Origin of the sequence: Klebsiella sp. ME-303, assembly GCF_007910085.1 — a bacterium.
Taxonomy (GTDB): Bacteria; Pseudomonadota; Gammaproteobacteria; order Enterobacterales; family Enterobacteriaceae; genus Klebsiella; species Klebsiella michiganensis.
This window is the reverse complement of record NZ_VOJB01000090.1, coordinates 6,055-63,725: the sequence shown is the minus strand read 5'-3', so window position 1 is coordinate 63,725 and position 57,671 is coordinate 6,055. Positions and strand designations below refer to the sequence as shown.

Here is a 57,671-nt window from a genome sequence, read left to right as displayed (position 1 = left end):
ACGAGGATCCCCACGCCCATCATGATGTACTGACGGGAAGCCGGTTTCGCAGGCGCCTTCTTACGCTTACGAGGACGGCGCTCAACCTGACGCTCTTCGTCATCGTCTTCGTCAGACTCTACTTCTTCTTCGTACTCTTCATACTGTTCTTCATCGCGCTCACGGCGTGCTTTGCTGCCGCGCGTCGGGCGACCATCGTCAGCATCATCAAGTTCGACATCATCAAAATTGATTTGCGGATCGGCATCACGCTCTGAAGACTGACGAGAACGACCAGTACGACGATCGCTGCGATCGGCTTTCATATCGTCTTCTGGTTTTAATTCATCCATTTAACACCCCACTAAAAGGCTTATGCTCACGACTATTGCACGTCACCCGAAATGATAACGCCGCGCGAACGCGGCCAGACCTTCTTATTGTTGCGCCTGCTGAGTATCAGCAATCGCGCCAAGAACAACATCATGCGGGACTCCGCCGCGTATCTCGCTCTTCCCTATCGCGAGGGGTAGCACCAGCCGCATCTCGCCCGCCAGCACCTTTTTATCACGCATCATATGGGGCAAATACGCCTCTGCTGCCATCTCCTGCGGGCCACTTACCGGCAAGCCAGCACGCTGCAGCAGATGAATAATGCGCTGCGTATCCTGCGGATTAAACCGCCCCAGACGTTCGGATGCACGCGCCGCCATCACCATACCGGCAGCGACCGCTTCACCATGTAACCAGTTACCGTAGCCCATCTCAGCTTCGATAGCATGACCAAAAGTATGGCCAAGATTGAGTAAAGCACGTAACCCGGTTTCGCGCTCGTCGGCGGCGACAACTTCAGCTTTCAGCTCACAGCAGCGACGGATACAGTACGCCATCGCTTTTTCATCCAGCGCCAGCAATGCATCAATATTATTTTCCAGCCAGTCGAAAAATTCGCCGTCAAGAATAACGCCGTACTTGATCACTTCAGCCAGGCCGGAAGAGAGCTCACGCTTCGGCAGCGTTTTGAGACAGTTAAGATCGACAACAACAGAAACCGGCTGCCAGAAGGCGCCAATCATGTTTTTGCCGAGAGGATGGTTGACGGCCGTTTTGCCGCCGACCGAAGAATCCACCTGCGACAGCAGAGTGGTAGGAACCTGAATAAAGCGCACGCCACGCTGGTAGCTGGCCGCTGCAAATCCCGTTAAATCACCAATCACCCCACCGCCGAGCGCCACTAACGTCGTGTCGCGGCCGTGTGGTTTTTGCAATAGCGCGGTAAAAACGGTATCCATCACCGCCAGGCTTTTAAACTGCTCGCCGTCGGGAAGAATCACGCTATCGACTTTTACGCCCGCTTGCTCAAGTACGGAGCGTACGGTATCCAGATAAAGCGGCGCCAGCGTTTCATTGGTGACCAGCATGACCTGGTCGCCTGATTTCAGTGGCAGGAAGGAAGCTGGATCGTTAAACAAACCAGCCGCGATGGTAATCGGGTAACTACGTTCCCCGAGGGTTACAGTAAGCCTCTCCATAACGCGACGTCCACCTCAGTTGCTTTTACTCTGACGCACTTTATTAAGCCAGAATCAGTTGCTTTCCAGCATATGAATAATCTGGTTTGCTACCACTTTCGCGCTTTGATCGTCAGTGCGGATAGTGACATCTGCAATCTCTTCGTACAGCGGATTGCGTTCATCCGCCAGCGCTTCCAGTACTTCGCGAGGCGGAGCATCAACCTGCAGCAAAGGACGCTTTTTATCGCGCTGCGTACGGGCAAGCTGCTTTTCGATAGTTGTTTCCAGGTAGACCACCACGCCGCGGGCGGAGAGACGGTTACGCGTTTCACGGGATTTTACAGAGCCACCGCCGGTTGCCAGCACGATTCCCTGTTTTTCCGTCAACTCATTGATGATTTTTTCTTCACGGTCGCGGAAGCCGTCTTCGCCTTCTACATCAAAGACCCAACCCACATCTGCGCCAGTGCGTTTCTCAATTTCTTGATCGGAATCGTAAAATTCCATGTTGAGCTGTTGGGCTAACTGGCGCCCAATAGTGCTTTTGCCGGCACCCATAGGCCCAACCAGAAAGATATTGCGTTTCTCTGCCATTTTTTCGGTACTACTAAGACTATTCGTTAATGGTAAACCCGCTTCGCAGACACCCAGCGCAGCAGGACATGAACTGAAACCTCATATGCAATTAGAGCGAGAGTCAGACTAAAAATTATCTCAATACTCCGGCTGGTTTGGCAACAGAATAAATCACCGGACAAGAAAGGGAGGATTGATGTCGTACCCGACTCTCAAATCGGTACCCCTTGTATGCTAAATCCGTCCTCACGTCAAACACCTGAAACGTGTTTAGCATGAAAAACCCGCTTAATGCACTGCCAGAATACGTGGAGTGATGAAGACAACCAGTTCACGTCGTTCGTTATCCTTACCGTCACGGCGAAATAACTGACCAAGCCAGGGGATGTCGCTAAGGAGAGGAATACCATCGCGAGACGTTTTATTTTTCTGCGCAAAGATCCCGCCTAACGCCAGGGTCTCGCCGCTTTTCATTTCAACCTGCGTTTCTATTTCTTGTTTATCGATAGCCAGCGCTTCACCATTTTCCTGTTTGAGCACCTGGCCCGGCGTATTTTCGCTAATCCTGAGTTTTAAACGCACGCGATCGTGATGCAGCACCGTCGGCGTCACCTCCATCCCCAGCACCGCCTCTTTAAACTCAACGGAGGTCGCCCCGCTTTCGCCGCTGGAGACCTGATAAGGTATCTCGCTGCCCTGCTTAATGCTGGCGGGCTGCATATGGGAAGCCAACAGCCGAGGGCTGGCGATAATGTCCACCTGCTGCTTCTGCTCAAGCGCGGAAAGTTCCAGCTCCAGAAGCCGCCCGCTGATGCGGCCGATGTTAAACCCGGCCCTCGTGCTGGCATCCCCTACCGCCAGGTTGCTGCTCAAGGTGGTTAATTTACCGGAGCCCGGCGGGCTGCTGGCGTCGGCCAGGCTCCACTTAACGCCCAGTTCGCGCAGGCTGGTTTCGCTCATTGAGACGATGTGCGCCGCCAGCTCAACCTGGCCGACGGGCACATCCATCTCCCGGGCCCACGCTTTTAACGCCGGGAGGTGCCGGGCATCATCACGAATCAACAGGCGGTTGGTTCGCTTATCGACCATCATATGCCCGCGAGCGCTCAGCAGTTTTTCACCCGCCTTCGCTAAATCTTCTGCATCCGCATAATGCAAGGTCACGCTATACCCCTGCAAAGGAAGATTCTGCAGACGCTTTGCTTTTTCCGCTTCCAGCAGCAGCTGCTGCGCCTTTTGCCACGCCTGAGTGTGCACGTACAGGACCGAACCTTGCTGAGTCAGGGCCAGACCGGCGCTGTCGATAACCGAGCGCAGCGCCTGTAACCAGGGCACCTCCTTCAGATGAAGAGATACCGTACCGCTGACGTCAGGAGCCACCACGAGATTTTTTTGCTTCAGCTCCGCCAGCGTTTGCAGTACCTGGGACACCGGCGCATCATCGACGACCAGCGACACGGGAAGATCCTTTTTGGCCGCGACGACCATCAGCGGCAGGAGCAGAAACAGCAGGCTTGTCCATCGCATCATTCTTTATTCCCTTTCGCAGCCAGACCCACTGTGCGGGTTCACACCCAGGACCGGTTGATATTGTCATTTCCTCTGGCGTCAGGCGCGTCACCCGCCAGCCCGTGGGCAAAATAGCCTCCGCCCTCACGCGGCGCCATTTCCCGGCGCTATCCTGCACGATACCCATAAGCGCCAGCGAATCGCCGATAGCACCGCCGTAGCGCCACTGGCTAAGCTGCGCCGTCCGGCAGCGGTCCACCGGGGGCTGGAACGGATCGCGCTCTTCAGCCAGCAGCGGGAGCGGGAACAGCAGCCAACACCACCATTTAAGGCGCATCTTCCGCCTCCAGATGCAGGGTCAACCGTAACGCCTGCTTTTCCGGCTGCAGGGAGAAAGCCGTAGCGCGCATCCCGCAGCGAGCCAGCCAGGAAAAGAGCGCGGGCACCGCTTGCCAGTCAACCGCCAGCTGCATCTCGCCTGCGGAGCCCCCTGGCCGCCAGGCGATAAGCGTCGCCCCGGCAATAGGAAGATCAATAGGCGTAAAAACCTGGGTCGCGTCTTCCGCCATCCCGGCGGTCTGTAAAGCGCTACTCAGCGGCAGCAGTTTTCGCCACTGCGCCTGTACCTGCGGCGAGCGCCCGGCCGACGTTTCTGCCTGGAGAGGCAGCAGTAGCCAGAACCCGATTACGGCGATGAGGACCAGAGCGACGGATATCATGAACAGATATTTGCGCCCCGTCAGCCAACGTTCAACGTCCCACTGCATTGTCGTCCTCTTCGGCCATGGAAAAGTGAAATAACCAGCGCCCTTCGCTGTCGCGGTGCGTTTCTCCCGCCTTTGGCGGACGCAGGCCGGCAACGCTCCCCAGCGCCTTTTCAAGCTCAGCCAGCCCCTTTAGATGCAACGTGAGTCCGCTCAGTACCAGGGTATTCTGTCGGTATTCCAGCAGCGTTAACCAGGCGTGCTCCGGCATACGCGACGCTATCGCCTGTAACGTTGGCTGCCAGGCGGCGGTTCTCTCGCGCCGCAGATAGCGCAGGCGCCGTTGTTCCTGCTGCTGCAGGCGCTGGCGCATGGCGCGTTCACGCTGCTGTAATGCGCTATAAAGCAGGTCGTCAGCGCTTATCCTCGCCGTTTCAAGCGAGTGGCTGGCCCGTTTGTTGAGCCGTGAGGCGAGGATCGCCGCAAGCAGAATAAGTAGCAAACCCACAATCAGCAGTCCTGCCATCCGCAGACGTTGCCGTCGACGCGTTTCGCGCCAGGGAAGGAAGTTAACGATGTGGCTCATGGCTGACCCGCTCCCAGCGCCAGGCCGAGGGCAACGGTAAAGCTATCGCCACGGGCCGGGAGCGGGGGCTGCAGGCGATGAATGGCGCTCCATGCGTCAAAATTCTGCCCGTCGAGCGAGGCAGAGGTGCAAAGGCGAAACTCTCCGGCGTTCACCCGGGAAACCAGGCCGGGAAAAGAGGGAACGTCGCTGCACGGACAGCATCCCCAGCTATCGGCGGTCGCCCAAAGCCAGCTCGTTTCGTCACGCCACGCCAGCCCCTGAACCTCGACGGGCAGCCAGGGGAAAAAGGCGCCAAGCGCGCTGGCGTCCGGCACAATTCCGACCACCTTCAGCTTAAGGCGGCTTGCCAGCTGGCCGAGGGCGTTAATATCCAGGCGCTGCGCGGCGGTGACCCGCCAGCCATCGGCCGCTCTGGCGTCCACATAATCGACGCAGAGCGATGACGCGGGCATTTCCAGCTGCTGCGCCATCGCGCTGGCGATCCAGGTCGCCTGCTCGCTTTCTCGTAATGAAATCTGCGGGCGCGGAAGCTGCTTTTGCAGCGTTCGCGCCGCCGGGAAGGCAATACACGCCTGATGCTGCAAAGGCAGCTCCCGCCGCCAGGGCTGCAGCTGGCGGGCCAGCGACTCAACGTCCACCACGATGCCCTGCCGCACGGTGCCGGGAATCAGCGGGATACGCCACCAGCGACGTAGCGCCCAGCGTGAACGCTCGAGTAATAACGCGACGATAGCAATATGGTCCTGCTGAATATGCATTCCTATGCGCCAGTTTCTAAAAGCCATGCCTACGATCTCCTTATCCGCCGATATGCTTCGCTATATCAATGCTCCAGGCTTGCCTTTATACTACTGCGCGTTTGTTTATAAACTGCCCAATGAAAACTAAATGAGAAATCTCCGGTGAAGTTCGTAAAGTATCTTTTTATCCTTGCAGTCTGTTGCGTACTGCTGGGAGCAGGCTCGATTTTTGGTCTCTATAAATATATAGAGCCGCAGCTCCCCGACGTCGCAACCCTGAAGGATGTGCGCCTGCAGATCCCGATGCAGGTCTATAGCGCGGATGGCGAGCTGATTGCGCAATATGGCGAAAAACGCCGTATTCCCGTCACGCTGCAGCAAATGCCGCCTGAGCTGATAAAAGCGTTTATCGCCACCGAAGATAGCCGTTTTTATGAGCATCATGGCGTTGACCCGGTCGGGATTTTCCGCGCGGCCAGCGTCGCGATGTTCTCCGGCCACGCCTCGCAGGGCGCCAGTACGATTACTCAGCAGCTGGCGCGCAACTTCTTCCTGAGCCCTGAGAAGACGCTGATGCGTAAGGTGAAAGAAGCCTTCCTCGCGATCCGCATCGAGCAGTTGCTCAATAAAGATGAAATCCTTGAGCTGTACCTGAACAAAATCTATCTTGGCTACCGCGCCTACGGCGTCGGCGCGGCCGCGCAGGTCTATTTTGGGAAATCCGTCGACCAGCTTACGCTGAGCGAAATGGCGGTCATTGCGGGCCTGCCTAAAGCGCCGTCGACGTTTAACCCGCTCTACTCCATGGATCGCGCAACCGCCCGCCGCAACGTTGTTCTCTCACGGATGCTGAGCGAAGGCTACATCACGCAGTCGCAGTACGATCAGGCGCGTAGCCAGACGATTGACGCCAGCTACCATACGCCGGAAATCGCCTTCTCCTCCCCGTATCTTAGCGAAATGGTGCGTCAGGAAATGGTCAGCCGCTACGGCGAGCAGGCTTATGAAGACGGTTATCGCGTCTACACCACCATTACCCGTAAAAATCAGCAGGCCGCCCAGCAGGCGGTGCGGAATAACGTGCTGGATTACGACATGCGCCACGGCTATCGCGGCCCGGAAAAGGTGCTGTGGAAGGTGGGCGAAACGCCGTGGGATAACCAGAAAATCCTCGAAACCCTGAAAAAAACCCCGAGTACCGGACCGCTCTCTCCGGCGGTAGTCACTTCGGCAAGCCCGCAGGAAGCCGTCGCACTCATGAGCAACGGCACCTCGGTGTCGCTGAATATGGAAGGCGTCCGCTGGGCGCGTCGGTTTATCTCTGATACCCAACAGGGCGCCACGCCGCGTAAAGTGAACGATGTGGTGCAGGCCGGGCAGCAGGTGTGGGTCCGCCAGGTGGGTAGCAGCTGGTGGCTATCGCAGGTGCCTGATGTCAACTCGGCGCTGGTATCGATCAACCCGCAAAACGGGGCGATCATTGCGCTGGTCGGCGGCTTCGATTTCAACCAGAGCAAGTTCAACCGCGCGACTCAGGCGCTGCGCCAGGTCGGTTCTAACATTAAGCCGTTCCTCTACACAGCGGCAATGGATAAAGGCTTAACGCTGGCGAGCATGCTCAACGATGTGCCGATTTCCCGCTGGGATGCCGGCTCCGGCTCCGACTGGCGGCCAAAAAACTCCCCGCCGCAGTATGCGGGCCCTATCCGCCTGCGTCAGGGGCTGGGTCAATCAAAGAACGTTGTCATGGTTCGCGCGATGCGCGCCATGGGTGTGGACTACGCGGCAGAGTATCTTCAGCGCTTCGGCTTCCCGGCGCAGAACATCGTGCGGACAGAATCGCTGGCGCTGGGCTCCGCGTCTTTCACCCCGCTTCAGGTTGCTCGCGGCTATTCGGTGATGGCTAACGGCGGTTTCCTGGTCAGCCCTTATTTCATCAGCAAAATCGAGAACGATCAGGGCGGCGTCATTTTTGAAGAGCGGCCAAAAATTGCCTGCCCGCAGTGCAATATTCCGGTGATTTATGGCGATACGCCGAAGTCCGATGTGCTCGAGAACAAAGACGTTGAGGACGTAGCGACCTCTCAGGACCCGCAAAACCCCGGCGTTCCTCCGCAGCCGCAGCTGGCGCAGGCGAACCAGTCGCTGGTGGCGCAAAGTGGCGCACCCGAGTATGCGCCGCACGTGATCAACACCCCGCTGGCGTTCCTGATTAAAAGCGCCCTGAACACTAATATTTTCGGCGAACCGGGCTGGATGGGCACCGGCTGGCGAGCGGGGCGCGATCTGCAGCGTCACGATATCGGCGGCAAAACCGGGACCACCAACAGTTCAAAAGATGCGTGGTTCTCGGGCTACGGCCCTGGCGTGGTGACGTCGGTATGGATTGGCTTCGATGACCACCGTCGCGACCTTGGCCGCACCACCGCCTCCGGGGCAATCAAAGATCAGATATCGGGCTATGAAGGCGGCGCCAAAAGCGCTCAGCCGGCCTGGGATGACTTTATGAAAAACGTGCTGCAAGGCGTACCGGAAGAACCGCTTACGCCGCCGCCGGGTATTATTACGGTCAACATTGACCGCAGTACCGGTCAGTTGGCCAGCGGCGGTAACAGCCGCGCTGAGTACTTTATTGAGGGCACTCAGCCTACCCAGCAGGCGGTTCATGAAGTCGGCACCACCATTACCGATGGCGGGGGGGAAACCCACGAACTGTTCTGACAAAAAAAGCGCCTGCGGGCGCTTTTTTTTGGCTGACGGAAAACCGGTTGTAGATATCGTGCCACGGCTGGCGCCTTTACCACGACCTACCGCAACGGCTCCGTAAGGCCCGCCGTGGGGCATTTTTCGTTATCCGGGAGTGACGCTACAGCCGCCCCTGCGCCTGCAGCCATTCGCGCAGCAGGAACAGCGCGCTAACGTTACGCGCTTCGTTAAAGTCTTCTTCATCAAGCAGCGTCATCAGCTGCGACAGCGGCCAGCGAACCTGGGGCAGCGGCTCGGGCTCGTCGCCGGGCAGCGATTCCGGATAAAGATCTTCCGCCACCAGAATGTTCATCTTGCTGGAGAAGTAGGAGGGGGCCATGCTCAGCTTTTTCAAAAACGTCAGTTTTTGCGCGCCAAAGCCGACCTCTTCTTTTAGCTCGCGGTTGGCGGCCTCCAGTACGCTTTCACCCGGATCGATCAGGCCTTTTGAGAAGCCCAGCTCATAGGATTCCGTACCGACAGCGTATTCGCGAATCAAGATTATATGGTCATCGACAATCGGCACAATCATCACGGCTTCACGGGTAGAAGGCCGCATCCGTTCATACACTCGGCGCACGCCGTTGCTGAACTCGAGGTCCACGCTTTCAACATTAAAAAGGCGCGAGCGCGCGACTGTTTCAACGTTGAGAATAGTGGGTTTTTGTAATGATTTGCTCATTGTCATCGGTCTATGCTGTGATTACAGCGGCCATTGTGCGATACGCAGCACGGTTTCGGCAATCCTAATCGCTACTAATTTACATAGTTGCAACTTTCCCGTCCCGAGCCCGATTATCACAATGACTAAAAAGTCAATAGGTTGAATAGTATTTGAGAATATACTGATTCCTGGATTTTAACGTTTTTGATAAGGTTGTATGCTGCTGCTTTGCATAAGAGATGTTCCCGCTTTAACAGAGTGCCGATTGCGACGGCTGTTTTACCTCCATTGATGAATGGCAACCGACGATACCAGTAAGAAAAGAATAACTATGATGGGATGGGCATGGGCACCTTTCTGATATTTTTGATAGCTCTGCTAATCTGCGCATTGCTTATCGGGTGGTGGTATCGCACGCATGCAAGACGTCGTCGCCTGCCGCTGCTGCAGGCCTTTAGCGATGCCGCGACGCGCAAGCTTTCCGATGAAGAGCGCAGCGCCGTAGAAAAATACCTCGACCGTCTCAGCCGCAACCAGCAGCTGCCGGCATCAGGCGCCATCAGCGCGCCGGTAAACCTGACCCTGAACGAACAGAGCGGCACCGTTTATAGCGTCACCCGAGCCATCACTCGCTACGGCATCACCACCGACGAGCTCAACAAATGGCGCTACTTCCTTGATTCCGTTGAAATTCATCTTCCTCCCTTCTGGGAACAACACATCAATGATGAAAACAGCGTCGAATTAATCTCCACCGATAGCCTGCCGCTGGTGATTGCTCTCAACGGGCAAACCCTCAGCGACTACCCGCACGAGTCCCGAGGGTTGGCGCTTGAAAAATCCTCCGTGCCTCAGGCTTCCATCCGCGGAGAAGAGAGCGAACAAATTGAGCTGCTGAACATCCGCCCGGAAACCCCTGAAGAGCACGCGCTCAGCCGCCCTGACGGTCTGCGCGAAGCCATCCTGGTGGTCACCGCTTTCCTGCTGTTTTATTGCAGCCTAATGACTCCCAACGTTTTTTCCCCCTGGCTACTGGGCGGCGGGTTGCTTCTCCTGCTTGCGGGCATATGGGGTATTTACGCCCCCCCACGTAAAACATCGCTGCGGGAAATTCACTGCCTGCGCGGCATGCCTAAACGCTGGGGGCTGTTTGGTGAAAACGACCAGGAACATATCAATAATATTTCCCTCGGCATTATCGATCTTATCTACCCGCGCCACTGGCAGCCGTGGATCGCGCAGGACCTCGGCCAACAAACGGATATCGACATCTATCTTAGCCGCCACGTTGTCCGCCAGGGGCGCTTCCTGTCGCTGCATGATGAGGTCAAAAACTTCCCGCTTCAGTACTGGCTCCGCAGCGCGATTATCGCCCTGGGCGCGCTGCTGGTCGTCGTGATGCTGTGGGCCAGCGTACCGCTGAATATGCCCTTTAAATTCACCCTTTCATGGCTCAAGGGCGCACAAACTATCGAAGCCACGACGGTTGCCCAGCTGGAGAAGTCAAAGATTCGCATCGGCGACACGCTGCGCCTGAAAGGCACTGGAATGTGCAACATCCACTCGCCGGGCGCCTGGACGGCAAAAGAGAACTCGTCGTTTATGCCGTTCGATTGTTCACAAATCGTCTGGAATGATGCCCCTCCCCTGCCGCTGCCGGAGTCAGATATCGTCAGTAAGGCCACCGCCCTGATGCAGACCGTTCAGCGCCAGCTCCATCCCGAATCTGATGACGATTCGCGCGTCAGCCCGGCGCTGCGTTCCGCCATTCAGAAGTCAGGCATGGTGCTGCTGGATGACTTTGGCGATATCGTCACCAAAACTAACGACCTGTGCTCTGCGAAAGACGATTGCGTTCGTTTGAAGAATGCGCTGGTTAACCTCGGTAATACCCGCAACTGGGAAACCCTGACCAAACGCGCAAACGCGGGCAAGCTGGATGGGGTCAACGTCCTGTTACGCCCGGTAAGCGCGGAGTCGCTGGAGAATCTGGTCACCACCTCCACCGCCCCGTTCATCAGCCGTGAAACCTCGCGCGCGGCGCAGGCGCTGAATAGCCCGGCGCCCGGCGGTTTCCTGATTGCCAGCGATGAAGGCAGCGACCTGGTGAATCAGCCATGGCCAGGCACCGGGTTATACGACTTCCCTGCACACCAGCAGTGGAGCGAACTGCAGCGCCTGGCGGGCATGTTAATGCACACGCCGTTCCAGGCAGAAGGCATCGTCACCAATCTTTATACCGATGCCAACGGGACGCAGCACATCAACCTGCATCGTATTCCCGATCGCACCGGTCTGTGGCGCTATCTCGGCACCACGCTGCTGCTGCTGACCATGCTGGGCTGTACGGCGTATCACGGCCTCCAGGCTTTTCGTCGCTATCAGCGCCATCGCCAGCGTCAGGAAGAGATTCAGAAATACTACGAAAGCTGCCTGAATCCGGATCTCCTTTCCTCACCGGAACCGCAAGAATAATTCTCTGCGCGACCGGGTATGATACCCTGTCGCGCAATTTTCCCCCTCGCTGGAGACCCACCATGCATTTTGATATCGCCTGGCAGGAGGTTGATACCGTTCTGCTGGATATGGACGGCACGCTGCTCGACCTCGCCTTCGACAACTACTTCTGGCAAAAACTGGTGCCGGAAACCTGGGGCGCCGCGCGGGGTCTCAACCTGCAGGAAGCCAGGGACGCAATGCGCCAGGAGTACCACGCGGTGCAACATACGCTAAACTGGTACTGCCTGGACTACTGGAGCGAGCGCCTTGGTTTGGATATTTGTGCGATGACCAGCGAGCAGGGGCCAAGGGCCGCGCTGCGTGAAGATACCGTGCCGTTCCTCGAGGCGCTAAAAAACAGCGGCAAACGGCGGATTTTGCTGACCAACGCCCATCCGCATAATCTGGCGGTGAAGCTAAAGCACACCGGGCTGGATGCACACCTTGATTTATTGCTTTCCACCCACACATTTGGTTATCCGAAAGAAGATCAGCGGCTGTGGCACGCCGTGGCTGAAGAAACCGGCTTCGACGCGCGTAATACGCTCTTCGTCGACGATAACGAGGCGATTCTGGACGCGGCGGCGGAGTACGGCATCCGCTATTGCCTCGGTATCACCAACCCCGACTCCGGGCTGGCGGAAAAAAGCTACGCTCGCCATCCGGGGTTGAATGACTACCGGCATCTGATCCCCTCGCTGACCCTACAGGAGAGGCCATGAAAGAAAAACCCGTCGAAGCCGTCAGGCTGGACAAATGGCTGTGGGCAGCCCGCATTTATAAAACCCGTGCGCTGGCGCGCGAGATGATTGAAGGCGGCAAGGTGCACTATAACGGACAACGCAGTAAGCCGGGCAAAGTGGTCGAGCTGAACGCGACCCTGCTGCTTCGCCAGGGCAATGACGAACGAACCATCGTGGTAAAGGGCATTACCGAACAGCGCAGACCCGCCAGTGAAGCCGTCGCGCTTTATGAAGAGACGGCGGAGAGCATCGAGAAACGCGAGAAAATGGCGCTGGCGCGGAAGATGAACGCGTTAACCATGCCGCATCCCGACAGGCGACCGGATAAGAAAGAGCGCCGCGACCTGATGAGATTTAAACACGGCGATAGTGAATAACTGTGGCCCGCAAGAGAGATGATTATGACTCAACACGATCAATTACACCGCTATCTGTTTGAAAACTATGCCGTACGCGGTGAGCTGGTAACCGTTTCAGAAACTTTAGAACAGATTCTGACCAACCATAGCTACCCGCAGCCGGTGAAAACCGTGCTGGCGGAACTGCTGGTTGCCACCAGCCTGCTGACCGCCACGCTGAAGTTCGCCGGCGATATTACCGTTCAGCTGCAGGGCGATGGCCCGCTGTCGCTGGCGGTGATCAACGGCAACAACCAGCAGCAGATGCGCGGTGTAGCCCGCGTCCAGGGCGAGCTCCCGGAAGGGGCGGACCTGAAAACCATGGTCGGTAACGGATATCTGGTCATTACCATCTCTCCGGAAGAGGGCGAACGCTATCAGGGCGTGGTCGGTCTCGAGGGGGATACCCTTGCGGCCTGCCTCGAAGATTACTTCCAGCGCTCCGAACAGCTGCCGACCCGACTGATCATTCGTAGCGGTGAACACGACGGTAAACCGATGGCCGGCGGCATGCTGCTGCAGGTTCTGCCGGCGCAGGACGCACAGGCGGCGGATTTCGAACATCTGAGCACCCTGACTGAGACCATCAAAGCTGAAGAGCTGTTTACCCTGCCAGCGAACGATGTGCTCTGGCGCTTGTATCACGAAGAAGAAGTCACCGTTTACGAGCCGCAGAACGTCGAGTTTAAGTGCACCTGCTCTCGCGAGCGCTGCGCCGGCGCGCTGAAAACGCTGCCGGATGAGGAGATCGATAGCATCCTGGCCGATGAAGGTGAAATCGATATGCACTGCGACTACTGCGGTAATCACTACATCTTTAATGCGATGGATATTGCCGAAATTCGTAACAACGCCTCCCCGGCCGACCCGCAGCTCCACTAATCATCGCTTCGCCAGGCGCGGTTTCCCTTTTCGCGCCTGGCGTCAACGCTTTTTCTGCGCGTGGTGAATCGATTCCCCATGAAAGAGTTACGTAATTTTCTTTCAGGTAAGCGATTACATTCACATTTCAACAGTTTTTTTAATTACTTTTTAACCATTAAGAAACATCTACCCCCAACTATGCCCTAATTCCTGAGATAATCCCCTACGCCTCGTGACAGGAGTCACAACGTTTTTCGTAAGTCCGCCGTTTGTCGAGATACGTAAATCTATGAGCCTGGTCGCGGTCTATACCCCGTAATAAACCCTACAATTTAAAGCAGTACATATTGGCTAAGGAGCAGTGACATGCGCGTTAATAATGGTTTAACCCCGCAGGATCTCAAGGCTTATGGTATCAATGACGTCCAGGATATCGTTCATAACCCCAGCTACGATACTTTGTATGAAGAAGAGCTCGCCCCCAATCTGGAAGGCTATGAACGTGGCGTATTAACAAATCTTGGTGCAATCGCCGTAGATACCGGTATTTTTACCGGCCGTTCTCCAAAAGATAAGTATATCGTTCGTGATGACACCACCCGCGATACGGTGTGGTGGGCTGATAAAGGCAAAGGCAAGAACGACAACAAGCCGCTCTCTGAGGAAACGTGGCAGCACCTGAAGGGGCTGGTGACCCGCCAGCTCTCCGGCAAGCGTCTGTTTATCGTTGACGCCTTCTGCGGCGCCAACGCCGACACCCGCCTGAGCGTCCGCTTTATTACCGAAGTCGCCTGGCAGGCGCATTTCGTGAAGAACATGTTTATCCGACCAGGCGATGAAGAGCTGGCAAACTTCAAACCGGACTTCATCGTGATGAACGGCGCCAAGTGCACCAACCCGCAGTGGAAAGAACAGGGTCTGAACTCCGAGAACTTCGTCGCGTTCAACCTGACCGAGCGCATTCAGCTCATCGGCGGCACCTGGTACGGCGGCGAAATGAAAAAAGGGATGTTCTCGATCATGAACTACCTGCTGCCGCTGAAGGGCATCGCCTCCATGCACTGCTCCGCCAACGTAGGGGAAAAAGAGGATGTCGCCATCTTCTTCGGCCTTTCCGGTACCGGCAAGACCACCCTCTCTACCGATCCGAAACGCCGTCTGATTGGCGATGACGAACACGGCTGGGATGACGACGGGGTCTTCAACTTCGAAGGCGGCTGCTACGCCAAGACCATTAAGCTTTCCGAAGCCGCAGAGCCGGATATCTACCATGCGATTCGCCGCGATGCGCTGCTGGAGAACGTGGTGGTGCTGGCCGACGGCACCGTCGATTTTAACGACGGTTCGAAGACCGAAAACACCCGCGTCTCTTATCCGATCAACCATATCGAGAACATCGTTAAGCCGATCTCTAAGGCCGGTCATGCCACCAAGGTTATCTTCCTGACCGCCGACGCCTTTGGCGTCCTGCCGCCGGTTTCTCGCCTGACCGCCGACCAGACCCAGTACCATTTCTTGTCTGGCTTCACCGCCAAACTGGCGGGTACCGAGCGCGGCGTCACGGAGCCGACGCCAACCTTCTCCGCCTGCTTCGGCGCGGCGTTCCTGTCGCTGCACCCGACGCAGTACGCGGAAGTGCTGGTGAAGCGCATGCAGGCGTCCGGCGCGCAGGCCTATCTGGTCAACACCGGCTGGAACGGTACCGGTAAACGTATCTCTATCAAAGATACTCGCGCCATTATCGACGCAATTCTTGATGGTTCGCTGGACAACGCCGAAACCTTCACTCTGCCGATGTTTGAGCTGCAGATCCCGACCGAGCTTCCCGGCGTGGATACCCATATCCTTGACCCGCGCAACACCTACGGATCGCCGGAGCAGTGGCAGGAGAAAGCGGAACAGCTGGCGAAGCTGTTTATCGAGAACTTCGAGAAGTACACCGATACGCCGGCGGGCGCTGCGCTGGTGGCCGCGGGGCCGAAACGCTAATCGGGTCCGCAGAAATGAAAAAGCCGGGAATCGCTTCCCGGCTTTTTTATCGCGTTGACATCACGCTGGCTTCTTCTTACTCGCCGCCTTGCGCCGCTTATCCAGATCCTTAAGCAGCTTATTCACCTGCTCATCGGCAAACATCGCCTCGAGCGTGGTGGAGAGCTTGCGACGCCAGTTTGGATACTCCGTGCTGGTGCCCGGAATATTGACCGGCTCGGCCATCTCCAGCCAGTCTTCCGGCTGCAGGCCCAGCAGGGCGCTGTTGCTGTCGGCAATATAGCGCTGCATTCCACGATTGAGGGTCGACGTCATCGCCATCAGCGACGCTTTGTGCCCGGTACGCTTCGGCAGACAGCCGTAGCGGTGCAGAGCGTCCAGCAGCCCCTGCTTCGCCCGCTCGCGGTCCTGATACAGTCCGCGCAGTACCACCGCATCCGGATACAGGCCAAGCGATTTACCCAGCGTCAGGTCGCCGCTTTCCCAGTAGCCGCGCAGCGTTGGCAGGTCATGCGTCGTAGCCACAGCCATTGATTGCTCCGGATACGCCTTCGGCGCACGGAAAGTCTTCTCGTGGTCATTTTCGAAATAGAGCACTTTGTAAGAGTAAACGCCGCTTTTACGCAGCTTACCGACGATCTCTACCGGTACGGTTCCCAGATCCTCGCCGATCACCATACAGCGATGACGCTTACTCTCCAGCGCCAGAATCGACAACAGATCGTCGACCGGATACTGCACATAGGCGCCGTGATCGGCCGTTTCACCGTAAGGGATCCACCACAAACGCAGCACCGACATCACGTGATCGATGCGCAGCGCCCCGCAGTTTTGCATGTTGGCGCGCAGCAGTTCGACAAACGGCTCATAGGCGCGCGCCACGATGATATGCGGATCCATCGGCGGCAGGCCCCAGTTTTGTCCCAGCGGGCCCAGGATATCCGGCGGCGCGCCGACGGAAGCTTTCAGGCAGTACAGCTCGCGATCGCACCAGGTTTCCGCCCCGCCTTCCGCAACGCCCACCGCCAGGTCGCGATACAGGCCGATCGGCATGGCGTCGTTCTGGCTGGTATGCCAGCATTCGGCAAACTGAGTGAAAGCGAGCCACTGCAGCCACAGGTAAAAATTCACCTCATCGGCGTGTTCGGTGCAGAACGCTTTAACCTCCGGGCTATCGGTATCCTGATAAGCCTTCGGCCACGCGGGCCAGCCCCAGCGCAGCGGATCCTGCTTAACCTGCCAGGCGTGCAGCGCGTCAAACGCCGCCTGCCAGTACAGGCTTTCCCCCTCGCGCGCCACAAACTGACGGAACTCCGCCGTCGTCTCATCGTTACGTGCGGAAAAACCTTTCCAGGCCATGCGCAGCGCAGTGAGCTTAAGGGCGGTCACGGCGGTATAGTCAACATCATCGGTCTGACGCGCGGCCTGTAGGGCCTGCTGCGTAGCCGGTGATTGCCACCATTTCTGCGCTTCTTTGCTGTGTCGGAAATCCTCTACCGCATTGACGTCTATATAGATAACGTTGAGCCAGCGGCGCGAAGAGGGGCTGTACGGACTGGCGCTCTCCGGATTAGCCGGATAGAGCGCGTGAATCGGGTTAAGCCCGATAAACGCACCGCCGCGGCGGGCGATTTCCGGCAGCATCGCGCGTAAATCGCCGAAGTCGCCAATCCCCCAGTTCTTCTCCGAGCGCAGCGTATACAGCTGTACGCAGGTTCCCCACAGCTTCTTGCCATCCTTCAGCGCCTGCGGTTCGTAGCAGCGCGCGGGCGCGACGATGACCCGGCAGTGCCAGCGGTCGCCGTCCTGAGTCAGCGTCAGCGTGTGGTACCCTTCCGGCAATCTTGCCGGCAGCGGCAGCGTTTCACCGCCGCGCGCCTGGCCCTGATACTGTTTCCCTTCTTCGGTGGTGAGGATCCAGTGGAACTCCCCCTGGCCCGCCACCGGCAGAGACATCTTTTTGCCGTAGGTGAACACCTGCACCGCAGGCAGCGGGTTAACCGCCGCCTTCACGGCGCTCGCTGTACGATGCATCGCATCAAGCAGCCGCTGCTTGGTCACCGCAGCAATGGACTGCGGCTTTCCATGAGCGTTGATGTAGCTTGGGCTTATTCCCGCCGCCAGGGCAGCGTTATCAAGGCGTTTAGTCTCCATAGGCCTGTCCTTAGCGTTTTGCCTGCCAGATACGTTGCTGATAATCGCGAATCGAGCGGTCGGAGCTGAACATGCCGCAGCGCGCGGTGTTCAGGATCGCTGCGCGCGTCCAGGCCTCCTGGTCGCGATACAGCGCATCAACCTGCTTCTGCGCCGCCACGTAGGCTTCAAAATCCGCCAGCACCAGGTACGGATCGCCGCCTTTCAGCAGGCTATGCAGCATCTGGTCAAAGGCATGCTTATCGCCATCGCTATATTTGCCGCTCTCCAGCTCTTTCAGCACCGCGTCCAGCAGCTTGTCTTTCTTACGCCATTTCAGCGGATCGTAGCCTTTGGCCTTCAGCGCTTTCACTTCTTCCACGGTATGACCGAAGATAAAGATGTTTTCGTCACCCACCTGCTCAGCGATTTCCACGTTCGCCCCGTCCAGGGTTCCCACGGTCAGCGCGCCGTTCAGCGCCAGCTTCATATTGCCGGTACCGGAGGCCTCTTTACCCGCCGTAGAGATCTGCTCGGAGACATCCGCCGCCGGGATCAGCATTTCCGCCGCCGAGACGCAGTAGTCCGGCAGGAATACCACTTTCAGCTTATCGCCAACCAGCGGATCGTTATTGATCGCTGCGGCAACCTTGTTGATCGCCCAGATAATATTCTTCGCCAGGTAGTAGCCCGGCGCCGCTTTCGCACCGAACAGGAACACGCGCGGTACGCGGTCCGTCTGCGGGTTCTCGCGGATTTCTTTGTACTGCGCGAGGATGTTCAGCAGGTTGAGGTGCTGACGTTTGTACTCGTGCAGACGTTTAATCTGGATATCGAAAATCGCCTGCGGATTAATCTCGATACCGGTACGCCGCTTCACAAACTCCGCCAGACGAACCTTGTTGGCCAGCTTAATGTCGCGATACGTCTGACGGAACTTAGCGTCATCGGCATATTTTTCGAGGTTGATCAGCTGGTCGAGATCGTTGGCCCACTCTTTCTTCAGGGTTTTATCCAGCAGCGCGGCCAGAGCCGGGTTGCACTGTTTGATCCAGCGGCGCGGGGTAATACCGTTGGTGACGTTATGGAATTTATTCGGCCACAGCTGGTGATATTCCGGGAACAGATCTTTCACCACCAGGTCGGAGTGCAGCGCGGCAACGCCGTTAACCGCAAAGCCGCTCACCACGCACATGTTCGCCATGCGAACCTGTTTATCGTGCACCACCGCCAGTTTCGCCCATACCTGCTTATCGCCCGGCCAGGTTTTATCCACCAGCGTTTTAAAGCGGTCGTTAATCTGTTTGATGATCTGCATGTGGCGCGGCAGCAGCGCTTTCACCAGCTTCTCATCCCAGCACTCCAGCGCTTCCGGCATCAGGGTGTGGTTGGTATACGCGAAGGTTTTGCTGGTAATCGCCCAGGCGTCGTCCCAGCTCAGCTGATGCTCATCAATCAGCACGCGCAGCAGTTCCGGAATCGCAATCGTCGGGTGAGTATCGTTAAGCTGGATGACTTCATAATCCGCTAGCTCCGCCAGCTTGCGGCCCGCCAGATGATGGCGACGCAGAATATCGGCAACCGAGCAGGCGCACTGGAAGTACTGCTGCATCAGACGCAGTTTTTTACCCGCCTGATGGTTATCGTTCGGGTAGAGAACTTTCGTCAGTTTTTCGGCGTCAATGCCCTGCTGTTCGGCACGCAGGAAATCGCCGTCGTTGAATTTGGTCAGGTTAAACGGATGCGCGTGCTTAGCCTGCCACAGGCGCAGCGGCTGAGCCACGTTGTTGCGGTAGCCCAGCACCGGCAGATCCCAGGCTTCGCCGGTAATCACGAATGCCGGTACCCACTCACCGCTTTTGGTCACTTTACCGCCGAGGCCAACCTGCACGTCCAGCGCTTCGTTGTGGCGGAACCACGGGTAGCTATTACGCCCCCAGTCATCCGGCGCTTCCATCTGCTGGCCGTCAGCGAAAGACTGGCGGAACAGACCGTACTGGTAGTTCAGGCCGTAGCCGGTCGCCGACTGGCCAACGGTAGCCATTGAATCAAGGAAACAAGCCGCCAGACGGCCAAGACCGCCGTTGCCCAGACCCGGGTCGATTTCCTCTTCCAGCAGGTCGGTCAAATTAATGTCGTGCGCCTGAAGCTCATCGCTGACCTGCTGATACCAGCCAAGGTTAAGCAGGTTGTTGCCGGTCAGGCGACCGATCAAAAACTCCATGGAGATATAGTTTACGTGGCGCTGCCCTTCGGCCGCTTTCGCTACCGGCTGAGCCGACAACAGCTCGGACAGCGCACCGCTAACGGCGCGCCACCACTGACGCTGGGTCATCTCGGAAGCGGACTGTAAACCAAAATGCTGCCACTGACGCGTCAGTGCAGCCTGAAACTGAGCTTTGTTAAAAGAAGTCTGTGACATAAGTAATCCGGGTCCTTTACTAAAACGTTAGCGTTAGTGTGCCGACCTCCCGGAGTCACGTCCTCATCCCGCCAGGGATTAGCCGGGGAGGAGTAGCAGGGATGAGCGAAAAGTGTGATCGTGGCCACTATTACGTTAGCCTACCGGCCAAAATTATGCTGCAAAATTCGCCATACCGGAACAACAAACCGGCCCGCCTGGCGCTCAAAATTTTGTTACAAGCCAGGACGATAAAAGCAAGCGAAACGCCGTTGTGTAAATATCGACAAATAAAAGTAAATATCAGGGGAATAAACGTACTTTAATGTAGAAATAGCTCAAAAGGATGACTTATAAGATTTCGCTGATAATATTTTATTAAAAACAAACAGCTACTAATTTTGTAATAAAACATTAGCTTATTGTGTCTGTAACCTGCGCAATCCCAACAACCGCGCACGCTGACGCGGATTTCTTTGAATTTATCTCTATGTCCAAATTTGTGACATAGAGCAAATTCAAGAGCATAAAACTCGGACATAACTTGCAATAAAATTCATTATGGCCGACCTTATTGGATATTAATTACGAAGCGCAAAAAAATTCGCAACTCCTCCCTTGCACAGCGAAATGAAGAACTATGTTGATTCCGTCTAAATTAAGTCGCCCGGTCCGCCTTGAACACACTGTGGTTCGTGAGCGATTGCTGGCGAAACTTTCCGGCGCGAACAATTATCGTCTCGCGTTGGTGACCAGCCCGGCTGGCTACGGTAAGACCACGCTCGTGTCTCAATGGGCGGCGGGGAAAAACGATCTCGGCTGGTTCTCCCTGGATGAAGGCGATAACCAACAGGAGCGTTTTGCCAGCTATCTTATCGCCGCCGTTCAACAGGCAACCGGCGGCCACTGCGCGGCCAGCGAAGCGATGGTGCAAAAACGCCAGTACGCCAGCCTGCCTTCCCTCTTCGCACAACTGTTTATTGAACTGGCCGACTGGCAGCGCCCGCTGTTCCTGGTGATTGATGATTACCATCTGATCAGCAATCCGGTGATTCATGACGCAATGCGTTTCTTCCTCCGCCATCAGCCAGAAAATATGACGCTGGTGGTGCTGTCGCGTAATCTGCCGCAGCTGGGTATCGCCAACCTGCGCGTGCGCGATCAGCTGCTGGAAATCGGCAGCCAGCAGCTGGCTTTTACCCATCAGGAAGCCAAGCAGTTTTTCGACTGTCGTCTCAGTTCGCCCATTGAGGCCGACGACAGCAAAAGGCTGTGCGACGATGTTGCCGGCTGGGCCACCGCGCTACAGCTGATTGCCCTCTCGGCGCGCCAGAACAATACTTCCGCCCACCACTCCGCTCGTCGTCATGCCGGCATTAACGCCAGCCATCTTTCTGACTACCTGGTCGATGAGGTGCTGGACAACGTGGACCCGCGGACGCGTAATTTCCTGCTGAAAAGTTCGCTACTGCGTTCAATGAACGATGCGCTCATCGTCCGCGTTACCGGCGAAGAGAATGGCCAGATGCAGCTGGAAGAAATTGAACGTCAGGGCTTATTCCTGCAGCGGATGGACGATTCCGGCGAATGGTTCCGCTACCATCCGCTGTTCGGCAACTTCCTGCGCCAGCGCTGCCAGTGGGAGCTGGCGGTTGAGCTACCGGAAATTCACCGTGCGGCGGCAGAAAGCTGGATGGCGCAAGGCTTCCCGAGCGAAGCCATTCATCACGCCCTGGCCGCGGGTGACGCCAAAATGCTGCGCGATATTCTGCTCAACCACGCGTGGGGCATGTTTAACCACAGCGAACTGAGTTTGCTGGAGCAGTCCCTCGCCGCGCTGCCGTGGTCAAACCTGCTGGAAAACCCGCGTTTAATTCTTTTGCAGGCCTGGCTGATGCAGAGCCAGCACCGCTATAGCGAAGTGAATACCCTGCTGGCGCGCGCCGAGCAGGAGATGGATACGGAAATGGACACCGCCATGCACGGGGATTTCAACGCCCTGCGCGCCCAGGTGGCGATCAACGCGGGCGATCAGGACGAAGCCGAGCGCCTGGCGATGGTGGCCCTTGATGAACTGCCGCTGGCCAGCTACTACAGCCGTATCGTTGCCACATCCGTACACGGTGAAGTTCTGCACTGCAAAGGCCAGCTGAGCAAATCGCTGGCGGTCATGCAGCAGACGGAACAGATGGCCCGCCGTCATGACGTCTGGCACTACGCGTTATGGAGCATGATCCAGCAAAGCGAAATCCTCTTTGCGCAGGGGTTCCTGCAGGCCGCCTGGGAAATTCAGGAAAAAGCGTTCCAGCTGATTCGCGAACAGCACCTTGAGCAGCTGCCGATGCACGAGTTCCTGCTGCGGATTCGCTCCCAGCTGCTGTGGGCCTGGGCGCGGCTGGATGAAGCGGAGACCTCCGCGCGCAGCGGCATGAACGTGCTTTCCTCCTATCAGCCGCAGCAGCAGCTGCAGTGCCTGACGCTGATGGTACAGTGCTCGCTGGCGCGGGGCGACCTGGATAACGCCCGCAGCCATTTGAATCGCCTGGAAAACCTGCTTGGCAACGGCCATTACCATAGCGACTGGGTATCCAATGCCGACAAAGTCCGGGTGATCTACTGGCAGATGATCGGCGATAAAGCCGCCGCGGCAAACTGGCTGCGCCAGACGCCAAAACCGGAATTCGCTAACAACCATTTCCTGCAGAGCCAGTGGCGCAATATCGCCCGCGCGCAGATCCTGCTCGGCGATTTTGATTCCGCCGAAATGGTGCTGGAAGAGCTAAACGATAACGCCCGCTCGCTGCGTTTGATGAGCGACCTGAACCGCAACCTGCTGCTGCTCAACCAGCTCTACTGGCAGGCCGGGCGTAAGAGCGAAGCGCAAAAAGCGCTGCTGGAAGCGCTCACCCTCGCTAACCGCACCGGGTTTATTAATCATTTTGTCATTGAAGGCGAAGCGATGGCGCAGCAGCTGCGCCAGCTGATTCAGCTCAATACGCTGCCGGAGCTGGAGCAGCACCGCGCCCAGCGTATTCTGCGCGATATCAACCAGCATCATCGGCATAAGTTCGCCCACTTTGACGAGAGCTTCGTCGAACGGCTGCTGAACCACCCGGAAGTGCCGGAGCTTATCCGCACCAGCCCGCTGACCCAGCGCGAATGGCAGGTCCTGGGACTTATCTATTCCGGCTACAGCAACGAGCAGATTGCCGGTGAGCTGGACGTGGCCGCCACTACGATTAAAACGCATATCCGTAACTTGTATCAGAAGCTGGGCGTGGCGCACCGCCAGGATGCCGTTCAGCATGCCCAGCAGCTGTTGAAAATGATGGGATACGGGGTTTAAGCCGCTATCGGCTCGCTTCAGGCAACATAACCGTTACGTCATCGCCGGCGGCAGGTTTCCCTCCGCCTGACGGCGGAGATAATCCTGTCACTCATCAACACCACGCCATCAATCGCGCGCGTCAGGCGGAGCAACGCTCTGGCATGACCCGGAAATGCTAAAGGTTCAGCACAGCTCCAGCTGAAGGTTGTTATCGGTAATCACCTTCAGTACGCCGGCGGGCGGCATCACATCGGTATAGACCGCATCAACCATGCTGATGCTGCCCATGTTGACCATCGCATTACGGCCAAATTTAGAATGGTCAACGACCAGCATCACGTGGCGGGAGTTTTCAATAATCGCCCGTTTGGTGCGCACTTCGTGGTAGTCAAACTCCAGCAGCGAGCCATCGCTGTCGATACCGCTGATGCCGAGAATGCCGAAATCAAGGCGAAACTGGGAGATAAAGTCCAGGGTGGCCTCACCGATAATACCGCCATCCCGGCTGCGCAGCTCGCCGCCGGCCAGGATAATGCGGAAGTCCTCTTTCACCATCAGCGTATTGGCGACGTTGAGGTTATTGGTGACGATGCGCAGGTCGTTATGGTTAAGCAGCGCGTGGGCCACCGCTTCCGGCGTGGTACCGATATCGATAAACAGCGTCGCGCCATCGGGGATTTCGCTCGCCACCTTGCGGGCGATGCGCTCTTTTTCCTGGGTCTGGGTCGATTTTCTGTCGTGCCAGGACGTATTCACCGAGCTGGACGGTAGCGCAGCGCCGCCGTGATGACGCAGAATCATTTTCTGATCGGCTAAATCATTCAGATCGCGGCGAATGGTCTGCGGGCTGACGGCAAACTGCTCGACAAGCTCTTCGGTACTGACGTATCCCTGTTTTTTTACCAGCTCGATAATCGCGTCATGACGTTGTGTTTGTTTCATGAAATATCCCTGGGAATCTCTACGTTCGTTTTCGCACATTCTGCGTATCAACAAACGCCATCGCCAGCCCGGTCACCAGACCGGCCACGTGCGCACCGTTCGCAATCGACATGCCGAAAACATCAAACCATCCAGCAATTAACCATACTAAAGAGAAGAGTATCAAGCCGCGCTGTAAATAAACGCCGCTCTGCGGATCGCGCTCGCCCCGTAGCCAGACATAGCCCATTAGCGCATAGACTACGCCGGAGAGTCCGCCAAACCACGGGCCGCTGAACTGATGCTGCACAAAGCCGCTCAGCAAAGCGGCGATCACCGTAATCACCACCAGCTTGCCGCTGCCGATGCGCTTTTCTACCGCTCCGCCGAGGTACCACCACCATAGCAGGTTGAACAGAATATGCATCAGCGAGAAGTGCATAAGCGCATGGCTAAAGTAGCGCCAGACTTCAAATTTCAGCGAAGGATCGTAGGGCCAGGCCAGCAGCAGCATGACCGGTTGATCGCCAATGACCGTTTGCAGGACAAAGACGGCGATGCAGGCGAAGAGCACGCCCCAGGTCACCGGCCCGGCGTTATGGCGAAGCGTCGCTAAAAAGGGAAAGCGCTGGTAGTGCAGCCCGCTATTGGTGTGCCCCGACTGCCAGCTGGCGGCGAGGTAACGCGGATCGGCGGGATTTTCCAGAAAGCGGGCCAGCTCGGCCTGTACGCGTCCGGCCTGGGACTCATCAGCCAGCCAGATATCGCTCTGCGTATGCTGCTGAATAGTCAGAATAATGCCCTGCGTCGCCATATAGTCGACAAACGCCTGGGCCACGCGCGGGTTGGCAAAAGAGGTAATCATTAACATGCAGCGGATCGCTTATTCCACACAAAGGGAGATATTATAGCCACAACCGGCGCTAACGCCTAAAGTGCGCCATGCGCGACTTCCGCCGGAAAATGCCGGTGCCAGGCATCAAACCCGCCGTCCACGCTGTAAACCTTGTCGTAACCCTGCTGCAGCAGATACTGCGCGGCGCCTTTGCTGCTATTGCCGTGATAGCACATCACCATGACCGCCGTATCAAAGTCGTTGTCGCGCATAAACGCGCCCAGCGTATCGTTGGTCAGATGGAATGCGCCCGGCGTGTGGCCCATCGCATAGCTTTGCGGGTCGCGAATATCGACCAGCACCGCCGTCTGCTGGTGCATTTTCTGGTGGGCTTCTTCTACGTTAATACATTCAAAGCGATCCATAAGCTCTCTTCTTTATATACGGATATACAGGCAGGCGGCGAAACGCCCTGGATTTTAGCGTCTAGTGTACAGCCTGGCGCTAAATAAACGCCAATATGTTACACGCATCACTCTGAAATGTTTTTTTGATGTTACCAATAGCGCGATTGTTTGCTATATTGAGCGATATCGAACATTTGTGAGCTTAAACGAAAGTGTAAGAGGTGGCGAGCGTGGAAACCAAAGATCTGATTGTGATAGGGGGAGGCATCAACGGTGCCGGTATCGCGGCAGACGCCGCAGGGCGTGGTTTATCCGTACTGATGCTGGAGGCAAGCGACCTTGCCTGCGCCACATCCAGCGCCAGCTCAAAGCTGATTCACGGCGGGCTGCGCTACCTTGAACACTATGAGTTCCGTCTGGTGAGCGAAGCGCTGGCCGAACGCGAAGTGTTGTTGAAAATGGCCCCGCATATCGCCTTCCCGATGCGCTTTCGTTTACCGCATCGCCCGCATCTGCGTCCGGCGTGGATGATCCGCATTGGCCTGTTTATGTACGATCATCTGGGCAAGCGCACCAGCTTACCCGGCTCAACCGGGTTGCGTTTTGGCACAGAATCGGTACTTAAACCTGAAATCGTGCGCGGTTTCGAATATTCCGACTGCTGGGTTGACGATGCGCGTCTGGTGCTGGCCAATGCCCAGATGGTTGTGCGTAAAGGCGGGGAAGTGCGCACGCGGACCCGCGCCATCTCGGCAAAACGTGAAAACGGTTTGTGGATTGTCGAAGCCGAAGATATTGATAGCGGCGAGAAGTTTACCTGGCAGGCGCGCGGTCTGGTTAACGCCACCGGCCCGTGGGTCAAACAGTTCTTCGACGAAGGGATGCATCTGCGCTCGCCGTACGGTATTCGCTTGATCAAGGGCAGCCATATCGTGGTGCCGCGCGTGCACACGCAGAAACAGGCCTACATCCTGCAAAATGAAGATAAACGCATTGTGTTTGTGATCCCGTGGATGGATGAATTTTCCATCATCGGCACCACCGACGTGGAGTATAAAGGCGATCCGAAAGCGGTAGCGATCGACGACAACGAAGTGAACTACCTGCTGAACGTCTATAACGCCCACTTTAAAAAGCCTCTCACGCGGGACGATATCGTCTGGACCTACTCCGGCGTGCGCCCGCTGTGCGACGATGAATCCGACTCGCCGCAGGCGATCACCCGCGATTACACTCTTGATATCCATGATGATAACGGGCAGGCGCCGCTGCTGTCGGTCTTTGGCGGCAAGCTGACCACCTATCGCAAGCTGGCCGAGCATGCGCTGGAGAAACTGACGCCTTACTACAAAGGCATCGGCCCGGCATGGACCAAAACCGCGGTGCTGCCCGGCGGCGATATCGGCAGCGACCGTGACGACTACGCGGCGAAACTGCGCCGCCGCTTTTCGTTTATCAGCGAATCGATGGCCCGCCATTACGCCCGCACCTACGGCAGCAACAGCGAGCTAATCCTTGATAAGGCGACCTCACTGGACGATCTGGGTGAGCATTTCGGCCATGAGTTTTTTGAAGCCGAACTGCGCTATCTGGTTGAGCACGAATGGGTTCGTTCGCTGGATGACGCGATCTGGCGTCGCACTAAACAAGGTATGTGGCTGAATGACGAGCAGCAGGCGCGCATCAGCGAGTGGCTGGCGCAGCACGCGGGAAAGTCTGAGCTGTCGCTGGCGTCGTAACACCGCAAACAGTAACGGGGCCTGCGGGCCCCGTTTTTTATGGCTAATCCGTTACAACCTTACCGGATCGATATGCCAGATATGGTCGGCATACTCTTTAATAGTGCGGTCAGAAGAGAAGTAGCCCATATTGGCGATATTCAGCATCGCTTTATTGGCCCACTCCTCCGGATGACGGTACAGCTCATCCACCTTATCCTGACAATCCACGTAGCTACGGTAATCCGCCAGAACCTGATAGTGGTCGCCGAAGTTAATCAGCGAATCCAGCAGGTCACGGTAGCGTCCCGGCTCCGATGGGCTGAACAGGCCGGTGCCGATCTGCGTCAGCGCCTGGTGCAGCTCTTCATCCTGCTCATAGTAATCACGCGGTTTGTAGCCGTTAGCCCGCAGGGCTTCAACCTCTTCCGCCGTATTACCGAAGATAAAGAAATTATCCGCCCCGACGTGCTCCTGCATCTCAACGTTAGCCCCGTCCAGGGTACCGATGGTTAACGCGCCGTTAAGCGCGAACTTCATGTTGCTGGTACCGGACGCCTCCGTCCCCGCCAGCGAGATCTGCTCGGAGAGATCCGCCGCCGGAATGATCAGCTGCGCGAGGCTTACGCTGTAGTTAGGAATGAACACCACTTTCAGCTTATCGCCAACGTCCGGATCGTTATTCACCACCGCCGCGACGTCATTGATTAAATGAATAATATGCTTCGCCATGTAGTAAGCCGAAGCCGCCTTGCCGGCGAAGATATTCACGCGCGGTACCCACTCGGCGTCGGGATCGGCCTTAATGCGATTGTAGCGGGTGATCACATGCAGCACGTTCATTAGCTGACGTTTGTACTCGTGAATACGCTTGATCTGCACATCGAACAGGGCTTTCGGGTTGACCACCACGTTAAGCTGCTGGCCGATGTAGTTCGCCAGCCGCTGCTTGTTTTCCAGCTTGGCCTGGCGCACCGCCTGGTTAACCTTCGGATAGTCAATATGCTGCTCCAGCTCCTTCAGCTGGCTTAAATCCGTACGCCAGGTGTGGCCGATATTTTCATCCAGCACTTTCGACAGCGGCGGATTCGCCAGCGCCAGCCAGCGGCGCGGAGTGACGCCGTTCGTGACGTTGGTAAAGCGCATCGGGAAGATTTTGGCAAATTCGGCAAACAGCGACTCGACCATCAGCCGGGAGTGCAGCTCCGACACGCCGTTGACCTTGTGGCTTACCACCACCGCCAGCCACGCCATGCGTACGCGACGCCCGTTAGACTCGTCGATAATCGACGTACGGCCCAGCATCGCCGTATCGTTGGGATACTGCTCCTGCAGGGTCTTCAGGAAGTAGTCATTAATCTCGAAAATAATCTGCAAATGACGCGGCAGGATTTTACCCAGCATATCGACGGGCCAGGTCTCCAGCGCTTCGCTCATCAGGGTATGGTTGGTATAGGAGAAGACCTGGCAGGTCACCTCGAACGCCTCATCCCAGCTAAACTTATGCTCGTCAATCAGCAGGCGCATCAGCTCCGGAATCGACAGCACCGGGTGCGTGTCGTTGAGGTGAATCGCGATTTTGTCCGCCAGATTGGCGTAGGTTTTATGCAGCTGGTAGTGACGGCTGAGGATATCCTGTACCGTCGCCGACACGAGGAAATACTCCTGGCGCAGGCGCAGCTCGCGCCCGGAATAGGTGGAGTCATCCGGATAGAGCACCCGCGACACGTTCTCGGAGTGGTTTTTATCTTCCACCGCCGCGAAGTAGTCGCCCTGGTTGAATTTACCGAGGTTGATCTCGCTGCTGGCCTGCGCGCTCCACAGACGCAGCGTGTTGGTGGCATCGGTGTCGAAACCCGGGATGATCTGATCGTAGGCTTCGGCAATAATCTCTTCGGTCTCCACCCAGCGGGAATGTTTACCTTCCTGCTGAATGCGGCCGCCGAAGCGCACTTTGTAGCGCGTATTGTGGCGCTCGAACTCCCACGGGTTGCCGTACTCCAGCCAGTAGTCCGGGGACTCTTTCTGCCGCCCGTCGACGATATTCTGCTTAAACATCCCGTAGTCGTAGCGAATACCGTAGCCGCGGCCCGGCAAACCCAGCGCCGCCAGCGAGTCGAGGAAGCAGGCAGCCAGACGACCAAGACCGCCGTTGCCCAGGCCCGGGTCGTTCTCTTCGTCAATCAGCTCTTCAAGATTCAGCCCCATCTCTTCCAGCGCGCTGTTCACGTCCTCATAAATACCGAGCGATAGCAGCGCGTTGGACAAGGTACGGCCAATCAAAAACTCCATCGACAGATAGTAAACCTGGCGCACTTCCTGAGAGAGCTGCGCCCGGTTTGAACGCAGCCAGCGCTCAACCATGCGATCGCGAACGGCGAACAGCGTGGCGTTGAGCCATTCATGTTTGTTAGCGATAGCCGGATCTTTGCCGATGATAAACATCAGCTTATAAGCAATAGAGTGCTTTAACGCCTCAACGCTCAGGGTGGGTGATGAGTAGCTAAAAGGTACATTCATAGCTTTGGCTCCTGGTTACAGCAAGCGTTGATAAAGTTCGCGGTAAGAATTTGCGGCAACCTGCCAGCTAAAATCCATATTCATCGCCTGACGCTGGACGTAGCGCCAGAGCGACGGGCGCGACCACAGGACGAATGTGCGTCGAATAGCCCGCAGCAGCGACAAAGCGTTGCTATCTTCAAAAACAAAGCCGGTAGCCAGACCGTCGGCGAGATTCTCCAGCGAGCAATCGGACACGGTGTCCGCCAGTCCGCCGGTACGCCGCACCAGCGGTAGCGTGCCGTACTTCAGGCCGTACAGCTGGGTTAAGCCGCACGGTTCAAAACGGCTGGGCACCAGAATCACATCGGCGCCGCCCATAATGCGGTGCGAGAAGGCTTCATGGTAGCCAATCTGTACGCCGACCTTGCCCGGATGCTCGGCCGCGGCGGCCAGGAAGCCCTCCTGCAGCACCGGATCGCCCGCCCCCAGCAGCGCCAGCTGACCGCCCTGCTCCAGCAGGCCCGGCAGCGCCTCAAGCACCAGGTCCAGCCCCTTCTGGCTGGTCAAACGGCTGACAACGGCAAACAGCGGCGCTTTGTCATCCACCTTCAGCCCCATGGCGATTTGCAGCTGGCGTTTGTTTTCCGCTTTATCTTCCAGCCGATCGCGATCGTAGCGCGCGGCCAGCAGCAGGTCGCTTTCCGGATTCCAGATATGGTCATCCACCCCGTTGAGGATCCCGGAAAGGCGGCCCTCATGCTGCCGCTGACGCAGCAGCCCTTCCATGCCGTAAGCGAACTGCGGCTCGGTGATTTCGCGCGCATAGGTCGGGCTGACCGCCGTAATATGGTCGGCGTAGTAGAGCCCCGCCTTCAGAAAGGAGATCTGGCCGTTAAATTCAAGGCCATGAACGTTGTAGAACGACCACGGCAGCTCAATGTCGTTCATATGCCACGAGTAGAACATCCCCTGGTAGGCCAGGTTATGCACCGTAAAGACCGACTTAGCCGGGTGGCCGCGCGCCGCCAGATAGGCCGGCGTCAGGCCCGCATGCCAGTCGTGGGCGTGAACAACGTCAGGGCGCCAGAAAGGATCCAGGCCGCAGGCCATCTCGCTACCGACCCATCCCAGCAGCGCAAAGCGCAGCACGTTGTCGGTATAGGCGTGCTGATTGGTATCGTGGTAAGGGCTCCCTGGGCGATCGTAGAGATGCGGGGCATCAATCAAATAGATGCCCACGCCGTTAAAGTGACCGAACAGCAAAGTGATGCGCCCGGCAAACGTCTCCCGGCGCGTCACCACCTGCGCATCCGTCACGCCGCGGCGGATATCAGGAAATGCGGGCAGCAGTACGCGCGTGTCGACGCCCCCGGCAATTTGCGCTGCAGGCAGCGCGCCGATCACATCCGCCAGTCCACCGGTTTTTAACAGCGGGAACATCTCTGAACATACATGTAATACCTGCATTAGCGCTCCTGTGGATACCCCAATTTCCGCAGCATGTCGCGGGTGACCAGCACGATACCTTCCTCCGAGCGGTAGAAACGGCGTGCATCCTCTTCCGCGTTCTCCCCAACAACCATACCTTCCGGGATCACGCAGGCGCGGTCAATAATGCAGCGACGCAGGCGGCACGAACGGCCAACCCAAACCTCTGGCAACAAGACTGCCGAATCAATATTACAGAATGAATTCACCCGCACGCGCGGGAACAGCACCGACTGCACAACCACCGAACCGGAGATAATACAGCCGCCTGAAACCAGCGAGTTCAGGGTCATCCCGTGGCTGCCCGAGCGGTCCTGGACGAATTTTGCCGGAGGCAAAGGCTCCATATGGGTGCGAATCGGCCAGTTCTGATCGTACATGTCCAGTTCCGGGGTCACCGAAGCCAGATCGAGGTTGGCTTTCCAGTACGCTTCCAGAGTCCCGACATCACGCCAGTAGGGCTCAGACTGCGGATCGGACTGCACGCAGGAAAGCGGGAAAGGATGTGCATAAGCCATGCCAGCTTTGGTGATTTTCGGAATGATGTCTTTACCAAAATCGTGGCTGGAGCTTTCATCGCTGTCGTCTTCTTCCAGAAGCTCATAAAGGTAATCCGCGTCAAAGACATAGATACCCATACTCGCCAGCGATTTGCTGGCATCGCCCGGCATCGCTGGCGGATTAGCCGGTTTTTCGACGAAATCGATAATCTTATCGCTCTCGTCCACCGCCATGACCCCGAACGCCCGTGCTTCTTCAATAGGCACCGGCATACAGGCCACGGTGCAACGCGCGCCTTTTTCGACGTGATCGATAAGCATGCGCGAGTAGTCTTGTTTGTAAATATGGTCGCCCGCGAGGATAACGACGTACTCCGCCTTGTAACGACGAATGATGTCGAGGTTCTGCGTCACCGCATCCGCCGTGCCGCGATACCAGTTTTCCCCCTGCATCCTTTGCTGGGCGGGCAGCAGGTCAACAAACTCGTTCATCTCTTCATTGAAGAACGACCAGCCGCGCTGGATATGCTGCACCAGCGTATGCGATTGATACTGGGTGATGACGCCGATGCGTCGAATGCCTGAGTTAATACAGTTAGATAACGCAAAATCGATAATGCGGAACTTGCCGCCGAAATGGACAGCAGGTTTCGCGCGTTTATTGGTCAGATCCTTCAGACGGGTACCACGTCCCCCGGCAAGGATCAGCGCAACGGATTTGATCGGCAACTGACGCGCCAGCATCAATGGATCGTTCTTTTCTACCCCAACCATAATTAACTCCTTTTTTACTCCCCAGCTTGCCTGCCCTTCTCGTCGCGCCGCCGCTTCGAGACCAACCGGAAGCCCCGAGGTTACGACCTTTGAAATACGCACACTCCGTGCGCGGGCCCATGCCAGACAGCTATAGTGACCGGATTATCCTCTCCGGCGAAAGGTGGAATGGCGCGCCATTCCCCCGCGGGTAAAACCATCTCTGCCACCTCGGCGGTGGCGTTGAGCGCCATCAGCCAGCGATCGGACAATATGATCTGCATACGCGGCGCACCGTGCTGCCATTCATCGGCGGACAGCGGCTGCGCATGTTGGTTTAACCAGCGAACGCTGCCGTCTCCCTCCTGCCACCAGCGATTCTCGGTTAAAGCCGGAACGCGCTGGCGCAGATGAATCAACGCGGCGGTGAACGCGGTCAGCCCGCGGTTAGTATGGTTCCAGTCCAGCCAGGTCAACGCATTGTCCTGACAGTAAGCATTGTTGTTGCCATGCTGGCTGTGACCGTGTTCGTCACCCGCCAGCAGCATCGGCGTTCCCTGCGCCAGCAGTAGCGTCGCCAGAAGAGCGTGAACGCTGGCACGGCGCCGTTCAATCACGGCAAGACTCCCTTCTAATCCTTCTATACCATTATTGTTGCTGTAGTTATTGTTAGTCCCATCGCGATTCTCCTCCCCGTTTGCCTCATTATGTTTCTGATTGAAACAAACGCAGTCGCGCAGGGTGAAACCATCGTGCGCGGTGACCAGGTTAACCGCCGCCGAAGGCGCTCTGCCGTTACGCTGAAAAACGTCGCTGGATGCGGCAAAACGCTGAGCGAAGTCGCCCAGCGAGACGTTCTGCTGCAGCCAGAATCGACGCGCGGTATCGCGGAAATGGTCGTTCCACTCGGCGAACAGCGGCGGAAAGTTACCCACCTGGTAGCCGCCCGGGCCGATATCCCAGGGTTCCGCGATCAGCTTGACCTCAGCCAGACGCGGGTCGTTACGGATGGCCTCAAACAGCGGCGCATCCTGACGAAACGCCGGCGTCCGCCCCATCACCGAGGCGAGGTCGAAACGAAAGCCGTCGACGTGGCACTCGTCAACCCAAAAGCGCAGGCACTGGCGGGCATACTCCACCACGCCGGGGTGGCTGAGGTTGAGGGTGTTCCCGCAGCCGGTCCAGTTGTGGTAATCGCCGTCTTCCCTGATCCAATAATAGCTACGGTTATCGATTCCGCGCAGGGAGAAGGTCGGCCCTTCCAGGTCTATCTCCGCGCTATGGTTCAGCACCACGTCAAGGATCACTTCGATGCCCGCCGCATGTAGCGCTTTTACCGCATCGCGAAACTCGTTTAACGCCTGCTCCGGCGCGCTGGCGTAGCGCGTGTCGAGGGCGAAAATCGCCAGCGGGTTGTAGCCCCAATAGTTGCTTAACCCCATCCGCTGAAGGCGCGGTTCGCTGGCGAACTGCGCCACCGGCATTAACTCTAGTGCAGTAATGCCCAGCATGCGGAAGTAATCGATCATCACCGGATGACCGAGCGCTTTATAGGTGCCGCGGATATTCTCCGGCAGATCGGGGTGCAGATACGTCAGCCCCTTGACGTGGGCTTCATAAATCACCGTCTGGCCCCACGGCGTGCGCGGCGGCTTATCGCCGCGCCAGTCGTAATGCAGGTCGATCACCCGCGACTTCGGCGCTATCGCCGCGCTGTCGCGACGATCGGGAACGCGATCGCCGCCGTGGAGACGTTCATCGTCAGGCAACCCGCCGTCTACCTGATGGCAGCAGGGGTCAAGCAGCAGCTTCGCCGGGTTGAAGCGGTGCCCTTGCGCTGGGTCCCAGGGCCCGTGGACGCGGTAGCCGTAGCGCAGGCCAGGACCGACATCGGCGAGCCAGCCGTGCCAGATATCGCCGCTGCGCGCGGGCAGGTCGACGCGTCGCTCATTGCCCTGCTCGTCAAACACGCAGAGTTCCACCCGCTCCGCATGGGCGGAAAAGAGCGCGAAATTCACGCCCTTACCGTCGTAGCTGGCCCCTAAAGGCGCGGGCTTTCCTGCCGTGAGTGCGATCATTGCGCCTCCCGCACCAGCCACACCGTCGCCAGCGGCGGCAGCGTAATGGAGAGGGAGTGTTCACGACCGTGGCTGGCGATCGGGTCGCTCTCAACGACGCCGCCGTTGCCGGTGTTGCTGCCGTGGTAATGCATGGAGTCGGTGTTGAGCTCTTCACGCCAGCGGCCGGGCTGGTTGATGCCAAAGCGATACTCATGACGCGGGACCGGGGTGAAGTTGCTGGCGACGATAATTTCATTGCCCGCCCTGTCGCGACGAACAAAGATAAATACCGAACGCTCATGGTCGTCCACCACCAGCCATTCGAAGCCGTAGGGATCGAAATCCAGCTCGTGCAGCGCTTTATGGTGACGATAGGTATGGTTGAGGTCGCGCACCAGCCGCTGGACGCCGTGGTGCCAGTTATCGCCGCCTTCCAGCAGATGCCAGTCGAGGCTTGCGTCGTGGTTCCATTCGCGCCCCTGAGCAAACTCATTGCCCATAAACAGCAGCTTTTTACCCGGGAAGGCAAACAGCCAGCCGTAGTAGGCGCGCAGGTTAGCGAACTTCTGCCAGGCGTCGCCCGGCATGCGGTCGAGTATCGATTTTTTGCCGTGCACCACTTCATCATGAGAGAGCGGCAGGACAAAGTTTTCGGTGTAGTTGTAGAGCATACCGAAGGTCATCTTGTCGTGATGATGACGGCGATGCACCGGGTCCAGCTTCATGTAGTCGAGGGTGTCGTGCATCCAGCCGAGGTTCCACTTGAACCAGAAACCCAGCCCGCCGGTGGAGGAAGGACGGGAAACGCCGGGAAAATCGGTCGACTCTTCCGCCATGGTTACCGCGCCCGGCGTCTGTTCGCCCAGCACGCGGTTGGTATTGCGCAGAAACTCAATCGCTTCAAGGTTTTCCCGACCGCCGAATTCGTTCGGCACCCACTCGCCCTGCTTGCGGCTGTAGTCGCGATAAATCATCGACGCCACCGCATCAACCCGCAGCGCGTCAATGCCGAAGCGTTCGATCCAGTACAGCGCATTGCCGACCAGGTAATTGCTGACCTCGCGGCGGCCGTAGTTGTAAATCAGGGTGTTCCAGTCCTGATGGTAGCCTTCGCGCGGGTCGCTATGTTCATACAGCGAGGTGCCGTCAAACGAGGCGAGCGCAAAATCATCCGCCGGAAAATGGCCAGGCACCCAGTCCAGAATCACGTTCAGGCCCGCGGCGTGCGCGGCGTTGATAAAGTAGCGGAAATCCTCCCGGGTACCGAAGCGACGGGTGGGCGCGTACAGCCCGGTCGGCTGATAGCCCCAGCTGCCGTCAAACGGATGCTCGTTCACCGGCAGCAGTTCGAGGTGGGTAAAGCCCATCCATTTGGCATACGGGACCAGCTGGTCGGCAAGCTCGCGATAGCTCAGCCAGAAGTTATTATCGGTGTGGCGGCGCCAGGAGCCGAGGTGCACTTCATAAATCGAGATCGGCGCATCAAACTGGTTAGCCTGCTTGCGCTCCGGCGGCTGTGCGACCTTTTCCGGCAGCCCGCAGATGAGCGAGGCGCTCTCCGGACGCATTTGCGCTTCAAAAGCGTAAGGGTCGGACTTCACCCGCAGGTTGCCGTGGGCATCGATAAGCTCGAATTTATACAGCTGGCCGTTCAGCGCGCCGGGAACAAACAGCTCCCAGATGCCGGACTCTTTACGCAGGCGCATCGGGTGGCGGCGGCCGTCCCAGTAGTTAAACTGCCCGACGACCGATACCCGGCGGGCATTCGGCGCCCATACGGAGAAACGCGTACCGACCACGCCGTCCATGGTATCGGCATGCGCGCCCAGCGTTTCATAAGGACGCAGATGCGTGCCTTCCGACAGCAGCCAGACATCGAGATCCTGCAACAGCGGACCAAAACGGTACGGGTCATCAATCAGGTTCTGCTGCCCGTGCCAGGTGACGGCCAGCTGATAGCGAAAAGGATTTTTACGACGCGGCAGAACGCCGCTGAAGAAACCGCGCGAGTCGAGGCATTCCAGCTTGCCGACTTTGCGTCCGGTTTTTGGTTCAATGACCCACACATCGGTGGCATCGGGTAATAATGCACGAACTTCCAGCCCGGCGTCGGTGTAATGCATGCCAAGCACGGAAAAAGGATCCGCAAAATGGCCGGCGATAAGCGCATTAATCACGTCCTTATCAATACGATTAGACATGGTTTCATCCTGTTGTAGGTGTCGCCCTTTCCTGTATCCGGCGACTTTTTTTTGACCTGAACGGCGCAGCACGTTATGCGTCCCCCTGCTCCGTCCCACCTTCAGGTAAGGAGACATCGTGACTCCTTACTTAAAGCATAGCCAAGGCTGAGTTACCTCCGTTGGGAAAAATCTAACATTCGCGTTTACTCCTTGTATTACGCAAAAAAAAGGGGTGTTTCAACACCCCTTTTCTCATCTTGTGACGACTACGCCAGCTGTCTTAGCATGCGGCGGAGCGGCTCGGCGGCCCCCCACAGCAGCTGGTCACCAACGGTGAAGGCCGACAGATACTCCGGCCCCATGTTCAGTTTACGCAGGCGACCCACCGGGGTGGTAAGGGTGCCGGTAACGGCAGCCGGAGTCAGCTCACGCATGGTGATATCACGATCGTTCGGTACCACTTTGGCCCACGGGTTATGCGCGGCCAGCAGTTCCTCAACGGTCGGAATAGAAACATCTTTTTTCAGCTTGATGGTGAACGCCTGGCTATGGCAGCGCAGCGCGCCAACGCGAACGCACAGGCCGTCTACCGGAATCGGTGAGGCGGTCGCGAGAATTTTGTTGGTCTCCGCCTGGCCTTTCCACTCTTCACGGCTCTGGCCGTTATCCAGCTGTTTGTCGATCCATGGGATCAGGCTGCCCGCCAGAGGAACGCCAAAGTTGTCTACCGCCAGCTCGCCGCTGCGGGTCAACGAGGTGACCTTGCGTTCAATATCCAGGATCGCGGAAGCCGGATCCGCCAGCTCAGCCGCAACATGGCTGTGCAGCTGGCCCATCTGGGTCAGCAGCTCGCGCATATGCCGCGCACCGCCGCCGGAAGCCGCCTGATAAGTCGCCACGCTAACCCACTCAACCAGATCCTGAGCAAACAGGCCGCCGAGAGACATCAGCATCAGGCTGACGGTACAGTTGCCGCCGACAAAGGTTTTAACGCCGTTGTTCAGACCTGCGGTGATAACGTCCTGGTTCACCGGGTCGAGAATGATGATGGCGTCGTCTTTCATGCGCAGCGAAGAGGCGGCGTCAATCCAGTAGCCCTGCCAGCCGCTTTCACGCAGCTTCGGGTAAATATCGTTGGTGTAATCGCCGCCCTGACACGTGACAATAATGTCCAGCGCCTTCAGTGCTTCCAGATCGAATGCATCCTGAAGCGTGCCACCGGTACTGCCACCAAAAGATGGAGCAGGCTGCCCCAGCTGGGAGGTGGAGAAAAAAACAGGGCGAATGGCATCAAAATCGCGCTCTTCAACCATGCGTTGCATGAGGACAGAGCCGACCATTCCGCGCCAGCCGATAAAACCAACATTTTTCATAACGTATTCCTGCGAGGTGTGTGCTGTTTGTTCCAGGCCAGTTTCCTACTGGTTAGTCCTTCACATTACAAAATGCAGCTAAAGTCGCAAGTGAAATTAATCAATGATTGCCAGGCAATCAGTAACGTAACTAATTTTGCATAGCGGCAGCCGTCGCTGGCCCCCCGGAATACCCTAATAATTATCAGGGAATTTATATCGCGAAGGAAATATTTTCCGCCGCTATTTTATTGATCAGGATTATGGATTACGGCAGAAATTCGGTTGTTTTACTCTTGCTAACCAAACCGGTTAAAGCCAGGCGTGGCGCGGGTTTGTGAGCCGTATGACGTTTATCGTATTTCTGATAGTGGCAGATCGGGAGAGGGGTAAAGCTAAGGGTTTTCGATATAAGTAGAGCGGAAAAATTAACCCGGCATCGCCTCGCTCCGCCGGGTGTTTCACTTTGTCTTTTAACTCAATAGAGTAAACGCAATCATGCCGACAATCGCCCCGACGGTGCCGAGGATGGTTTCCATCATCGTCCAGGTCTTCAGCGTTTGCGCTTCGGTCGCGCCGGTAAACTTACCGAACAGCCAGAAGCCCGCGTCGTTAACGTGGCTGACGACAATAGAGCCGCCGGCGATGCAGATAGAGAGCGCCGCCATCTGCGCGCCGCTGTAGTGCAGCTGTTCGATAACCGGCATCACCAGCCCGACTGCCGTCAGGCAGGCAACGGTCGCGGAACCCTGAATAATACGCACCGCCGCCGCCAGCACGAAGCAGGTGATGGCAATCGGCAGGCCCATACCGGTTAACGCTTCACCGAGGGCAGGGCCTACGCCGGAGTCGACCAGCACCTGTTTAAACACCCCGCCCGCACCGATGACCAGCAGGATGATGCCCGCAGGCTGGAGCGCATGACCGCAAATCTCCATCACCCGATCTTTAGCCATTCCCTGACGTACCGCCAGACCATAGATAGCCACCAGGCACGCCACCAGAATCGCGGTAAACGGATGGCCGATAAACTCAAACCATTCGTAAGCGGTAGAACCTTCCGGCACAAAGCGCGCGGCGATGGTTTTCAGGCCAACCAGCACCAGCGGCAGCAGAATCAGCGACAGGCTGAAGCCGAACGACGGCATTTTGCCTTCGCCGAGGTGTGGCTCGCTAATATCGTCCGGAATGTGCAGCTCAACGTAACGGCTGATGAAGTTACCCCACAGCGGCCCGGCAATAATCATCCCCGGGATAGCGGCGCACAGGCCAATCAGGATCATCCAGCCAAAGTCGGCGTGCATCTGCGAGGCCAGCAGCATCGGCGCAGGCCCCGGTAGCAGGAACGCGGCCGCGGCGGCTACGCCAGCAAACAGCGGGATCACCAGCTTCACAAGGTTGGTGCCGGTATGGCGCGCCATTGAGAAAGCCACGCTGATCAGCAGCACGATCGCCACTTCAAAAAACAGCGGCAGCGCGCAGATAAGCCCGGCCAGGCCTATCGCATAGTGGGCGCGATTGTGGCCGAAAGATTTCAGCATCTTAACGGCAATCTGGTCGACCGCGCCGGTTTCATGCAGGATCTTACCGAACATAGCCCCCAGCGCGACGACGATAGCCAGAAAGCCCAGCGTGCCGCCCATGCCTTTTTCCATCGTCGCCGCGATCTTGTCCAACGGCATTCCGGAAAAAAGCCCTGCTCCAATAGAAACCACCATCAAAGCCACGAAGGCATGCATACGCGCCTTCATCACTAAAAACAGCAGCAGCAAAACGGAGCCGACTGCTGTTAAAACAAGCGTTAATGTACTCACTATTTACTGCCTTTGTTGATCACCTCAATGGTGCTGGCGACCACGCCTTCCAATGACTGGTCGATATCGACGATTAACACATCGCTTTCATCCGCGCCCGGTTCCTGCAGCGTCTCAAACTGCGTAACCAGCATCTGAGTCTTAAAGAAGTGGCCTTTACGCGCCTTCAGACGTTGTTCGATAACCGCAAAATCACCTTTCAGATAGATAAAGGAGAGGTTCGGGTTACCTTTACGCAGGATGTCGCGATAGCTCTTTTTCAACGCGGAGCAGACAATCAGCGACACTTTATTGGTGCGCTGCATAGCAAAGGCGGCATCGTTCAGCGCCTGCAGCCACGGGGTGCGGTCGTCATCATTTAACGGTTCGCCGGAAGCCATCTTGTTGATATTGCTGCGCGGATGCAGAAAGTCGCCGTCGAGAAACGCGGCGTGCAGTTGATGCGCCACTTCGCTGGCGACAGCGGATTTCCCGCTGCCGGAAACGCCCATCAGGACATAGATGTGGTGATCATGGTTAGTCGTGCTCAAAGCTTCCTCCCACTGGACACATACGCGCAGCCTGGCAGCGTTTAACGGCGTGGAATACTGGCGTACAGGTTAATTGTTACGGGTAACTGTTATCGGTAACATTGTCATGCCGGAGTTGTGGAGAAGCAATAACCATTCGTGCCAGATGTGAATATGTGTGATCTACTTCAAATTTGTCAGTTTAAATAGATCCGCCCGGTGACAATGTGAAACCTAAATCTAACATCTTAGGCGTCACCGCTTCACCGCGAATACGCGCCAGCAGACGTTCAGCGCCAATCCGCCCCATCCGCTCGCGCGGCGTCAGCACGCTGGCCAGGCGCGGCTCCATCACCTGGCCGATATCGTGGCCGTGGAAACCGGCAATCGCCATATCGTCAGGGATTTTAAGCCCCAGCCGCTGGCACTCAAACGCCGCGCCGACCGCAAGGTCATCGTTGGTACAGAAAATGCCGTCAAGCTGCGGATATTCGCGACGCGCCTGGCGCATCAGCTCAATCCCCGATGAATAAGAGGAAGACTGCTCAACCATCACGCTGTAGGGCGTCATTCCGGCATCAAGCATCGCCTGCTCATACCCCTTCTGTTTGATGATAGTACGTTCATCAAGACGTGCGCCAAGATAGGCAACGTGACGATGGCCATGATTGATAATCGCCGCGGTCATCTGCCGGGCCGCTTCAAAGTTATCAAAGCCGACGGCGATATCGAGGCACGGCGACTGGCTGTCCATCAGCTCCACAACCGGGATACCCGCCACTTCAATCATCTTCAGGGTGCGCGGCGTATGGGTTCGTTCGGTAAGGATCAGGCCGTCAATATTCCAGGAAAGCATGGATTCCAGGCGTTTTTCTTCCATTTCCGGCTTATAGCCGTAGTGCGCCAGCATCGTCTGGTAACCGAAAGAGTCGGTCACGCTTTCAATACCGCGCAGCACTTCTGAGAAAACCTGGTTAGTTAACGAGGGCAGCAGCACGCCAATAGCGCGGCTGGTGGCATTCGAGAGGATGTCGGGGGCGCGATTAGGAATATAACCCAGTTCATCGAGAGCAACGGCTATCTTGCCACGCAGCGCTTCGGAAACCTGTTCCGGGTTACGTAAGTAGCGACTGACCGTCATTTTGGTCACGCCGACAAGATCGGCTACATCCTGAAGTACGGGTCTTTTCTTTTTCATCGTCCTGACTGCGATCAACGGGGAAACATTTTCTCAGTTTATCACGGACAAAGCGCAACCTTCCCTAACATCAGGGAAGGTTGCGCAATTTATTTAGACCCGATCGGAGAACGATCAGACGGGCGGCAGATCGAACAGCAGAATTTCGCTATCGCCGTCGGCGTGTACGGAAATCGCCTGCTCGTCCCAAATGGCCAGGCCATCGCTGGTGGTGGCCTTCGTTCCGTTGATGGTGACTTCACCTTTCACCACCTGGATCCACACCCGCCGTTCAGCGGCAATCTGGTGCACCGACTGCTCGTCTTTCAGCAGCGCCCAGCGGTACAGTTCCATATCCTGGTACACCTTCAGCGAACCTTCGCGGGCATCCGGCGACAGCACCAGCTGCTTGCCCTGCGCGGCGTCAAAGCGGCGCTGTTCGTAGCGCGGCGTGATGCCATTTTTTTCCGGCATAATCCAGATCTGGTACAGATGCAGTTTTTCCGTGTTGCTTGGGTTGTACTCCGAGTGACGAATCCCGGTACCCGCGCTCATGATCTGGAACTCACCCGCCGGCACCTGCTCTTTATTCCCCATGCTGTCCTGGTGCTCAACGGCCCCTTCCAGCACGTAGGTCAGAATTTCCATATCTTTATGCGGATGGGTACCGAAGCCCTGGCCTGCATCAATCACGTCGTCATTGATCACCCGCAGCGCCGAGAAGCCCATGAAGTTAGGGTCGTAATAGTTAGCGAAAGAGAAAGTATGCCAGGAATCCAGCCAGCCGTGGTTAGCGTGGCCGCGTTCGTTAGCTTTGCGTAAGTAGATCATGTTGCACCCCCGTATGTTTTCGATGGGATAAGTGTGGACCCAATCCCCTGGCGATCATAGAGGGTGAAAATTGACTCCTCTGTTCAAAAAATATGAACGAGTACAGAGGAGCCATGAGGGCTTATCGGGTAAGGGTAATCGTGGCCGGAGATGGCTGTTCAAAGCCGCGTTCGAGGATCTCCAGATTCGTGAGAACGTCAGATTCCTTGACGAAATTTGACTGACCGTTAACGAGGGTTTCATACAGCGAATCATAGACCCGCCCATAGTCGCCGGTTTCAAGCGGGATCTCTTCCCGTACGGTTTCGCCCGCCTCATTGACGTACTCCAGCAGACCAACCGTCTCGTCCGCGCCGAATCCCGGCTCGCCCGGCATAATATTGGCCTTCAGGCTGGTCTCCTGCTGGTCGATACCGTATTTAATAAACGACCCTTTATGACCATGGACGATGAATTTTGGATAGGGCAGCTTCACCAGATGGCTGGTTTTGACAATCGCCTTCAGGTTGCCGTAGAACAGCTGGGCCTCAAAGGTATCGTCCGGATTGGCCTTGTTGCGCAGGCTACGGATGTCGTAAGAGACATGGTCAGGGCGACCGAACAGGGAGATAATTTGGTCCAGGGTATGGACGCCCAGGCCGTAAAACGTGCCGTCCTGAGGCAGGCCGGGTTTCCCTCCATCTACCGGGCGATAGTTGTCAAAATGGTTTTCAATCTCGACGATCTCGCCCAGCTTTCCGCTCTCAATCACTTTCTTCGTGGTCAGGAAGCAGGAGTCGAAGCGACGATTCTGGTACGGCGTGACCGTCAATCCCTTGCTTTTCGCCAGGGCGAATAGCGTTTTTGCCTCATCAAGGGTCGGGGTAAAGGGCTTTTCGACCAGTACATTTTTGCCCGCCTCCAGCGCCCTTTTGGCATAGGCAAAATGACTGTCCGCGTGGGTGCACACAATCACCAGCTTGACCTGCGGATCGTTAAGCACTTCGTCGAGGTCGCTGGTGAAATGAATATGCGAGTATGCCGGTGCCTGTTCCTCTGGCTTTGCGCTGCGGCGAAAGATATGCGCCACGTGCCAGCGGTCTTTTCGGTGCAGGACATAGGGAAGATGGTAGCGGGTGGTGCTTTTGCCGAATCCAATAAATGCGCAGTGCAAAGTCATAACGCGGTCCTTTGTTAGGTCTCTGCTATTAACCATAGCGCAAGCTGGCTGCGAACTTAACCCCTTCAATAAGTGTGCCAAATTCTTAAATGTAAAATTTAACGCTCAAATTCATTGACCCTACGGCCTAAATTCTGGATAAGAGGGCCCTCGGGAAAAGAACGTTTTTTATCCAGCGCGTGGGAGCATGACGCCGTATCGCGCTCGCCGTTTCCCAAAACACGATGACTAAAGGAGTAGCCATCTCGTTCGTATGGAAAGCAAGTATATCGCCCTGAATAGCGCCCTTCTCTTTTGGCTGCTTGGCCTGATGGCCTGGTGCTGCGAATCCACGTATCTGGCCTGGCTATCGGGCTCTTTCTCCTTGTCATCTTTCGTTTTTCATTTTCAATATCATCGGATTAACCATATGTTTAAAAAGAATAAAAACGTTGAAGCGACGCCACAGACGGCGGCTACGCCGGTACTCAACAGCGCATCCCCGTTAGCCGTTTCCCGCAAACCTGCCGCCACGGTTATCGCCAGCGGCATCCGCTTTGACGGCAATATTATCGCTGAGGGAGATGTCGATATTTACGGTACCGTAAGCGGCAATATCGACGCCGAAGAGAGCCAGATTAAGATTATGGCCGGAGGCCTGGTCGAGGGAAATATCACCTGCCGCGAGCTGATTATCGACGGCTGTATCCTCGGTCAGTGCCGCAGCGAGACGATTGAAATCGATAAGAACGGCCAGGTCACCGGTACGTTGGCCTACCGCACGCTGGCCATTAACAAGGGCGGCGTTTTTTCCGGCCAGGCAGAGCTGCTGCCTGCGGCAGAAAAGAGCAACGTGGTGGGGTTTATCGCCGATACCGCTATTGAAACCAAAGATAAGGTTGAGGCGCAGTAACTGCCATCCGGGGCGGCGGAAAAAAGCAAAAAAAAAGCCAGCACCCGGCTGGCTAAAGTAATACTGGAAGCAATGTGAGCAATGTCGTGCTTTCAGGCTTTCCGCAAGGGTCTCCCTGAATGCAGAGCAATAATAATCATTCTCATTCGCACTTGTCCACCTCTTTTTGCAAAAAATAGGCGTTGCTCCCTTTTTTAAAGTCAGCGATCTTTAAGGGGACGATTAACCCAAAAAGGTAAATGAAGAATGAGCGACATAGTGATACGCCATGCCGAAGCCAAAGATTACGACGCAATCCATCAGATCCATGCTCAGCCGGAGGTATATCACAATACGCTACAGGTTCCTCATCCTTCCAGCCATATGTGGCACGAGCGACTAACCGACCGACCGGGCGTCAAACAGCTGGTCGCCAGCATAGATGACCAGGTCGTGGGACACCTCGCCATTGAGGTTATCCAGCGCCCGCGCCGGAGCCACGTCGCCGATTTCGGCATTTGCGTGGATTCACGATGGCACAATCGCGGCGTTGCCAGTGAGCTGATTCGCACCATGATCGACATGTGCGACAACTGGCTCCGCGTTGACCGTATTGAGTTGACGGTGTTTGTGGATAACGCTCCCGCGGTGGCGGTGTATCAGAAATTAGGCTTTGAAATTGAAGGGACGGGGAGAAAGTATGCCCTGCGCAACGGCGAATATGTCGATGCCTACTTTATGGCGCGGCTGAAGGGGTGACGCTCAACTAACCCTCTCCCGGCAGGGAGAGGGTCGGAGTGAGGGTAAACCTAATACCCTGCCGTTAAATCATCCGGGGAACGCGGATCGGATGCGCCGTACAGCGCGCCGTCCGGGCCAACCATAATACTCTGGGTGCTGCCCATCGCCTCTTTCACCGCCACTTTCTGCCCTTTGCTCTCCAGCAGCTTCAGCGTATCCGGGCTAAATCCCTTCTCTACACGCAGTTCGTCCGGCAGCCATTGATGATGGAAGCGCGGGGCGTTGGTGGCTTCCGCGACGTTCATTCCGAAATCAATGGTATTCACCACCATCTGCAGGACGGTGGTGATGATGCGGCTGCCGCCGGGGCTACCGGTCACCAGCCAGGTTTTGCCATCTTTCACCACAATCGTTGGCGACATCGACGACAGCGGACGTTTTTTCGGCTCGACGGCGTTGGCGTCACCGCCCACCAGCCCGTAGACGTTTGGCACGCCGGGTTTAGCTGAGAAATCATCCATCTGATTATTCAGCAGAATGCCGGAGTTCCCCGCCACGATGCCGGTTCCAAAGGTCGTATTCAGCGTATAGGTCACGGCAACGGCGTTACCGTCCTTATCCACCACCGAGAAATGAGTGGTCTGATTGCTTTCATACGGCGCCAGCTTACCGGGGCGAATCTGGCTCGACGGCTTCGCCTTATTGATATCAATCTGCTCAGCAATCGATTTGGCGTACGCTTTGCTGGTCAGCACCTGCCACGGCACCTTGACGAAGTCCGGATCGCCAAGGTATTCCGAACGGTCGGCATAGGCGTGCTTTTCAGCTTCCGCCATCACCTGCATGGCGTCGGCGCTGCCGAAGCCGTACTTATGCATATCGAAGTTTTCGAGGATATTGAGGATCTGCACGATATGAATGCCCCCGGACGATGGGGGCGGCATTGAGAACACCTGATAGCCGCGATACTCGCCGCTCACCGGCGTACGTTCGACCGCTTTGTAATTGGCCAGATCCGCTTTGGTGATAAGCCCGCCGTTATTCTTCATCTCAGCGGCAATCTGGTCGGCAATCGCGCCTTTATAGAAGGCATCCGGCCCCAGCTCGGCAATCAGCTCCAGGCTTTTCCCCAGCTGTTTTTGCACCAGCTTATCGCCCTTTTTCAGCGGCTCGCCGTTTTTCCAGAAGATAGCCCGGCTGTTGGCATGGTCGGGGATCACTTCGCTGCCGTAGGTTTTCAGGTCGTCGGCCAGCGCATCATTTACCGTGAAGCCCTCTTCGGCCAGCTTAATCGCCGGGCGAATCACTTTGTTGAGCGGCATTGTGCCGTATTTTTCCAGCGCGAGGGAGAACCCGGCGACGGTGCCCGGCGTGCCGGAAGCCAGATGCGAGGTCAGCGATTTCTTGCTGTCCGGGTTGCCCTGATCGTCGAGAAACATATCCCGGGTGGCCTGTTCCGGGGCCATCTCGCGGAAGTCGATCGCCGTGGTATTACCGTCTTTGGTCCGCAGCATCATAAACCCGCCGCCGCCGATATTACCGGCCTGCGGATGGGTGACCGCCAGCGCGTAGCCCACCGCCACGGCGGCATCGACCGCGTTGCCGCCCTGACGCAGAATATCCACGCCTACCTTCGTTGCCAGCGCGTCCACCGAGGCCACCATCCCCTGCTGAGCGCGGACCGGGTGAAATACATCTTCCTCTACGCCATAAGATACCGGCGGAGGGGCGGGATCTGCCGCGACGGTAAAACTGCCGCCCGCCAGCAACGCAGCGATGACCACCTGACGCCAGAGCGTTGTTTTTATCATTGTCATACTCCTGAAATGTGTTTTATCCCCGTCTATACCCGTCATACTCCAGGTCGCACGGACGTTGGCTACGCTCGTTTACCCGAATCACTTACCCGAGTAAGCTCATCGGCCGCATTACCCGGCCTGAGGCCTCGCCCCTTACGGGGCCAGCGCAAGCGCTGTTCAAAACGGTTAACCGTTTTGTCCTGCGACTCGAATTATTCAGGGTATAAGCCTGGCTGATAAGTCCTAAAAGATCATTGTTGCGCCGGAAAGGGAGTAAACTTAAACGATCCCACGAAGTGAGGAGAGAACAATGAAAGCAATGTTATATCTGGCGGCGCTGCTGCCGCTGAGCGTCATGGCGCAGCCGATCAATATCGACAATAACCCCAATCAGCCGGGGTACGTGGTGCCCAGCCAGCAGCGGATGCAAAATCAGATGCAGACCCAGCAAATGCAGCAGCAAAACAATCTTAAGCAGAGTATTCAAAGCCAGTCGCGCGCGCAGCAGCAGCATCTTCAGACGCAGTTGAATAACGATCGGCAGCGGGTACAGCAGAATAACAATCTGACCCGTGAGCAGCCTCTCCCTAACACCAACGGTGGGATGCTGCAGCGCCAGACGACCCCGTAAGGGCCGCCTGACGCAGAAGCGGGTTACGCCGGGAAGTTGGGGCCGATGACGTCAATCGCATCGGTGCAGATGCTGTCCACGCCCCAACGCAGCAGCTCGGCGGCGCGCTGCGGTTTGTTAACGGTATAGACCAGAATATGCAGGCCAGCGGCCTTCAGGCTCGCCACGCGCGCTTCATCCAGCAGCTTATGGTTGAGGTGAATAGAGACGCAGCCGAGACGCGCGGTCAGTTCGCGCCAGTCGTTGCGCCACTCATCCAGCAGCAGCCCGCGCGGCAGTTCGGGCACCGCCTCCTGCGCGGCTTCCAGCGCATCAACGTCAAACGATGAGAGCAGCGGCGGTGTCATTCCCTGCCACAGCTCACGCGCCGCCAGCGCCACCGCTTTGCCGGTCAGCGGCCCGGTGCCGGTGGTCGGTTTAATTTCGATATTGGCCATCATGCCGTGCTGACGGCAGCGGTCGGCCACCTCGCTCAGCAGCGGCAGCGGCTCGCCTTTGAACTCGCCGCTGTACCAGCTGCCGGCATCCACTTTTAGCAGATCGTTCCACGCCAGTTCGCCCGCCACGCCCCAGCCGTTGCTGGTACGTTCGAGATTGTCATCGTGCAGTAAAAAAATCTGCCCGTCTTTCGATAACTTAGCGTCAAACTCAATCATCGTATGACCGTAACGAGCGCCGGTATCGATGGCCGCCAGGGTATTTTCCGGAGCCAGTTTACCGCCGCCGCGGTGGGCGACGATATGAGGATAAGGCCAGTGACTCATGCGCGTTGTCCTGTTTCACTATCAAAAAGATGCAGACTTTCCTGCGGCAGATTCAGCCACAGGGTGCTGCCCGCCTGCGGACGCTGCTGGTGCGGCAGCCGGACCACCAGCTTTTGCTCGCCCCAGCGCCCGTGGGCGAGGTTATCGGCACCTAAAATTTCCAGCGTATCCATCACCAGCGGTACGCCACCTTCCGCCTCGGAGCTTAATGCAAAATGTTCCGGACGGATACCCAGGGTCATCTTACGCCCGGCATAGCGGCGATGCTCGCTGTTGATGGGTAAAAGCATCCCGCCCTCAAGCTCGAAGCGGCTACCGTCGTCGCTGACCCGGCCTTCCAGCAGGTTCATTGCCGGGCTGCCGATAAAGCTCGCCACAAAGCGGCTGGCCGGTTTTTCGTAGACCTCGACCGGCGTACCAATCTGCTCGGCGATGCCTTTATTCATCACCATCACCCGCTGCGCGAGGGTCATGGCTTCCACCTGATCGTGCGTCACATACAGCGAGGTGGTTTTCAGCCGACGGTGCAGCTGCTGCAGCTCCAGACGCATCTGCACGCGCAGTTTGGCATCGAGGTTGGAGAGCGGCTCATCAAACAGGAATACCGCCGGGTCGCGCACGATAGCCCGCCCCATCGCCACGCGCTGGCGCTGGCCGCCGGAGAGTTCGCGCGGACGGCGCTTCAGCAGGCCGTCCAGCTCCAGAATGCGCGCCGCTTCCTGGACGCGTTCGGCAATTAATCCTTTACCTAAACCGCGAATTTTCAGGCCCCACGCCATATTCTCTTCCACGCTCATATGCGGGTAGAGGGCGTAGTTCTGGAACACCATCGCAATACCGCGATCTTTCGGTTCCATTTCGGTGACGCGCTTGCGGTCGATCCAGATATCGCCGCTGGTGACCCGCTCCAGGCCCGCCACCATGCGCAGCAGGGTTGATTTTCCGCAGCCCGAGGGGCCCACCATCACAATAAATTCGCCGTCCGCGACGTCCAGCGTCAGCGGCTGGATCACCTGGGTTTTGCCATCCCAGCTTTTGGTTACTGCCTGTAGCTTAAGTCCTGCCATTTTATTTCTCACTATCCACTAAACCACGCACAAACGCGCGCTGCATGGCTAAAACGATGACAACCGGAGGAATCAGCGTGAGCAGCATCGCCGCCATCACCTGATTCCACTGCGTGGTACCCTGGCCGATGGCGATCATCCCTTTGATGCCCGCGACCGCCGTGCCGAGATTCACGTCGGTAATGATCAGCAGCGGCCACAGATACTGGTTCCAGCCGTAGATAAAGGTGATGACGAACAGCGCCGCCAGGTTGGTTTTCGACAGCGGCAGCACGATGTCGCGGAAGAAGCGCATCGGCGACGCGCCGTCGATACGTGCGGCCTCTATCAGCTCGTCCGGCAGGGTCATAAAGAACTGGCGGAACAGGAAGGTGGCGGTCGCCGAGGCCATCAGCGGTAGGGTGAGCCCGGCATAGCTGTCGAGCATTTTCAGGTTGGCGATCACTTCCACCGTCGGGAAAATACGCACCTCAACCGGCAGCATCAGCGTGATGAAGATCATCCAGAAGAACAGGTTGCGCAGCGGAAAACGAAACCAGACGATGGCGAAAGCGGAGAGCATCGAGACCGTAATTTTGCCCACCGTGATGCCGAAGGCCATGATGAAGCTGTTGAGCATCATCAGCCAGAACGGCGCGCTATTGGCCCCTACGCCGTTCACCCAGATAAACTTCATGTTTTCGAGCAGATGCCCGCCGGGAATCAGCGTCATCGGCGTATCAAAAACCGCTTTACTGTCCAGCGTCGCCGCGACAAAGGCGACATACAGCGGAAACAGAATGACCGCGATCCCTAAAATCAGCATGGTGTGGCTGAAAATCGTCAGCCCGCGTCGATTCTCAATCATTGGTAGCGCACCTTTCGTTCAACGTAGCGGAACTGCACCACCGTCAGAATAATGACGAGGAACATCAGCACCACCGACTGGGCGGCGGAAGCGGAAAGGTCGAGCCCGGCAAAACCTTCACGGTAGATCTTATAAATCAGGGTTGTTGTCGCCTGAACCGGCCCGCCGCCGGTTGCGGCATCGATAACCGGGAAGGTATCAAAGAAGGCGTATACCAGGTTCACCACCAGCAGGAAGAAGCTCACCGGGGCGATCAGCGGTAGCGCCAGCCTGAAGAAGCGGCGAACCGGGCCGGCGCCGTCAATCGCGGCGGCTTCTACCAGCGAGCGGGGAATAGATTGCAGCGCGGCGAAGAAGAACAGGAAGTTGTAACTAATCTGCTTCCAGACCGAGGCGAAAACCACAAGGAACATCGCCTGACCGCTGTTCTGCGCGTGGTTCCAGTCGTAGCCCATCTCACCGAGGAGATGCGTAATCAGCCCGCGTCCGGGGTTGAACAAGAAGATCCATAGCACCGCCGCCACCGCGGGCGCAACGGCATAGGGCAGGAGCATCAGCGTCTGATAGAAGCGGCTGCCGCGCACCACGTAATCCACCAGCGCGGCGAAAAACAGCGAGATCAGCAGGCCGCTGACGGTAACCATCGTGCTGAACTTAATGGTGGTCCAGAAGGAGTCCAGGTAGTACGGGTCCTGGAAGAGGGCTAAAAAGTTATCCAGGCCGACAAACTGGCTGGAGAGCCCAAACGGATCGACGCTCTGCAGTGAATACCACAGCGCTTCGCCCGCGGGCCAGATAAAAAAGATGACGGTGATAACCAGCTGCGGCGCGACCAGCACATAGGGCAGCCAACGCGAGCGGAACACCGGACGGGATGATGACATAGTTAAACTCTGAGTTGGTTTCCCCTCATCCCGGCCCTCTCCCTAAACGGGCGAGGATAAAAGACGGCTCCGGGCGATCCCCTCTCCCCGACGGGGAGAGGGTGAGGGGCTGGCTATAAGATTACGACCTGGTTGACTGCTCGAAACGGCGCAGCAGCTGATTACCGCGCTCAACCGCGGCGTCCAGCGCCTGCTGAGGCGTTTTCTTCCCGGTCCATACGCTTTCCAGTTCTTCATCTACGATGGTGCGAATCTGCGGCATATTGCCCAGGCGCAGACCTTTGGTGAACGGCAGCGGCGGCTTGTTCAGCATCTGGCGCGTCGCGATATCGGCACCGGGGTTCTTATCATAGAAGCCCTGTTCGCGGGTCAGGTTGTAAGCGGCGGTGGTAATCGGCAGATAGCCGGTTTTCTGATGCCATTCGGCGGCGTTTTCCGGCTTGGTCAGGAAATCGAGGAATTTGGCGACGCCGGTATAGGTTTCTTTGTCTTTACCCTGCATCACCCACAGGCTGGCCCCGCCGATAATGGCGTTTTGCGGCGCGCCTTTCACGTCGGCGTCGTACGGCATCATCCCTACGCCATAGTTGAACTTCGCGTACTGGCGAATATCCGCAAGGGAGCCGGAAGAGGCGGTGGTAATGGCGCAGTCGCCGTTATAGAACTTCTCGGTGGATTCGTCTTTACGCCCGAAGTAGCTGAAGTCGCCTTTCTTGTTCAGTTCTTCGAGCAGAGCGATATGCTTCACCTGCTCCGGCTTGTTGAACTCCAGTACCGCATCGGTACCGTCGAAGCCGTTGTTTTTGGTCGCCACCGGCAGGCCGTGCCAGGCGCTGAAGTTTTCAATCTGAATCCAGCCCTGCCAGCCGCTGGCGTAGCCGCATTTCATCCCGGCAGCTTTCAGCTTTGCGGTATATGCCGCCAGATCCTGCCAGGTTTTCGGCGGCTGTTCCGGATCTAATCCGGCTTTTTTAAAGGCGTCTTTGTTGTAGTACAGCACCGGCGTGGAGCTGTTAAACGGCTGGGAGAGCAGATGGCCGGTTTTGGAGTCGGTGTAATAACCGGAGACGGTTGGCACGAACTGCGTTTCATCAAACTGAATGCCCGCATCGCTGAACACCTGATAGACCGGCTTAATCGCCTTCGAGGCCATCATCGTCGCGGTGCCGACTTCGTAAACCTGCAGAATAGCTGGCGCGTTGCCGGTACGGAAGGCGGCGATGCCGGCGCTCAGGCTCTGCTCATAGTTGCCTTTATACACCGGAACAATTTTGTAGTCCGGGTTGGCTGCGTTGAAACGTTGCGCCAGTGAATCAACTTCTTTCCCCAACTCCCCTTCCATCGAGTGCCAGAACGGGATAGTGGTTACCGCCAGGGCTTGTCCGGCAAATGCCAGGCTGAGCGCCAGTCCTAAAGCTGTATGTCGTAACGATATCATCGGTTATCTCTCTTGTTGTTCCGGATGCGCGATTTCACGCGTTTTATGTTCGCGGGGGTAACATGACATGCTCGAATGACAGAAAAATAACTATTGCATTACAAAAATATTACAATAAATTGGCAAAAACATGATGAAACGGTGAAAAAAAAGTGGCAGGGAAATGGCAAAGCGAAAAAGAGAGGCGGCGCAGGCTACAGATAAGCGGGGATCTGTAGTTAAATAGGGGGCGTTAAACAGCACTCTCCGGCGAGCCGTCATAAGGAAAAATATGAAGACGCTTCATAAACCTACCGAACGCGTTTTACTCATTCTGGAAACCTTAGCCAACGCGGACGGAATGACGCTTTCCGAGCTATCGCTCAAAACGGATATTTCAAAGGGAACCATTTTCCCGATCCTCAAATCGCTGCAGTACCGGAAATATATCAGCCACGACGATCGTAACGGCATATATACGCTGGGGATTTCGTGCGCGGTTCTGGCCAGCTCAACGGTGGAAAAAGAGTTCTGGCTGAAAACGATCAATAGCGAAATGCACGCGGTGGTCAATGAATGCAATGAAGTTTGCCAGCTCGGCATTCTGGATGACGCCTGGGTGCTCTATGTTGATAAAGTTCAGGGCGACCAAACCGTGCAGCTGGTCTCTAAGGTAGGGACTCGCCTTCCGGCAATCTGCTCTGCCCTGGGCAAGGCGCTGCTGCATAAGCACCGCGACGAAGAGATCCTGGAGCTCTATCCGCAGGGTTTTCCTTCCGTTACCGCCCGCAGCGTAACGAATATGGCTCAGCTTCGTCAGCAGCTGGAATGGGTCGCCGCCAACGGTTATGCCATGGACGATCGGGAAATCAACGACGATACCATCTGCTTTGCCGTCCCCCTGCTGCAGAAAGGCATTATTCTGGCGGCGATCAGCGTCTCATTGCCCTCTTTTCGCGCCAGCGATGAAAAAACGCAGCAGGTTATTCACGCGTTAAAAGAGGCAAAGGGTCGTATCGAAAGCGTGCTGAATAAGCTGCCTGATATTAAAAATTACTGATTTATTCGCCAGCGGTGCCGTCGGAATTGTGATTACCCACACAATACCGAGATTTAATGATCCGCCGTGACGCCCGCCTCTTCTGCATAATTCCCTATTTATTCATTGATTTAATCAATTATCACTACGCCTTTTACGCCATTTGACTTCACGTCGATGGCGTGTTTACTTATGCTTAATCGCAAATACAAACAGTGTTTGTATATACGAACAACAAAGAGGTTGAATATGCAAAGTCGTTACATCACCCCGGCAATAACGGTTTTTGATGAGCAGGGCAGGCTGGATCCTGAAGGCAACTTTCGCCTGTATGATTTCATTAAAAGCAGCGTATCGGGATTTGTCGTCATGGGCAGTACCGGCGAGTTTTTCTCGCTGGATATGAAAACATCCCGTCAGATAATTCAAATGGCGGCAGAGTTCCCGCGCGAGGGAATAAAGGCCTATGCGGGTACCAGCCGCATGGATATTGACGAGTGCGTAGAGCTGGCAAACTATGCAGATGAGTGCGGGCTGGATGGCGTCATGATTATCAGCCCGTGGTACTTCCGCCTGACTGATGAAGGCATTTATACATTTTATAGCCAGATTGCCCGCCGCACCGCCGCCAAAATATTCATCTATAACTTTCCGGAGCGCACCGGCTATTCCGTCTCGCCGGAGGTCTGTTTACGACTCGCCAGCGAGTTCCCAAACATTATCGGTCTTAAAGACACCATTCCGGACACCAATCACACGTCGCAGGTGATTCGCCAGGTAAAATCTGAAGTACCGTATTTTGAAGTCTATGCCGGTTATGACAATAACTTCGCGCACAATGTCCTGGCGGGGGGCGATGGATGTATTGGCGGGTTATCCAATATTTGCCCTGAAATATTCCGCGACTGGATGCAGGCATTTAACGATAACGATGTGCAGCAAATTTCGCGGTATCAGCAAAAAGTGGATGGGTTAATGGATATTTACGCGGTTAACGATCCGTTCATTCCAACATTTAAAAAAGCGTTACAGCTGCGCGGAATTATTCAGTCCGACCGCTGCACGCCACCGTTTAGCTCGCTCGCCACCTGCCAGACCGAAAGTATTCTGCGGATACTTTCCCGCGCTGGTATTGAAATTAATGCCTGACCCCCACGCGGAGGTATTATGAAAACCATCACAGCTTACGACAATCCGGCCCTCAATTCCGCGATTACCAAATCATGGAAGCGCCTGGTGCCACTGATGTTTATTTTGTACTTCATCGCCTTTATCGACAGGGTGAACGTGGGATTCGCCAAAGAGGCGATGCAGGTGGATATTGGGCTCTCCAATTCCGCCTTCGCCCTCGGCGCGGGGATCTTTTTCGCCGCCTATGCGCTGTTTGGTATTCCCGCTAACCTGATTCTGAATAAAATCGGCGCGCAAAAATGGTTAAGCATCACCACCGCGCTGTGGGGCGTTCTCTCTGCCCTCACCGGACTGGTGCAGACGGAAACCCAGTTTATTGTTCTGCGCTTTTTACTGGGGTTAGGCGAAGCCGGTTTTTATCCCGGTATTCTGCTGCTGGCCTCCATCTACTTTCCCAATAAAGTTCGCGCCTCCGTCGTCGGTATCTTCGTGCTCGGCGTTCCGCTGGCATTAACCTTAGGCTCGCCCATCTCCGGGGCGCTTCTGGAAATGCACGGCTTCCTCGGCAAACCCGGCTGGTTCTGGATGTTCTTTATCGAAGGCATTCCGGCGGTCATCATGGGGATCTTCGCCTGGTTCTGGCTTGATGATACGCCGGCCAAAGCGCGATTCCTGAACGACGAAGAGAAAAAGGCGCTGATTGCTCAGCTTCAGCAGGAGCAGCGGCAGACGGAAACCAGCAGCGTCGGCACCGCCCTGAAAAGCCTGAAAGTCTGGCACCTGGCGCTGATCTACGGCACCATCCAGATCAGCGTTTACGGGCTGATGTTCTTCCTGCCTTCGCAAGTCGCCTCGCTAATGGGCTCCACGCTCGGCTTTAAGGAGTCGCTGGTCGCCGCCATTCCGTGGGCCTGCTCCGCCGTCGGCGTCTATTACATTCCGCGTCTGGCGGACAAAATGCCGGCCCGTCGGGTGCTGATTTCAGTCATCTGTATGCTGGCGGCGGCGCTGGGGCTGTTTGTTTCTGCCTGGTCCGGCCCGGTACTCGCCATTGCCGCGCTCTCGCTGTCGGCCATCGGCTTTCTCTCCGTGCAACCTATCTTCTGGACTTTCCCGGCGCAGATTGTGTCAGGCTCGGCGCTGGCCGCCAGTATCGGCTTTTGCACCACCATGGGCGCATTTTGCAGCTTCCTCGCGCCGCTGATTCGCGTTGAGGTCGATGCCTTTTTCGGCAACGATTCGGCGGGTCTGGTCGCCCTGTCGCTCATCACCGTCTGCTGCGCGCTGCTGATTGCCGCCCTTGCCGGCAGAAAAGCGACAAACGGCGTCGCGGTCCCCCATCACTAAGTCCTGATGCGCTTATAACAAAGGATAATGAACATGCAGACCATCTTAAAAATTGACCCTACCGATAACCTGATCGTTGCGCTGCAGGACTTACGCAAAGAGCAGCGGGTTCACTGGAACGATGAAGCCTACGTTCTGCGTAGCGATGTCAAAGCCAAACATAAATTCGCCACCGAAGATATTGCGCCCGGCGATATCGTGTCGCTGTACGGCGTACCGGTCGGCAAAGCGACGCGCCCCATCACCCGCGGCGAAGCCATTACCACTGAGAATATCAAACACTACGCGGCCCCGGTTTCGCTTGACGACGTCGCGCCCTATGACTGGCAGCAGCCGGATGTTTCCGCCTGGCAGCAGCGGACTTTCAAGGGGATCGTGCGCGAAGACGGCCGGGTCGCCACCGCGAACTACTGGCTGGTCATTCCGCTGGTATTCTGTGAAAACCGCAACGTTCAGCGCGTCACCGATGCGCTGAACGACGCCCTCGGCTACGCCAATAACGGCCTGAAAAATTTTGCTCGCCAGGTGACGTCGGCAGGGGCATTAAACGATAACCGGCATCTGCCCTTCCCGCATCTTGACGGCATCCGCTGTATTACCGTCAATTCCGGCTGCGGCGGCGCCACCTCGGACAGCATGACGATGTGCGACGTGCTGGCCGCCTATTCCGATCATCCTAACGTTCTTGGCGTGACGGTCTTCGCCCTCGGCTGTGAAAAAGCGCGAATTGTTGATTTCAACGCCGCGCTGGCGAAGCGCAACCCGAATTTCAACAAACCGATTATTTACTTCAGGCAGCAGGACTGGAGTAGCGAAGAAAAAATGATGCAGGATGCGTTGACCGAAACCTATAACGCGATCCGCGAAGCCCCCGTCGCCGAGCGGCAGGACGTCCCGCTCTCCCACCTCAAAATCGGCGTCAAGTGCGGCGCTTCTGACGGGTTCTCGGGGATCAGCGCTAACCCGGCGATGGGCGAAGTGTCGGATCGTCTTGTCGCCCTCGGCGGCGCGTCGGGGCTGGCGGAATTCCCCGAGCTGTGCGGCGCGGAAGGGGATATCGTGCAACGCTGCGCGACCCGCGAGCTGAAAGAGAAGTTTTTGTCGCTGATGAAAAACTATGAGCATGTCGCGAACTTCTTCGGCACCACCATCGCCGATAACCCCAGCCCGGGAAACATTGCCGATGGGCTGATCACTGACGCGATAAAATCCGCCGGCGCGGCGAAAAAAGGCGGCAGAGCGCCGGTAAGCGCGGTATGCGACTACGCCGAACCGATGGGAGAAAGCGGCCTTTCGCTGGTCTGCACGCCGGGCAACGATGTGGACGCGGTAACGGGCCTGGTCGCGGCGGGGTGCAACGTGGTGATCTTCTCAACCGGGTTGGGTACGCCGACGGGGAACCCTATCGTTCCGGTGCTTAAGGTTTCAACCAACTCCGCGCTGGCGAAAAAGATGCCGGATATTATCGATTATGACTGCGGGCCGATTATCGAAGGCACGCCGCTGGCGGACATCGCCGACGGCCTGTTTGAGAAAATCATCGCTACCG

Annotated in this window: 46 protein-coding genes (2 of these 46 only partly in view); 15 read left to right on the top strand and 31 right to left on the bottom strand. The window is 56.8% G+C overall.

Annotation, left to right across the window (positions count from 1 at the left end; translation table 11 throughout):
- The 8 genes from damX to FQK12_RS20600 form a co-directional block, all read right to left on the bottom strand.
- Positions 1-332 carry the 5' portion of a cell division protein DamX gene (gene damX, locus FQK12_RS20635; protein WP_014227056.1) on the bottom strand. It extends 970 nt beyond the left edge of the window, so 332 of the gene's 1,302 nt are visible here — the first part of the coding sequence; its start codon is at positions 330-332; its stop codon lies off the left edge, out of view.
- 84 nt (positions 333-416) lie between these two features.
- The gene (aroB, locus tag FQK12_RS20630; RefSeq protein ID WP_004854923.1) at positions 417-1,511 is read right to left on the bottom strand and encodes a 3-dehydroquinate synthase; all 1,095 of its coding nucleotides are present in this window, start codon (positions 1,509-1,511) and stop codon (positions 417-419) included.
- 54 nt (positions 1,512-1,565) lie between these two features.
- A complete protein-coding gene (gene aroK / locus FQK12_RS20625) occupies positions 1,566-2,087 on the bottom strand; it encodes a shikimate kinase AroK (protein WP_004106441.1) in 522 nt (173 codons plus the stop codon).
- A 270-nt stretch (positions 2,088-2,357) separates the two neighbouring features.
- Entirely contained in the window at positions 2,358-3,599 is a 1,242-nt protein-coding gene (gene hofQ / locus FQK12_RS20620) for a DNA uptake porin HofQ (RefSeq protein ID WP_014227057.1), read from the bottom strand.
- Complete coding sequence (locus FQK12_RS20615; RefSeq protein ID WP_071881699.1) at positions 3,508-3,915, bottom strand: HofP DNA utilization family protein; 408 nt, start codon at positions 3,913-3,915, stop codon at positions 3,508-3,510. Before FQK12_RS20615 ends, hofQ begins: the two co-directional genes overlap by 92 nt.
- Positions 3,905-4,345: a hypothetical protein gene (locus FQK12_RS20610; protein WP_014227059.1), complete on the bottom strand. Its 441-nt coding sequence runs from the start codon at positions 4,343-4,345 to the stop codon at positions 3,905-3,907. Before FQK12_RS20610 ends, FQK12_RS20615 begins: the two co-directional genes overlap by 11 nt.
- A complete protein-coding gene (locus FQK12_RS20605; RefSeq protein WP_014227060.1) occupies positions 4,329-4,868 on the bottom strand; it encodes a PilN domain-containing protein in 540 nt (179 codons plus the stop codon). The genes FQK12_RS20610 and FQK12_RS20605 overlap by 17 nt, the downstream gene beginning before the upstream one ends.
- Positions 4,865-5,656 carry a hypothetical protein gene (locus FQK12_RS20600; protein WP_014227061.1) on the bottom strand — a complete coding sequence of 264 codons (792 nt, stop codon included), beginning with the start codon at positions 5,654-5,656 and terminating at the stop codon, positions 4,865-4,867. Before FQK12_RS20600 ends, FQK12_RS20605 begins: the two co-directional genes overlap by 4 nt.
- A gap of 117 nt (positions 5,657-5,773) precedes the next feature.
- Between FQK12_RS20600 and mrcA the strand changes: the two genes are divergently transcribed.
- Positions 5,774-8,332 (top strand): peptidoglycan glycosyltransferase/peptidoglycan DD-transpeptidase MrcA, encoded by a 2,559-nt coding sequence (gene mrcA / locus FQK12_RS20595; RefSeq protein ID WP_014227062.1) that lies wholly within the window; start codon positions 5,774-5,776, stop codon positions 8,330-8,332.
- A gap of 145 nt (positions 8,333-8,477) precedes the next feature.
- Here mrcA and nudE read toward each other — a convergent pair whose 3' ends face one another.
- The gene (gene nudE / locus FQK12_RS20590; protein ID WP_004854946.1) at positions 8,478-9,038 is read right to left on the bottom strand and encodes an ADP compounds hydrolase NudE; all 561 of its coding nucleotides are present in this window, start codon (positions 9,036-9,038) and stop codon (positions 8,478-8,480) included.
- Between the two features lie 327 nt (positions 9,039-9,365).
- On the opposite strand from nudE, the gene FQK12_RS20585 reads away from it, so the two are divergent.
- From FQK12_RS20585 to pckA, 5 genes are all read left to right on the top strand, one after another.
- The gene (locus FQK12_RS20585) at positions 9,366-11,495 is read left to right on the top strand and encodes an intracellular growth attenuator family protein (protein WP_038422959.1); all 2,130 of its coding nucleotides are present in this window, start codon (positions 9,366-9,368) and stop codon (positions 11,493-11,495) included.
- A gap of 62 nt (positions 11,496-11,557) precedes the next feature.
- On the top strand, positions 11,558-12,241 hold the full coding sequence (yrfG, locus tag FQK12_RS20580; protein WP_004854954.1) for a GMP/IMP nucleotidase: 684 nt from the start codon (positions 11,558-11,560) through the stop codon (positions 12,239-12,241).
- A complete protein-coding gene (hslR, locus tag FQK12_RS20575; protein WP_014227064.1) occupies positions 12,238-12,639 on the top strand; it encodes a ribosome-associated heat shock protein Hsp15 in 402 nt (133 codons plus the stop codon). The genes yrfG and hslR overlap by 4 nt, the downstream gene beginning before the upstream one ends.
- Positions 12,640-12,657: 18 nt before the next feature.
- Positions 12,658-13,542, top strand: coding sequence for an Hsp33 family molecular chaperone HslO (gene hslO, locus FQK12_RS20570; RefSeq protein WP_162097157.1), 885 nt, complete (start codon positions 12,658-12,660; stop codon positions 13,540-13,542).
- A gap of 348 nt (positions 13,543-13,890) precedes the next feature.
- The gene (pckA, locus tag FQK12_RS20565) at positions 13,891-15,513 is read left to right on the top strand and encodes a phosphoenolpyruvate carboxykinase (ATP) (RefSeq protein ID WP_014227066.1); all 1,623 of its coding nucleotides are present in this window, start codon (positions 13,891-13,893) and stop codon (positions 15,511-15,513) included.
- 60 nt (positions 15,514-15,573) lie between these two features.
- Here the strand turns inward: pckA and malQ are convergent, their stop codons facing one another.
- Together malQ and malP are read right to left on the bottom strand one after the other, a co-directional pair.
- The gene (malQ, locus tag FQK12_RS20560) at positions 15,574-17,667 is read right to left on the bottom strand and encodes a 4-alpha-glucanotransferase (RefSeq protein WP_014227067.1); all 2,094 of its coding nucleotides are present in this window, start codon (positions 17,665-17,667) and stop codon (positions 15,574-15,576) included.
- A gap of 10 nt (positions 17,668-17,677) precedes the next feature.
- Positions 17,678-20,068, bottom strand: coding sequence for a maltodextrin phosphorylase (gene malP, locus FQK12_RS20555; RefSeq protein WP_009654839.1), 2,391 nt, complete (start codon positions 20,066-20,068; stop codon positions 17,678-17,680).
- A 619-nt stretch (positions 20,069-20,687) separates the two neighbouring features.
- Here malP and malT point away from each other — a divergent pair.
- The gene (gene malT / locus FQK12_RS20545) at positions 20,688-23,393 is read left to right on the top strand and encodes an HTH-type transcriptional regulator MalT (RefSeq protein ID WP_146295766.1); all 2,706 of its coding nucleotides are present in this window, start codon (positions 20,688-20,690) and stop codon (positions 23,391-23,393) included.
- Between the two features lie 165 nt (positions 23,394-23,558).
- Here the strand turns inward: malT and FQK12_RS20540 are convergent, their stop codons facing one another.
- The 3 genes from FQK12_RS20540 to glpE are packed head-to-tail and all read right to left on the bottom strand — an operon-like array spanning position 23,559 to position 25,556.
- Positions 23,559-24,317, bottom strand: coding sequence for a DeoR/GlpR family transcriptional regulator (locus FQK12_RS20540; protein ID WP_004106478.1), 759 nt, complete (start codon positions 24,315-24,317; stop codon positions 23,559-23,561).
- A 19-nt stretch (positions 24,318-24,336) separates the two neighbouring features.
- Positions 24,337-25,167, bottom strand: coding sequence for a rhomboid family intramembrane serine protease GlpG (gene glpG, locus FQK12_RS20535; RefSeq protein ID WP_014227070.1), 831 nt, complete (start codon positions 25,165-25,167; stop codon positions 24,337-24,339).
- 59 nt (positions 25,168-25,226) lie between these two features.
- Positions 25,227-25,556, bottom strand: a complete 330-nt coding sequence (gene glpE, locus FQK12_RS20530) for a thiosulfate sulfurtransferase GlpE (protein WP_004126086.1) — start codon at positions 25,554-25,556, stop codon at positions 25,227-25,229.
- A gap of 212 nt (positions 25,557-25,768) precedes the next feature.
- On the opposite strand from glpE, the gene glpD reads away from it, so the two are divergent.
- On the top strand, positions 25,769-27,277 hold the full coding sequence (gene glpD, locus FQK12_RS20525) for a glycerol-3-phosphate dehydrogenase (protein WP_004854978.1): 1,509 nt from the start codon (positions 25,769-25,771) through the stop codon (positions 27,275-27,277).
- 51 nt (positions 27,278-27,328) lie between these two features.
- Here the strand turns inward: glpD and glgP are convergent, their stop codons facing one another.
- From glgP to FQK12_RS20465, 11 genes are all read right to left on the bottom strand, one after another.
- Positions 27,329-29,776, bottom strand: a complete 2,448-nt coding sequence (gene glgP, locus FQK12_RS20520) for a glycogen phosphorylase (RefSeq protein ID WP_014227071.1) — start codon at positions 29,774-29,776, stop codon at positions 27,329-27,331.
- 15 nt (positions 29,777-29,791) lie between these two features.
- Positions 29,792-31,225, bottom strand: coding sequence for a glycogen synthase GlgA (glgA, locus tag FQK12_RS20515; RefSeq protein ID WP_014227072.1), 1,434 nt, complete (start codon positions 31,223-31,225; stop codon positions 29,792-29,794).
- Positions 31,225-32,520, bottom strand: coding sequence for a glucose-1-phosphate adenylyltransferase (gene glgC / locus FQK12_RS20510; RefSeq protein ID WP_004106488.1), 1,296 nt, complete (start codon positions 32,518-32,520; stop codon positions 31,225-31,227). The genes glgA and glgC overlap by 1 nt, the downstream gene beginning before the upstream one ends.
- 80 nt (positions 32,521-32,600) lie before the next feature.
- Positions 32,601-34,577 (bottom strand): glycogen debranching protein GlgX, encoded by a 1,977-nt coding sequence (gene glgX / locus FQK12_RS20505; RefSeq protein ID WP_014227073.1) that lies wholly within the window; start codon positions 34,575-34,577, stop codon positions 32,601-32,603.
- A complete protein-coding gene (gene glgB, locus FQK12_RS20500; protein WP_014227074.1) occupies positions 34,574-36,760 on the bottom strand; it encodes a 1,4-alpha-glucan branching enzyme in 2,187 nt (728 codons plus the stop codon). The genes glgX and glgB overlap by 4 nt, the downstream gene beginning before the upstream one ends.
- 248 nt (positions 36,761-37,008) lie before the next feature.
- Positions 37,009-38,115 (bottom strand): aspartate-semialdehyde dehydrogenase, encoded by a 1,107-nt coding sequence (asd, locus tag FQK12_RS20495; RefSeq protein WP_004854992.1) that lies wholly within the window; start codon positions 38,113-38,115, stop codon positions 37,009-37,011.
- 452 nt (positions 38,116-38,567) lie between these two features.
- Positions 38,568-39,908: a gluconate transporter gene (gene gntU, locus FQK12_RS20485; protein WP_014227075.1), complete on the bottom strand. Its 1,341-nt coding sequence runs from the start codon at positions 39,906-39,908 to the stop codon at positions 38,568-38,570.
- Complete coding sequence (gntK, locus tag FQK12_RS20480) at positions 39,908-40,438, bottom strand: gluconokinase (RefSeq protein WP_014227076.1); 531 nt, start codon at positions 40,436-40,438, stop codon at positions 39,908-39,910. The genes gntU and gntK overlap by 1 nt, the downstream gene beginning before the upstream one ends.
- A gap of 181 nt (positions 40,439-40,619) precedes the next feature.
- A complete protein-coding gene (gene gntR / locus FQK12_RS20475; protein WP_004106498.1) occupies positions 40,620-41,615 on the bottom strand; it encodes a gluconate operon transcriptional repressor GntR in 996 nt (331 codons plus the stop codon).
- Positions 41,616-41,729: 114 nt separating this feature from the next.
- Positions 41,730-42,425, bottom strand: a complete 696-nt coding sequence (locus FQK12_RS20470; RefSeq protein ID WP_004855003.1) for a pirin family protein — start codon at positions 42,423-42,425, stop codon at positions 41,730-41,732.
- 121 nt (positions 42,426-42,546) lie between these two features.
- Positions 42,547-43,584 (bottom strand): oxidoreductase, encoded by a 1,038-nt coding sequence (locus FQK12_RS20465; protein ID WP_014227077.1) that lies wholly within the window; start codon positions 43,582-43,584, stop codon positions 42,547-42,549.
- Between the two features lie 253 nt (positions 43,585-43,837).
- On the opposite strand from FQK12_RS20465, the gene FQK12_RS20460 reads away from it, so the two are divergent.
- Positions 43,838-44,476 (top strand): polymer-forming cytoskeletal protein, encoded by a 639-nt coding sequence (locus FQK12_RS20460; RefSeq protein WP_014227078.1) that lies wholly within the window; start codon positions 43,838-43,840, stop codon positions 44,474-44,476.
- 246 nt (positions 44,477-44,722) lie between these two features.
- Positions 44,723-45,214: an N-acetyltransferase gene (gene yhhY, locus FQK12_RS20455; protein WP_014227079.1), complete on the top strand. Its 492-nt coding sequence runs from the start codon at positions 44,723-44,725 to the stop codon at positions 45,212-45,214.
- Positions 45,215-45,264: 50 nt separating this feature from the next.
- Here the strand turns inward: yhhY and ggt are convergent, their stop codons facing one another.
- Positions 45,265-47,007, bottom strand: a complete 1,743-nt coding sequence (ggt, locus tag FQK12_RS20450) for a gamma-glutamyltransferase (RefSeq protein ID WP_014227080.1) — start codon at positions 47,005-47,007, stop codon at positions 45,265-45,267.
- 298 nt (positions 47,008-47,305) lie between these two features.
- Between ggt and FQK12_RS20445 the strand changes: the two genes are divergently transcribed.
- Positions 47,306-47,626, top strand: a complete 321-nt coding sequence (locus FQK12_RS20445) for a DUF2756 family protein (protein WP_014227081.1) — start codon at positions 47,306-47,308, stop codon at positions 47,624-47,626.
- A gap of 23 nt (positions 47,627-47,649) precedes the next feature.
- Here FQK12_RS20445 and ugpQ read toward each other — a convergent pair whose 3' ends face one another.
- From ugpQ to ugpB, 5 genes are all read right to left on the bottom strand, one after another.
- The gene (gene ugpQ, locus FQK12_RS20440; protein ID WP_014227082.1) at positions 47,650-48,390 is read right to left on the bottom strand and encodes a glycerophosphodiester phosphodiesterase; all 741 of its coding nucleotides are present in this window, start codon (positions 48,388-48,390) and stop codon (positions 47,650-47,652) included.
- Positions 48,387-49,457 carry a sn-glycerol-3-phosphate import ATP-binding protein UgpC gene (locus tag FQK12_RS20435; protein WP_014227083.1) on the bottom strand — a complete coding sequence of 357 codons (1,071 nt, stop codon included), beginning with the start codon at positions 49,455-49,457 and terminating at the stop codon, positions 48,387-48,389. Before FQK12_RS20435 ends, ugpQ begins: the two co-directional genes overlap by 4 nt.
- 1 nt (position 49,458) lies before the next feature.
- Positions 49,459-50,304 (bottom strand): sn-glycerol-3-phosphate ABC transporter permease UgpE, encoded by an 846-nt coding sequence (gene ugpE / locus FQK12_RS20430; protein ID WP_004116045.1) that lies wholly within the window; start codon positions 50,302-50,304, stop codon positions 49,459-49,461.
- Entirely contained in the window at positions 50,301-51,188 is an 888-nt protein-coding gene (ugpA, locus tag FQK12_RS20425) for a sn-glycerol-3-phosphate ABC transporter permease UgpA (protein WP_004126134.1), read from the bottom strand. Before ugpA ends, ugpE begins: the two co-directional genes overlap by 4 nt.
- A gap of 121 nt (positions 51,189-51,309) precedes the next feature.
- On the bottom strand, positions 51,310-52,626 hold the full coding sequence (ugpB, locus tag FQK12_RS20420) for a sn-glycerol-3-phosphate ABC transporter substrate-binding protein UgpB (RefSeq protein WP_004855028.1): 1,317 nt from the start codon (positions 52,624-52,626) through the stop codon (positions 51,310-51,312).
- 271 nt (positions 52,627-52,897) lie between these two features.
- On the opposite strand from ugpB, the gene FQK12_RS20415 reads away from it, so the two are divergent.
- From FQK12_RS20415 to FQK12_RS20400, 4 genes are all read left to right on the top strand, one after another.
- On the top strand, positions 52,898-53,665 hold the full coding sequence (locus FQK12_RS20415; protein WP_014227084.1) for an IclR family transcriptional regulator: 768 nt from the start codon (positions 52,898-52,900) through the stop codon (positions 53,663-53,665).
- A gap of 228 nt (positions 53,666-53,893) precedes the next feature.
- Entirely contained in the window at positions 53,894-54,793 is a 900-nt protein-coding gene (locus tag FQK12_RS20410; RefSeq protein ID WP_014227085.1) for a dihydrodipicolinate synthase family protein, read from the top strand.
- An 18-nt stretch (positions 54,794-54,811) separates the two neighbouring features.
- On the top strand, positions 54,812-56,122 hold the full coding sequence (locus tag FQK12_RS20405) for an MFS transporter (RefSeq protein WP_009654269.1): 1,311 nt from the start codon (positions 54,812-54,814) through the stop codon (positions 56,120-56,122).
- A 33-nt stretch (positions 56,123-56,155) separates the two neighbouring features.
- On the top strand, positions 56,156-57,671 hold the 5' portion of the coding sequence (locus FQK12_RS20400; RefSeq protein ID WP_146295764.1) for a UxaA family hydrolase. Its footprint extends 86 nt past the window's final position; only the first 1,516 of its 1,602 coding nucleotides appear in the window; its start codon is at positions 56,156-56,158; its stop codon lies beyond the right edge, outside the window.

Coding starts and splice junctions, on each gene's coding strand:
- aroB (WP_004854923.1), bottom strand. CDS start 1,511: ATGGAGAGGCTTACTGTAACCCTCGGGGAACGTAGTTACCCGATTACC.
- aroK (WP_004106441.1), bottom strand. CDS start 2,087: ATGGCAGAGAAACGCAATATCTTTCTGGTTGGGCCTATGGGTGCCGGC.
- hofQ (WP_014227057.1), bottom strand. CDS start 3,599: ATGATGCGATGGACAAGCCTGCTGTTTCTGCTCCTGCCGCTGATGGTC.
- FQK12_RS20615 (WP_071881699.1), bottom strand. CDS start 3,915: ATGCGCCTTAAATGGTGGTGTTGGCTGCTGTTCCCGCTCCCGCTGCTG.
- FQK12_RS20610 (WP_014227059.1), bottom strand. CDS start 4,345: ATGCAGTGGGACGTTGAACGTTGGCTGACGGGGCGCAAATATCTGTTC.
- FQK12_RS20605 (WP_014227060.1), bottom strand. CDS start 4,868: ATGAGCCACATCGTTAACTTCCTTCCCTGGCGCGAAACGCGTCGACGG.
- FQK12_RS20600 (WP_014227061.1), bottom strand. CDS start 5,656: ATGGCTTTTAGAAACTGGCGCATAGGAATGCATATTCAGCAGGACCAT.
- nudE (WP_004854946.1), bottom strand. CDS start 9,038: ATGAGCAAATCATTACAAAAACCCACTATTCTCAACGTTGAAACAGTC.
- FQK12_RS20585 (WP_038422959.1), top strand. CDS start 9,366: ATGGGCACCTTTCTGATATTTTTGATAGCTCTGCTAATCTGCGCATTG.
- yrfG (WP_004854954.1), top strand. CDS start 11,558: ATGCATTTTGATATCGCCTGGCAGGAGGTTGATACCGTTCTGCTGGAT.
- hslR (WP_014227064.1), top strand. CDS start 12,238: ATGAAAGAAAAACCCGTCGAAGCCGTCAGGCTGGACAAATGGCTGTGG.
- hslO (WP_162097157.1), top strand. CDS start 12,658: ATGATTATGACTCAACACGATCAATTACACCGCTATCTGTTTGAAAAC.
- pckA (WP_014227066.1), top strand. CDS start 13,891: ATGCGCGTTAATAATGGTTTAACCCCGCAGGATCTCAAGGCTTATGGT.
- malQ (WP_014227067.1), bottom strand. CDS start 17,667: ATGGAGACTAAACGCCTTGATAACGCTGCCCTGGCGGCGGGAATAAGC.
- malP (WP_009654839.1), bottom strand. CDS start 20,068: ATGTCACAGACTTCTTTTAACAAAGCTCAGTTTCAGGCTGCACTGACG.
- malT (WP_146295766.1), top strand. CDS start 20,688: ATGTTGATTCCGTCTAAATTAAGTCGCCCGGTCCGCCTTGAACACACT.
- FQK12_RS20540 (WP_004106478.1), bottom strand. CDS start 24,317: ATGAAACAAACACAACGTCATGACGCGATTATCGAGCTGGTAAAAAAA.
- glpG (WP_014227070.1), bottom strand. CDS start 25,167: ATGTTAATGATTACCTCTTTTGCCAACCCGCGCGTGGCCCAGGCGTTT.
- glpE (WP_004126086.1), bottom strand. CDS start 25,556: ATGGATCGCTTTGAATGTATTAACGTAGAAGAAGCCCACCAGAAAATG.
- glgP (WP_014227071.1), bottom strand. CDS start 29,776: ATGAATGTACCTTTTAGCTACTCATCACCCACCCTGAGCGTTGAGGCG.
- glgA (WP_014227072.1), bottom strand. CDS start 31,225: ATGCAGGTATTACATGTATGTTCAGAGATGTTCCCGCTGTTAAAAACC.
- glgC (WP_004106488.1), bottom strand. CDS start 32,520: ATGGTTGGGGTAGAAAAGAACGATCCATTGATGCTGGCGCGTCAGTTG.
- glgX (WP_014227073.1), bottom strand. CDS start 34,577: ATGATCGCACTCACGGCAGGAAAGCCCGCGCCTTTAGGGGCCAGCTAC.
- glgB (WP_014227074.1), bottom strand. CDS start 36,760: ATGTCTAATCGTATTGATAAGGACGTGATTAATGCGCTTATCGCCGGC.
- asd (WP_004854992.1), bottom strand. CDS start 38,115: ATGAAAAATGTTGGTTTTATCGGCTGGCGCGGAATGGTCGGCTCTGTC.
- gntR (WP_004106498.1), bottom strand. CDS start 41,615: ATGAAAAAGAAAAGACCCGTACTTCAGGATGTAGCCGATCTTGTCGGC.
- FQK12_RS20470 (WP_004855003.1), bottom strand. CDS start 42,425: ATGATCTACTTACGCAAAGCTAACGAACGCGGCCACGCTAACCACGGC.
- FQK12_RS20465 (WP_014227077.1), bottom strand. CDS start 43,584: ATGACTTTGCACTGCGCATTTATTGGATTCGGCAAAAGCACCACCCGC.
- FQK12_RS20460 (WP_014227078.1), top strand. CDS start 43,838: ATGGAAAGCAAGTATATCGCCCTGAATAGCGCCCTTCTCTTTTGGCTG.
- yhhY (WP_014227079.1), top strand. CDS start 44,723: ATGAGCGACATAGTGATACGCCATGCCGAAGCCAAAGATTACGACGCA.
- ggt (WP_014227080.1), bottom strand. CDS start 47,007: ATGATAAAAACAACGCTCTGGCGTCAGGTGGTCATCGCTGCGTTGCTG.
- FQK12_RS20445 (WP_014227081.1), top strand. CDS start 47,306: ATGAAAGCAATGTTATATCTGGCGGCGCTGCTGCCGCTGAGCGTCATG.
- ugpQ (WP_014227082.1), bottom strand. CDS start 48,390: ATGAGTCACTGGCCTTATCCTCATATCGTCGCCCACCGCGGCGGCGGT.
- FQK12_RS20435 (WP_014227083.1), bottom strand. CDS start 49,457: ATGGCAGGACTTAAGCTACAGGCAGTAACCAAAAGCTGGGATGGCAAA.
- ugpE (WP_004116045.1), bottom strand. CDS start 50,304: ATGATTGAGAATCGACGCGGGCTGACGATTTTCAGCCACACCATGCTG.
- ugpA (WP_004126134.1), bottom strand. CDS start 51,188: ATGTCATCATCCCGTCCGGTGTTCCGCTCGCGTTGGCTGCCCTATGTG.
- ugpB (WP_004855028.1), bottom strand. CDS start 52,626: ATGATATCGTTACGACATACAGCTTTAGGACTGGCGCTCAGCCTGGCA.
- FQK12_RS20415 (WP_014227084.1), top strand. CDS start 52,898: ATGAAGACGCTTCATAAACCTACCGAACGCGTTTTACTCATTCTGGAA.
- FQK12_RS20410 (WP_014227085.1), top strand. CDS start 53,894: ATGCAAAGTCGTTACATCACCCCGGCAATAACGGTTTTTGATGAGCAG.
- FQK12_RS20405 (WP_009654269.1), top strand. CDS start 54,812: ATGAAAACCATCACAGCTTACGACAATCCGGCCCTCAATTCCGCGATT.